Source organism: Bradyrhizobium sp. (assembly GCF_035309285.1).
Lineage (GTDB): Bacteria > Pseudomonadota > Alphaproteobacteria > Rhizobiales > Xanthobacteraceae > Bradyrhizobium.
This window is the reverse complement of record NZ_DATGFH010000040.1, coordinates 1-49,424: the sequence shown is the minus strand read 5'-3', so window position 1 is coordinate 49,424 and position 49,424 is coordinate 1. Positions and strand designations below refer to the sequence as shown.

Annotated in this window: 42 protein-coding genes and 1 pseudogene; 22 read left to right on the top strand and 21 right to left on the bottom strand. The window is 63.7% G+C overall.

Features of this window, described 5'->3' with window-relative positions; genetic code table 11:
- A partial coding sequence (locus VKR55_RS08320; RefSeq protein WP_324401645.1) for a Bug family tripartite tricarboxylate transporter substrate binding protein occupies window positions 1-595 on the bottom strand: 595 nt, incomplete at its 3' end.
- 45 nt (window positions 596-640) lie between these two features.
- Here VKR55_RS08320 and VKR55_RS08315 point away from each other — a divergent pair.
- Window positions 641-1,810 (top strand): acyl-CoA dehydrogenase family protein, encoded by a 1,170-nt coding sequence (locus VKR55_RS08315; protein ID WP_324401643.1) that lies wholly within the window; start codon window positions 641-643, stop codon window positions 1,808-1,810.
- 241 nt (window positions 1,811-2,051) lie between these two features.
- On the top strand, window positions 2,052-3,191 hold the full coding sequence (locus VKR55_RS08310; protein ID WP_324401641.1) for an acyl-CoA dehydrogenase family protein: 1,140 nt from the start codon (window positions 2,052-2,054) through the stop codon (window positions 3,189-3,191).
- A gap of 99 nt (window positions 3,192-3,290) precedes the next feature.
- Here VKR55_RS08310 and VKR55_RS08305 read toward each other — a convergent pair whose 3' ends face one another.
- The 10 genes from VKR55_RS08305 to VKR55_RS08255 all read right to left on the bottom strand — a co-directional run bounded on the left by VKR55_RS08305 (window position 3,291) and on the right by VKR55_RS08255 (window position 17,013).
- Window positions 3,291-4,625 carry an MFS transporter gene (locus VKR55_RS08305; protein WP_324401639.1) on the bottom strand — a complete coding sequence of 445 codons (1,335 nt, stop codon included), beginning with the start codon at window positions 4,623-4,625 and terminating at the stop codon, window positions 3,291-3,293.
- A 1,243-nt stretch (window positions 4,626-5,868) separates the two neighbouring features.
- On the bottom strand, window positions 5,869-6,909 hold the full coding sequence (locus VKR55_RS08300; RefSeq protein ID WP_324401637.1) for an amino acid ABC transporter substrate-binding protein: 1,041 nt from the start codon (window positions 6,907-6,909) through the stop codon (window positions 5,869-5,871).
- A 45-nt stretch (window positions 6,910-6,954) separates the two neighbouring features.
- Window positions 6,955-7,551, bottom strand: a complete 597-nt coding sequence (locus tag VKR55_RS08295) for a L,D-transpeptidase (RefSeq protein ID WP_324401635.1) — start codon at window positions 7,549-7,551, stop codon at window positions 6,955-6,957.
- A gap of 355 nt (window positions 7,552-7,906) precedes the next feature.
- Window positions 7,907-8,911: a cytochrome d ubiquinol oxidase subunit II gene (gene cydB / locus VKR55_RS08285; protein ID WP_324401631.1), complete on the bottom strand. Its 1,005-nt coding sequence runs from the start codon at window positions 8,909-8,911 to the stop codon at window positions 7,907-7,909.
- The gene (locus VKR55_RS08280) at window positions 8,908-10,314 is read right to left on the bottom strand and encodes a cytochrome ubiquinol oxidase subunit I (protein WP_324401629.1); all 1,407 of its coding nucleotides are present in this window, start codon (window positions 10,312-10,314) and stop codon (window positions 8,908-8,910) included. Before VKR55_RS08280 ends, cydB begins: the two co-directional genes overlap by 4 nt.
- Window positions 10,315-10,562: 248 nt before the next feature.
- Window positions 10,563-11,174, bottom strand: a complete 612-nt coding sequence (locus tag VKR55_RS08275; protein ID WP_324401627.1) for a sigma-70 family RNA polymerase sigma factor — start codon at window positions 11,172-11,174, stop codon at window positions 10,563-10,565.
- 292 nt (window positions 11,175-11,466) lie between these two features.
- Window positions 11,467-12,213: a response regulator gene (locus VKR55_RS08270; RefSeq protein WP_324401625.1), complete on the bottom strand. Its 747-nt coding sequence runs from the start codon at window positions 12,211-12,213 to the stop codon at window positions 11,467-11,469.
- Window positions 12,210-13,952, bottom strand: coding sequence for an ATP-binding response regulator (locus VKR55_RS08265; RefSeq protein WP_324401623.1), 1,743 nt, complete (start codon window positions 13,950-13,952; stop codon window positions 12,210-12,212). The genes VKR55_RS08270 and VKR55_RS08265 overlap by 4 nt, the downstream gene beginning before the upstream one ends.
- The gene (locus VKR55_RS08260; RefSeq protein ID WP_324401650.1) at window positions 13,922-15,928 is read right to left on the bottom strand and encodes a sensor histidine kinase; all 2,007 of its coding nucleotides are present in this window, start codon (window positions 15,926-15,928) and stop codon (window positions 13,922-13,924) included. Before VKR55_RS08260 ends, VKR55_RS08265 begins: the two co-directional genes overlap by 31 nt.
- 98 nt (window positions 15,929-16,026) lie before the next feature.
- Window positions 16,027-17,013: a TRAP transporter substrate-binding protein gene (locus tag VKR55_RS08255; protein WP_324401648.1), complete on the bottom strand. Its 987-nt coding sequence runs from the start codon at window positions 17,011-17,013 to the stop codon at window positions 16,027-16,029.
- A 154-nt stretch (window positions 17,014-17,167) separates the two neighbouring features.
- Between VKR55_RS08255 and VKR55_RS08250 the strand changes: the two genes are divergently transcribed.
- From VKR55_RS08250 to VKR55_RS08230, 5 genes are all read left to right on the top strand, one after another.
- Window positions 17,168-18,145, top strand: coding sequence for an aminoglycoside phosphotransferase family protein (locus tag VKR55_RS08250; protein WP_324401621.1), 978 nt, complete (start codon window positions 17,168-17,170; stop codon window positions 18,143-18,145).
- Between the two features lie 209 nt (window positions 18,146-18,354).
- Entirely contained in the window at window positions 18,355-18,537 is a 183-nt protein-coding gene (locus VKR55_RS08245) for a DUF4089 domain-containing protein (protein ID WP_324401619.1), read from the top strand.
- A 7-nt stretch (window positions 18,538-18,544) separates the two neighbouring features.
- A complete protein-coding gene (locus tag VKR55_RS08240; protein WP_324401617.1) occupies window positions 18,545-19,939 on the top strand; it encodes an AtzE family amidohydrolase in 1,395 nt (464 codons plus the stop codon).
- Entirely contained in the window at window positions 19,939-20,328 is a 390-nt protein-coding gene (hpxZ, locus tag VKR55_RS08235) for an oxalurate catabolism protein HpxZ (protein WP_324401615.1), read from the top strand. The genes VKR55_RS08240 and hpxZ overlap by 1 nt, the downstream gene beginning before the upstream one ends.
- A gap of 6 nt (window positions 20,329-20,334) precedes the next feature.
- Window positions 20,335-21,060, top strand: a complete 726-nt coding sequence (locus VKR55_RS08230) for a GntR family transcriptional regulator (protein ID WP_324401613.1) — start codon at window positions 20,335-20,337, stop codon at window positions 21,058-21,060.
- Window positions 21,061-21,194: 134 nt separating this feature from the next.
- Here the strand turns inward: VKR55_RS08230 and atzF are convergent, their stop codons facing one another.
- The 3 genes from atzF to VKR55_RS08215 form a co-directional block, all read right to left on the bottom strand.
- Complete coding sequence (gene atzF, locus VKR55_RS08225) at window positions 21,195-22,988, bottom strand: allophanate hydrolase (RefSeq protein WP_324401611.1); 1,794 nt, start codon at window positions 22,986-22,988, stop codon at window positions 21,195-21,197.
- Window positions 22,989-23,184: 196 nt separating this feature from the next.
- Complete coding sequence (locus VKR55_RS08220) at window positions 23,185-24,456, bottom strand: NAD(P)/FAD-dependent oxidoreductase (protein ID WP_324401609.1); 1,272 nt, start codon at window positions 24,454-24,456, stop codon at window positions 23,185-23,187.
- Between the two features lie 113 nt (window positions 24,457-24,569).
- Window positions 24,570-25,973 carry a DHA2 family efflux MFS transporter permease subunit gene (locus VKR55_RS08215; protein ID WP_324401607.1) on the bottom strand — a complete coding sequence of 468 codons (1,404 nt, stop codon included), beginning with the start codon at window positions 25,971-25,973 and terminating at the stop codon, window positions 24,570-24,572.
- Window positions 25,974-26,142: 169 nt separating this feature from the next.
- Between VKR55_RS08215 and VKR55_RS08210 the strand changes: the two genes are divergently transcribed.
- The 8 genes from VKR55_RS08210 (at window position 26,143) to VKR55_RS08175 (ending at window position 33,805) form a co-directional block, all read left to right on the top strand.
- Window positions 26,143-26,496, top strand: coding sequence for a hypothetical protein (locus VKR55_RS08210; protein ID WP_324401605.1), 354 nt, complete (start codon window positions 26,143-26,145; stop codon window positions 26,494-26,496).
- 13 nt (window positions 26,497-26,509) lie between these two features.
- A complete protein-coding gene (locus tag VKR55_RS08205) occupies window positions 26,510-27,409 on the top strand; it encodes a sigma-70 family RNA polymerase sigma factor (protein ID WP_324401603.1) in 900 nt (299 codons plus the stop codon).
- A 262-nt stretch (window positions 27,410-27,671) separates the two neighbouring features.
- Window positions 27,672-28,859: an ABC transporter substrate-binding protein gene (locus VKR55_RS08200; protein WP_324401601.1), complete on the top strand. Its 1,188-nt coding sequence runs from the start codon at window positions 27,672-27,674 to the stop codon at window positions 28,857-28,859.
- A gap of 213 nt (window positions 28,860-29,072) precedes the next feature.
- Window positions 29,073-29,990 (top strand): branched-chain amino acid ABC transporter permease, encoded by a 918-nt coding sequence (locus VKR55_RS08195; RefSeq protein WP_324401600.1) that lies wholly within the window; start codon window positions 29,073-29,075, stop codon window positions 29,988-29,990.
- Window positions 29,987-30,934 (top strand): branched-chain amino acid ABC transporter permease, encoded by a 948-nt coding sequence (locus tag VKR55_RS08190; RefSeq protein ID WP_324401597.1) that lies wholly within the window; start codon window positions 29,987-29,989, stop codon window positions 30,932-30,934. Before VKR55_RS08195 ends, VKR55_RS08190 begins: the two co-directional genes overlap by 4 nt.
- On the top strand, window positions 30,927-31,694 hold the full coding sequence (locus VKR55_RS08185; protein WP_324401595.1) for an ABC transporter ATP-binding protein: 768 nt from the start codon (window positions 30,927-30,929) through the stop codon (window positions 31,692-31,694). The genes VKR55_RS08190 and VKR55_RS08185 overlap by 8 nt, the downstream gene beginning before the upstream one ends.
- A complete protein-coding gene (locus VKR55_RS08180; protein ID WP_324401593.1) occupies window positions 31,687-32,403 on the top strand; it encodes an ABC transporter ATP-binding protein in 717 nt (238 codons plus the stop codon). The genes VKR55_RS08185 and VKR55_RS08180 overlap by 8 nt, the downstream gene beginning before the upstream one ends.
- A gap of 109 nt (window positions 32,404-32,512) precedes the next feature.
- On the top strand, window positions 32,513-33,805 hold the full coding sequence (locus VKR55_RS08175) for an NAD(P)/FAD-dependent oxidoreductase (protein WP_324401591.1): 1,293 nt from the start codon (window positions 32,513-32,515) through the stop codon (window positions 33,803-33,805).
- Between the two features lie 39 nt (window positions 33,806-33,844).
- Here the strand turns inward: VKR55_RS08175 and VKR55_RS08170 are convergent, their stop codons facing one another.
- From VKR55_RS08170 to VKR55_RS08160, 3 genes are all read right to left on the bottom strand, one after another.
- The gene (locus VKR55_RS08170; protein ID WP_324401589.1) at window positions 33,845-34,207 is read right to left on the bottom strand and encodes a hypothetical protein; all 363 of its coding nucleotides are present in this window, start codon (window positions 34,205-34,207) and stop codon (window positions 33,845-33,847) included.
- Between the two features lie 98 nt (window positions 34,208-34,305).
- Window positions 34,306-35,742 carry a glutamine synthetase family protein gene (locus VKR55_RS08165; protein WP_324401587.1) on the bottom strand — a complete coding sequence of 479 codons (1,437 nt, stop codon included), beginning with the start codon at window positions 35,740-35,742 and terminating at the stop codon, window positions 34,306-34,308.
- A gap of 349 nt (window positions 35,743-36,091) precedes the next feature.
- The gene (locus tag VKR55_RS08160) at window positions 36,092-37,450 is read right to left on the bottom strand and encodes an aromatic ring-hydroxylating dioxygenase subunit alpha (protein WP_324401585.1); all 1,359 of its coding nucleotides are present in this window, start codon (window positions 37,448-37,450) and stop codon (window positions 36,092-36,094) included.
- A 142-nt stretch (window positions 37,451-37,592) separates the two neighbouring features.
- Between VKR55_RS08160 and VKR55_RS08155 the strand changes: the two genes are divergently transcribed.
- Together VKR55_RS08155 and VKR55_RS08150 are read left to right on the top strand one after the other, a co-directional pair.
- Complete coding sequence (locus tag VKR55_RS08155; protein WP_324401583.1) at window positions 37,593-38,378, top strand: IclR family transcriptional regulator domain-containing protein; 786 nt, start codon at window positions 37,593-37,595, stop codon at window positions 38,376-38,378.
- 378 nt (window positions 38,379-38,756) lie between these two features.
- Window positions 38,757-39,887 (top strand): DNA-methyltransferase, encoded by a 1,131-nt coding sequence (locus VKR55_RS08150; RefSeq protein WP_324401581.1) that lies wholly within the window; start codon window positions 38,757-38,759, stop codon window positions 39,885-39,887.
- Here the strand turns inward: VKR55_RS08150 and VKR55_RS08145 are convergent.
- Both VKR55_RS08145 and VKR55_RS08140 read right to left on the bottom strand, forming a co-directional pair.
- The gene (locus tag VKR55_RS08145; RefSeq protein WP_324401578.1) at window positions 39,852-40,460 is read right to left on the bottom strand and encodes a hypothetical protein; all 609 of its coding nucleotides are present in this window, start codon (window positions 40,458-40,460) and stop codon (window positions 39,852-39,854) included. The genes VKR55_RS08150 and VKR55_RS08145 overlap by 36 nt on opposite strands.
- A gap of 68 nt (window positions 40,461-40,528) precedes the next feature.
- Entirely contained in the window at window positions 40,529-41,434 is a 906-nt protein-coding gene (locus VKR55_RS08140) for a helix-turn-helix transcriptional regulator (protein ID WP_324401577.1), read from the bottom strand.
- A 101-nt stretch (window positions 41,435-41,535) separates the two neighbouring features.
- Between VKR55_RS08140 and VKR55_RS08135 the strand changes: the two genes are divergently transcribed.
- From VKR55_RS08135 to boxB, 5 genes are all read left to right on the top strand, one after another.
- Window positions 41,536-43,074 (top strand): benzoate-CoA ligase family protein, encoded by a 1,539-nt coding sequence (locus VKR55_RS08135; RefSeq protein ID WP_324401575.1) that lies wholly within the window; start codon window positions 41,536-41,538, stop codon window positions 43,072-43,074.
- Window positions 43,075-43,294: 220 nt separating this feature from the next.
- On the top strand, window positions 43,295-44,110 hold the full coding sequence (locus VKR55_RS08130) for an alpha/beta fold hydrolase (protein WP_324401573.1): 816 nt from the start codon (window positions 43,295-43,297) through the stop codon (window positions 44,108-44,110).
- 24 nt (window positions 44,111-44,134) lie between these two features.
- A complete protein-coding gene (locus tag VKR55_RS08125) occupies window positions 44,135-44,638 on the top strand; it encodes a DUF309 domain-containing protein (protein ID WP_324401571.1) in 504 nt (167 codons plus the stop codon).
- Window positions 44,639-44,732: 94 nt separating this feature from the next.
- Window positions 44,733-46,421, top strand: a complete 1,689-nt coding sequence (gene boxC, locus VKR55_RS08120) for a 2,3-epoxybenzoyl-CoA dihydrolase (RefSeq protein WP_324401569.1) — start codon at window positions 44,733-44,735, stop codon at window positions 46,419-46,421.
- A 175-nt stretch (window positions 46,422-46,596) separates the two neighbouring features.
- Entirely contained in the window at window positions 46,597-48,033 is a 1,437-nt protein-coding gene (boxB, locus tag VKR55_RS08115; RefSeq protein ID WP_324401646.1) for a benzoyl-CoA 2,3-epoxidase subunit BoxB, read from the top strand.
- A 134-nt stretch (window positions 48,034-48,167) separates the two neighbouring features.
- Here the strand turns inward: boxB and VKR55_RS08110 are convergent, their stop codons facing one another.
- Window positions 48,168-48,968, bottom strand: a complete 801-nt coding sequence (locus VKR55_RS08110; protein WP_324401567.1) for an SDR family NAD(P)-dependent oxidoreductase — start codon at window positions 48,966-48,968, stop codon at window positions 48,168-48,170.
- Window positions 48,969-49,185: 217 nt separating this feature from the next.
- Window positions 49,186-49,424: pseudogene (locus VKR55_RS08105) on the bottom strand (long-chain fatty acid--CoA ligase); the annotation flags it as partial.

Genomic DNA, 49,424 nt, shown 5'->3' with positions numbered 1-49,424 from the left:
GGTCGCCGGCGAGCTCCGCGGCGAGCGCCGGCTGCGTGCCCTTGTACGGCACGTGCACCATCTCGATCCCGGCGGTCTGCTTGAGCAGCTCGCACGTGAGGTGCGTGGCGGATCCGATGCCGCTCGAGCCGAACGACACCTGGTTCGGATGCGCCTTCGCGTAGGCGATGAGCTCCTTCACGTCCTTCACCGGAAAATCCTTGTTGACGGTGAGGATGAGCGGGGCGACCGCGACGAGCGAGATCGGCTCGAAGCTTTTCACCGGATCGAAGTTGAGCTTGCCGGCGTAAAGAGTCGCATTCGCGGCGTGCGCGGCGATGACGGTGAGCATCGTGTAGCCGTCGGGCGGAGCCTTGGCGACGAACTCCGCGCCGACGATGCTGTTGGCGCCGGGCCGGTTCTCGATCACGACCGGCTGGCCGAGGCGCTCGCCGAGCTTCTCGGCCACGAGCCGCGTCACGGAATCGGTGATGCCGCCCGGAGTGTAGGGCACGATCCAGCGGATCGGCTTGCTCGGGTACGGCGACTGGGACCACGCGGGCGAGGCGACGGCGAACGCGGCGAGCGCCACACCGATGAGACGGCGGATCGACATGTGTTTTCTCCTCCTCGGGCGAGTGAGATTACACTGTCTGCGGCCATGGATCTGGACTACTCCCCCGACGAGCTGGCATTCCGCGACGAGGTGCGCGCGTGGCTGCGCGCGAACCTTCCCGGGGACCTGCGGCGCAAGGTCGAGACGCACGACGACATGAGCCGCGAGGACTTGCTGCGCTGGCACCGCATCCTCGCGAAGAAGGGCTGGATCGCGCCGTGGTGGCCGAAGGAGGCAGGCGGCACCGGCTGGTCGGTCGTGCAGCGCTACATCTTCGAGGAGGAGTGCGGCTACGCGGGCGCGCCGCCGATCATCCCGTTCGGCGTCACGATGTGCGCGGCGGTGCTGTTTCGCTTCGGCACGCCCGAGCAGCAGAAGCGCTTCCTGCCGCCCATGTACGCGGGCGATGTCTTCTGGTGCCAGGGCTATTCCGAGCCGGGATCGGGATCGGACCTCGCGTCGTTGAAGACACGCGCGGTGCGCGAGGGCGACCACTACGTGGTGAACGGGCAGAAGACCTGGACCACGCTCGCGCATTACGCCGACTGGATCTTCTGCCTGGTGCGCACCGATCCAACGGCGAAGAAGCACGACGGCATCAGCTTCATCCTGTTCGACATGACGTCCAGGGGCGTCTCGACCAAGCCGATCCTGCTGATCTCCGGCTATTCGCCGTTCTGCGAGACCTTCTTTGACAATGTCCGCGTGCCGAAATCGCATGTGGTGGGTCAGGTCAATCGCGGCTGGGATGTTGCGAAATATCTTTTGCAGCATGAACGCGCGATGATCTCGGGCATGGGTGAGCGCGGCGTGGGCCGTCCGCTCGGCCAGATCGCGGCCGATTCCATCGGCGCCGACGAGCAGGGCCGCCTCGAGGACCCCGTGCTGCGCAGCCAGATCGCCTCGTTCGAAGTGGACGAAGCGGCGCTCGCCGCTGCTGCCGAGCGCATGGTCGATCTCGCGAAAGCCGGACAGGCGCATCCGGCCTTCTCCTCGGCGATGAAATACTACGGCACCGAGCTCAACAAGCGCCGCTACGAGATCCTGATGTCGGCCGGCGGCATCGACGCGCTGGAATGGGAAAGCGATCGCTCCCGCGGCGGCGCCCGTCCGCGCGCCTGGCTGCGCACCAAGGCCAACTCGATCGAGGGTGGCACCAGCGAGGTGATGCTCGGCATCGTCGCCAAACGCATCCTCGACCTGCCGGGGGCGTGAGGCACACTTTAACAACCTGTCATTCCGGGGCGCGACGCAGTCGCGAGCCCGGAATCCATAACCACCCCGCGCTTGCGGCTTGCCGCATTCGCGGAAACTAACAGAGGCGCGCATGGCTTTGCTTATTTTGCGCGAATGGCCCAAGGGCCAAGCGCGCCGGGGGATATGGATTCCGGGCCTGGCCCTTCGGGCCATCCCGGAATGACGATCTCAATATCTCTACAACAAGCGGAAACACTTTATGGCCCTCGTCCTCACCGAAGAACAATCGATGCTGCGCGACAGCGCGCGCGGCCTGATCTCAGACAAGGCGCCGGTGTCGCATCTGCGCCATCTGCGCGACACCAAGGACGCCACCGGCTTCTCGCGCGAGTTCTGGAAGGAATTTGCCGAAATGGGATTTGCCGGCCTGCTGGTTGCCGAGGAGTTCGGCGGCAGCGGGCTCGGTTTTGTCGAGGCCGGCGTGGTGATGGAGGAGATCGGCCGCACCCTGATGCCGTCGCCGTTTTTGTCGAGCGCGGTGCTCGCGGCGTCCGCGCTCTCGCGCGGCGGCAGCGCGGCGCAGAAGTCCGAGCATCTGCCCAGGATTTCTTCGGGCGCGTTGATTGCAGCGCTCGCCGTCGATGAGGGCTCCAAGCACCGCCCGCTGCAGACCGCGCTCAAGGCCGTTCGCTCGGGCAATGGCTTCAGGCTCTCTGGCGCTAAGGCGCTGGTGGTCGACGGTCACGTCGCCGATCTCTTCATCGTCGCGGCGCGCACGGCGGGCTCGCCCGGCGAACGCGACGGCGTCACGCTGTTTTTGGTCGACCCCAAGGCCAAGGGCCTATCGACCGAGCGCACCATCATGGTCGATGCCCACAACGCCGCGCGCATCGATTTCGATCAGGTCGAGATCGATGCCGACCATGTGCTCGGCGAAGTCGACCAGGGCTTTGCGCTGCTCGAAGGCGTGCTCAATATCGGCCGCGGCGCGGTGGCTTCCGAGATGGTGGGCCTGAGCGAAGAGGTGTTTTCCCGCACGGTGACGTACCTGAAGGAACGCAAGCAGTTCGGCAGGGCGATCGGCGAATTCCAGGCGCTGCAGCACCGCGCGGCCCAGCTTTATATCGACATCGAGATCACCCGCGCCGCCGTGCTGAAAGCATTGCAGGCGCTCGACGGTCAATTCGACAAGGCCGCCGCCGCAGTGGCTGTTGCGAAGGCGCGCGCCGGCACCACCGCAACGCGCGCGGTGCAGGAGGGCGTGCAGATGCATGGCGGCATGGGCATGACCGACCAGTTCGACATCGGCTTCTTCATGAAGCGCGCCCGCGTCTGCGAGGAGCTGTTCGGCGACGCCAATTATCACGCCGATCAGCTCGCGCGGATGCGGAGCTATTGAGGTGAGGCGCAGGGTGGGTTGAGCCAGCGCGCGAATGCGCGCCCTTGGCTCAACCCGGTGCTCGCAGACTGCAGGCCCACAATGATGCCAAGCCTGTTGTCATTCATGTGCCCAGATGCTGTTTTTGCTGGTCTCGGGCATGAGGAACAGGCTCAGGATCAGGCACACAGCCGGAACCGCAATCGGATAGATCAGCGCGTAAGCGAGGCTGCCGGTCGACTGGTAGGCCGCCGTGGTGATGAACGGCACCAAGCCGCCGCCCCAGCCATTGCCGATCATGTACGGCATGGAGACCGCCGTATAACGGATGCGGCCGGGGAAGAATTCGGCAAGGAACGCGCCGATCGGACCGTACACCATGCCCACGTAACAGACGAGGATGATGACGATGAGGATGGCAATCGGCATGTTGACATTGCCAGGCTGCGTGACCGACCCGAGCCACACGTACAGCGGATAGTAAGTCACCGCTGCCAGGAAGAAGCCCCCCAGGATAATCAGCTTGCGGCCGACGATATCGGACAGCCAGCCGAAGAACACCAGCGACGGCGTGCCGATCACCAACCCGATTCCCACGATCAGCGCGCTGGTCAGCGTATCCACCTTGGAAACCGTCTGCAGATAGAACAATGCCCAGAACTGGCTCGAGTACCAGACCACGCCCTCGCCCAGGACCACGATGGTTGCGATGACCACATACTTCAGATTGGTCGGATTGAGGAAGGCGTCACGCCACGGGTTGCTGCTGGTGATCCCTTTGGCCTTGATCTCCGCGTAAACCGGCGATTCCTCGAAGTTGGCGCGCATATAGAGGGTGACGAACACGAGCAGGAAGGAGAACAGGAATGGAATGCGCCACGCCCAGGCATTGAACGCATCCTCGCCGGCGTAGCTGCGTGTCGCGATGATCACGATGAGCGACAGCACGATGCCAAGTGTCGGAGAGGTCTGCAGCCAGCCCGTATAGTAGCCGCGGCGTTCGTCCGACACGTGCTCGGCCACATAGGTGATGGCGCCGCCATATGAACCGCCCAGGCAAAGACCCTGAAGCATGCGCAGGCAGAACAGGATGATCGCCGCGCTCAATCCGATCTGATCGAAGGTCGGAATCAACCCGATCGCGCCGGTGCCAAGCGCCATGCCGACGAGCGTCATAATGAACGTGTATTTGCGTCCCACGCGGTCTCCCAGCCAGCCGAACACGAATGCGCCCAACGGGCGAACCAGGAAGCCCGCGGTAAACAGCGCGATCGTCGAGAGCAGAGCCGCAACGGGGTGACTCTTCTCGAAGAATTTGACCGACAGGATCGTGGCCAGACTTCCGAAAATATAGAAGTCATACCACTCGATAACGTTTCCCGCGGCCGCGGCCATGATCACGGTCCGGAAGTTTCTCGGAATTCTGGATGCTTCATCCATAGCCATTTGAGCCATGCCCATCTCCTTCTCGGCCGCATCGCGCCGCGATATTGCCAGGTCAAACGCTTCCATGGCTCGGTATTGCCCGGCTCTTGTTTTTCATATGAGAGCAGTTGTCCGGGGCATGCGTTGATCTCGATCAAGAGACGCCCAGATGTGCGGTAATAACATGATTTGATCCTGAGCACTATCGGGCGCGGGACAGCTTCTCTCCAAAAACATTGCGATCGCGCAAAGCCCGCGTGACGTGCGTCGCGGAAACGACGCCGCGCGCCCTCACTGTTGAAATTCAAATGGGATGACGGAGTGCGGCTGGCCGCGAACCCGGTCTCGCGCCGACGTGATGCAGCGCAGCAACGCTGCGACCCACATTCGGATGACCAAGCCCCTGGGCCCGGATCGGCAGCGCACTGCCGTCGCGCAGCCGTAGGGATGGGCTGAGCGCAGCGAAACCCATCGACAATTCGACCACAAGATGGGTTTCACGCCGTTCAATCCATCCTACGCGCTGAATGCCGCGACCACTTGCTGATTTTTAGAAACCGCGGTCTCTCCAGGCGAACGAGCCGGCCTTTGCTCGACGGCCATCCGCGCATTGCCGCCATGCACAAATTGCCCGTCGTGTTACTTTGTCGCAGGCATCAGCTATTGCTGAAAATCGGAAGCCGTGTCCATATTGACGGCACCCCGCCTCGGTACGAGGGACGTTACGGCCAATCGTCACGAAACGTGAGGCGGGTTGCGGTGGACGCAGTCGCGCGCAGGGACGAGGCGCGCGGGAAGCGTTCGACGAAACCGTGTGGTCCCGACACCCCGATGCTGGTGTCAACCCTTGGGGCATGATCCCGGGGGGACGGTGACTACAAAGCCCGGTACGCCGAGGAGAGCACGGGATAAGTCGTCAAACATCGCGTGGGGAATGCCGGATGTGTCCGGTTGTACCTGCTGAGTGCTCGTGTGCGTTCTCTAGCGCATTTCCTGCACACGAGACTGCGGGTGCAACGGCACCCGGCATTCCCTGCGCCCTCGGTCCTCTGAGGGACAACGAAGATGCATCACTCGGACGCAAATCGCGCCGCGGGAATGCGGACTCGTGTTCGGCTCGTTGAAAGTCGAAGATTCGTAGGGTGGGCAAAGCGACTCACGCGTGCGGTCGTGCAACATGCGAGGTGCAAGCGTGCCCACCATTTACATCTGTGTCATCGGCAACAAATGGTGGGCACGGCGCTGGCGCGCCTTTGCCCACCCTACAGCATTCTTACCGTATCGGCGGCGCGTACTGGATGCCGCCGGCGTTCCAGAGCTGGTTCAATCCGCGCGGGATGTGCAGCTTGGACTGGGCTCCGACATTGCGATCATAGACCTCGCCGTAATTGCCGACATGGCGGATGATGCGCACGGCCCAGTCCTTGGTGAGCCCAAGGTCCTCGCCATAGGTGCCTTCGTTGCCGACGAGCCGCATCACCTCAGGCTTCTTCGAGTTCAGCGCCTCGTCGATGTTCTTCGAGGTGACGCCGAGCTCTTCGGCATCGATCATCGCGTAGAGCGTCCACTTGACGATCATCATCCAGTCGTCATCGCGCTGGCGCACCACCGGCGCGAGCGGCTCCTTGGAGATCACGTCGGGCAGGATCACATGGTCGTCCGGCTTCGGCATATTCAGCCGCAACGCGTAGAGCTGGGAGACGTCGGCGGTGAAGGTGTCGCACTTGCCATCCTCATAGGCTTTGACCGCCTGGTCGAGCTGAGGAAATTTCATCTCCTCATATTTCATGTTGTTGACGCGAAAATAGTCGGCGAGATTGAGCGCAGTCGTCGTTGCTCCCTGCACGCAGACCTTGCTGTCATTCAGGTCCAGCGCCGACTCGATGTTGCGCGAGCGCGGCACCATGAAGCCCTGGCCGTCGTAGTAGGCGACCGCCGGAAAATAGAGATCGTAGTTCTGCTCCCGCGACATATCCCAGGTCGAGTTGCGCGACAGGATGTCGACGGTGCGGTTCTGCAGCTCCTTGAAACGCTCATTGGCGTCGAGCGGAACGAATTTCGCCTTGTTCGGATCGTCGAAGATCGCGGACGCCACCGCGCGGCAGAAATCGACGTCGAAGCCGGTCCAGTTGCCCTTGTCGTCGGGAATCGAGAACCCCGGCAGGCCCTTGTTGACGCCGCACAGCACCTCGCCGCGGCGGAGGGTGCGCTTCAGGGTGCGGGTGTCGTAGAGCTCATAGGTGAGCGCGATGGCGGCAACGAGAACGGCGACCGCGAGCCCGATGGTCAGGCCGCCTCGGAAGGTGCGAAACATGTGTCTCTCTCTATCAAGGATAAAACAAAGGCGGGAGCAGGCAGGCTACAGTTGGGGCTTCTGCTGCACGATCACCCTGGTTCCGACCGGCACGCGATCGTAGAGATCGGTGACGTCGGCATTGACCAGGCGGAAGCAGCCGGAGGAAATTTTCGTGCCGATGGTCTGGGGCTGGTTGGTGCCGTGGATTCGGTAGACGGTGGTGCCGAGATACATCGCCCGCGCCCCGAGCGGGTTGCCGGGACCGCCGGCCATGAAGCGCGGCAAATAGGGCTGGCGAGCGATCATTTCCGGCGGCGGCGTCCAGTCCGGCCATTCCGCCTTCTTGGTGATGGTGAGCTTGCCTTGCCACTGGAAGCCGTCACGGCCGACGCCGATGCCGTAGCGCAGCGCGCGCCCGCCCGGCTCGATCAGGTAGAGGTGGCGCTCCGCGGTCGAGATGATGATGGTGCCCGGTGGCTCGGTGGTTCGGTACAGCACCACTTGCTTCTGCCATTCCGGATCGAGCCGAAAGCTGTCGTCGGCGACGAGACCTGGCTGGTCGCCGGGGTCCTGTTGCTGCTGCGCATAGCCGGTCGAGATCGAGAGCAAGAGACCCGTCAGAGCCGTCAACATCCAGATCAGGTGGCGAAGCTTCGTCATTTCGAGAAATCTCCTAAGGCAAGGCACGGCCACGCGCCGTTTGTATCATTGATTGGCAAATCACTGGAACCGCCAAAATGGAGCGGTGGCTTGATGGCAAGTTCAAGGCGGACGCCGCGAGGAATGCGTGTGCTTTCCGTTGGTTAGCGCATGATCAGGAAAAGTGCGCAGCGGTTTTTCGAAAAGATCATGCACCAACAACGCGGTCGGTCGGCGTTCATCTTCGTTCATCTTGGCGCTAGCCAAAGGTGCAGGCCGAACGAGAGCAGGCCGACCGCGCCGACGCCGGCGAGCCATAGGCCAATAAACCACAACAGGCGCGTGGCGAGCGGCCGCTGGCTTGGCTCCGGCGGCATCAGTGATAGCCGCCGCGGACCTTGCCGCGGAAGACCCAATAGGCCCAGGCGGTGTAGCCGAGGATGAGTGGAATGAGGATCGCGACGCCGACCAGCATGAAGAGCTGGCTGTTCTCGGGCGAGGCCGCCTGCCAGATGGTGATGCTTTGCGGCACGATATAGGGATACATGCTGATGCCAAGGCCGGCATAGGACAGCGCGAATAGAGCAAGGGCAAGATAGAAGGGCTGCGAATCCTGCTTGTTCGCGAGCGCGCGGAGCAGCAGCACGGTCGCGACCGCCACCGCGATCGGCACCGGGGCGGTCAGGATGACGTTCGGCCAGGTGAACCAGCGCTGTGCATATTGGATGTGCAGGAACGGAGTCGCGATGCTGACCGTGCCGATCGCCGCCAGCATCGCAAACAACAGATACCAGCAGAGGTGATAGGCCTTGTCGCGAAGCGGGCCTTCGGTCTTGAGCACCAGCCAGGCCGCGCCGAGAAACGCGTAGCCGATCACAAGCGAGACACCGGTCAGAATCGAGAAGGGCGTCAGCCAGTCCCACCAGCCGCCGGCATAGTGCCGTCCCTCGACATGGACGCCCTGCAGGATGGCGCCGAGTGCAATTCCTTGCGCCAGCGCCGCGAGCCACGAGCCGCCGGCAAAGGCAAGATCCCAGCGGTTGCTTGTGCCTTGCGTACGCCATCGGAATTCGAAGGCGACGCCGCGGAAGATCAGTCCGATCAGCATCGCGATCATCGGCGTGTAGAGCGCGGGCATCAGCACGGCATAGGCGAGCGGAAACGCCGCCATCATGCCGCCGCCGCCGAGCACGAGCCAGGTCTCGTTGCCGTCCCAGACCGGCGCCACGCTGTTCATGATGACGTCGCGGTCCGCTTTCGTCGGAAACAGCGGAAACAGGATGCCGATGCCGAGATCGAAACCATCCATCACAACATAGACGAACACGGCAAAGGCGATAATGAACGCCCAGATGGTCGCAAGGTCGATGGCCGCGCTCATTGCTTGACGCTCTCGATGGCGGGCGTGATGCCGGCGGTGCGTGTCGGCATCTCGCGCGGCGGGCCGGCTTCGCCCGGATGCGGCGGCTGCGCCATCAGGCGCAAGAGATAGATCACCCCGGCGGTGAACACCGCGAAATAGACGATGACAAAGGCAACGAGCGAGGAGCCGACGGCGGGTGCGGCGAGCGGAGAGGCGGAATCGGCGGTGCGCAGCAGGCCGTACACGGTGAACGGCTGTCGTCCCGTCTCGGTGGTGATCCAGCCCGCGAGCACGGCGATGAAGCCGGCCGGTCCCATCAGAAGTGCGAACAGATGCAATGGCCGCCACTCGAACAGCGTGCCGCGCCAGCGTGACCACAGGCTCAGTAGCCCGAGGCCGAACATCAGGAAGCCGAGGCCGACCATGATGCGGAACGACCAGAAGGTGATCGGCACCGGCGGCCAGTCTTCCCGCGGCACGGTGTCGAGGCCCGCCATCGGCGCGTTGGGCGAATGTTTGAGGATCAGCGAGCCCATCCTGGGAATTTCGAGGGCGTATTTCACCTTGCCTGCCTGCTGGTCGGGCAGTCCAAACAGGATCAGGGGCGCGCCATCGGGATGGCTCTGGTAGTGGCCTTCCATGCCCATGATCTTCACCGGCTGATGTTCCAGCGTGTTGAGCCCGTGCTGGTCGCCGGCAAGAATCTGGATCGGCGCCACGAGAGTGGCCATCCACATGGCCATGGAAAACATGACGCGGGGACCGGCGAGATGCTGGTCGCGCAGGAGGTGAAAGGCGCCGACCGCGCCGACCACGAGCGCGGTCGTCAGATAGGCCGCGAGCACCATGTGCACGAGCCGATAGGGAAAGGACGGGTTGAAGATCACCTTCAGCCAATCGGCGGCGACGAACTGGCCGTCGGCGTTGACGGCGTAGCCGGCCGGCGTCTGCATCCAGGAATTCGCGGAGAGGATCCAGAACGCCGAGATCAGCGTGCCGATCGCAACCATCGCGGTTGCGAAGAAATGCAGCTTCGGGCCGACACGATCGAGCCCGAACAGCATCACGCCGAGAAAGCCGGCCTCCAGGAAAAAGGCCGTCAGCACCTCATAGGCCATCAACGGGCCGATGACCGGGCCGGTCTTGTCGGCAAACACCGACCAGTTGGTGCCGAACTGGTAGGACATCACGATCCCCGAGACCACGCCCATGCCGAAGGCGACGGCGAAGATCTTGAGCCAGTAATTGAAGAGGTTGAGGAAGACCTCGCGCCCGGTCAGGAGCCAGCGTGCTTCCAGCACTGCGAGATAGCTGGCAAGGCCGATCGAGAAGGCGGGAAAGACGATGTGGAACGACATCGTGAACGCGAACTGGGCCCGGGCCAGATCAATCGCATCGAAGCCCCAAGACGTCGTTGGCATTCCAGTCACCCGTTAGTCACCAATCCGGCACGGGTTTAGCATGGGCGAGGTGACAGCGGTAATGCGCCTTGCAGTCAAAATAGAGCGACCCGGAAAGGGGGGCATCCTTTCCGGGTCCTGGAGGGTCTTGGGAGGTCGAAGAGAAATTCGATGGGTCTTGATCTAACTGACGATTTTTTCAGCGTGATTTCGTCGAATGTTTCATTTGTTTCGCGGCCGACCGGCGGCATCGCCGGCCCAAGAATCCCTTACGCGGCGAGGCTGTCGACGCCGGCGTTCTTCAAGAGGTCCGCAAGCTGCTTGCGGGCATAGAACATGCGGGTCTTCACGGTCGACTGCGGGATGCCGATGATCTCGCCGACTTCTTCCACCGACTTCTCATGGTAGTACACGAGATTGATGATCTCCCGGTGCGCCGGCGACAGTTTGGCGACGCAGGCGCGCAGGATCTGGCTGGTGGTCGAGCGGTCAAGGGAAGCTTCGGGCGTATCGGCCTGGTCGGCGATCTCGCGCACGTCCTCCTGGTCGATATCCTCGAACTTGCGCTGGCGCAGCGAGGTCAGCGCCTTGAAGCGGGCGATCGAGAGCAGCCAGGTCGAAACCTGCGAGCGCCCCTCGAACTGGCTCGCGGTACGCCAAACATCCATGAACACCTGGCTGACGAGGTCCTCGGCCATCGTGGTGTCGCGAACGATGCGAAGGATGAAGCGGTAAACCCGTACGTTGTGGCGCGAATAGAGGGTGTGCATCGCGGTCCGGTTGCCGTCGGCGATGCTTTGCAGGAGCATCTCGTCCGAGGTCGCCTGAGCAGCGATGATGCTCTGGCGTGCTCTAGCGTTGATGGCGACGACGTTCTGCATGACCCTGCTCCCAGTGACGCCGCTCGTGCGGCGTTTCGTTACCCCAAAGTGTTAATGAGGCAACGTTTCGGGATGTCTGCTCGAAAAGCAGAAAATGGTTTCTTGGGCAGGAGAATTGTTTCGTCGGGGCCGTTCCGACGAAACAGTCGAGGCAAAATTGTGAATATTTTCAATATGCGGAAAATGTCCGGATTTCAGCGTGGGGAAAGGCCCCAGCCGTAACGGCAATCCCGAATGGCGGCTGGAGGCAACAAGGAGGCCCGACGGCCCCACGGGCTGGCGAAATCCGCCTCTACGCCTTGTCCCCGGGCGGCGAGAACAGGTAGCCGCCGCCGCGGATGGTGCGGATCACAGCCGGCTTGGTCGGATCCGGCTCGATCTTCCGGCGAATCCGCATGATCCTGAGGTCGACGGCCCGGTCGAAAGCCTCGCTATCGCGGGCGTTGGCAAGCTCGAGCAGCCGTTCGCGCGACAGCACCCGTTTCGGGTTGGCGGCGAACACCTTCAACAGGCCGAATTCGGATGCGGTCAGCGGGTGCTCGTTGCCGTCGTCGTCGCGCAGCGCTTGGGCCTCCAGATCGAGCCATTTGGTGCCGAACCGGACCAAATTGTCCTTGGCACCCTTGGCGCCGGCGGCTTCGGTTGTGGCCGGCGCCGCCTTGGCTGGCCCGCTTCGCCGGAGCACCGAGCGGATGCGGGCCATCAATTCGCGCAGCTCGCAGGGCTTTGCGATGTAATCGTCCGCGCCGAGCTCGAGCCCGACCACCCGGTCGATCGGGCTTGCCGTCGCGGTCAGCATGATCACAGGGACGTTGGTGCGGCTCTTGAGGTCGCGGATGATGGAAAGCCCGTCTTCTTCGGGCATGTTGAGGTCGAGCACGACAAGATCGGGGGCGCTACCGGCTTCGATGGCGCCACGGAGGCTTTTTCCTCCGTCGCACAGCGTCACGGTGAAGCCGTGCATCTTGAGGTAATCGCCGACCATCTCCCGGGCGGGCGCCTCGTCATCGACGATGAAGATGTGTTGGCTCTGGCTCATGACATTTCGGTCGCTGGCAGCACGATGGTGAAGGTGGAGCCCTTGTTGGGGCCGGCGCTTGTAGCGGTCACCTCACCGCCATGCATGTCGATGATACGCTTGACGATGGAGAGCCCGAGTCCGGTCGAGCTTTCGCCCGCGGTCGGCTTGGCCGAGAGCCGCTGGAAGCGGCCGAACAGGCGGCCGAGATCTTCCGGCGACAGCCCAGCGCCCTGGTCGGCGACCCGGATGATGGTGTTGTCGTCCTCATGACTGACGGTCACCGAAATCTTGCCGCCGATCGGGCTGTATTTGACGGCGTTGGAGACGAGGTTGTCGATCGCCTCGCGGATGCGGTCGGTGTCGCACATGGTCACGATGTTCGGCGGCGCCGACACCGTAATCGTCTGCTGCTTGTTGACGGCGAGCGGCTGATTCGCTTCCGCGACTTCGTTCACGAGGGCTGCGATGTCGACCGGCTCGCGGCGGATGGTGATGTCAAAGGCGTCCGCCATCGCATCCGAGATCAAATGATCGACCATCGTCGTCAGCCGCTTTGTGGCATCGCGGATGTGATCGATCTGGGACGTGACGCTCTCCTTCGAGGCCGCGGTCGAGATCAGCTCGGTCAGCATCTCGGTACGGCCGAGGATGACGCCGAGCGGATTTTTGAGGTCATGGGCGACCGTGCCCAGAATCTCGTTCTTGAAGCCGTTGGCGCGCTGCAGGCGGAGCCATTGCGCAGACAGCCGGCGGTTGGCCTGCATCAGCGCACGGGTGCGCTGGGCGACGCGGTCTTCGAGCTGGGTGTTGGCCTCGTGAAGCTGCTGGTAAAGAATGACGTTGTCGAAGGCAATCGAGAGCCGGCTGCCGAAGATCTCCACCAGCGAGCGGTCGGTTTCGGACAATTGCCGCTCGGCCTGCAACAGCACGACGACCTCGCGGCCGCTTCCGGTGCGGACATAGAGCACGGTGCGGTGATCGACGAATTCGTGCTTGCGGCGCTTGAAGGCGGCTTCCACCATCGTGCGCAAATCCGGATCGAGCGATTTCGAGCTGGCAGCGCCGATGAAGCGGCTGTAACAGCCGGAGCCTGCCAGCACCGAAAGCTCGTCGCCCTTGTTGTCGTCGCGTAGCACCAGGATGCCGGCGCAATCGACATTGAGCAGCGAGGCGAGCTGGGTCAGCACGCCCTCGGCGAGGCGCTGCATCGACTTGAAGTCGTAGAGCGTAGAGGCCGCGTCGATGATGATCTCGAGCCCGCGCCGCGTCTGCACCATGCGCTCGAGCTGCTGGTAGCTGCGCAGCGCCGCGGTCAGCGAGGTGAACAGCTTGTCGGCAGTGAGCTCGGTCTTCGCCTTGTAATCGTTGATGTCGTACTGGACGATGACGCGCCGCTCCGGCGCCTGGCCGGGCTGGCCGGTGCGCAGGATGATGCGAACGGTCTCGTTCCGGACTTCGTTGCGGATATATTCGACGAGGTCGAGGCCGGCGACGTCGGTCTCCATGATGACGTCGAGCAGCACGGCGGCAATATCCTTGTGCGCGCGCATCAGCTCGCGGCCCTCGGCTGCCGAATAGGCCGAGAGGATTTCGAGCCCCTGGCCGTTCAGGCTGTAGTCGGAGAGCGCAAAGCGGGTGCCTTCGTGCACAGCGCGGTCGTCGTCGATGACGGCGATCTTCCACTTGCGAACAGACGAGTCGTCCGGCGCGGTTCCGGTGTCATCGATCAGGTGGAGGACATCGTCCTGTTCGGCCATTGCGTATTTCCGTCCGCTAAATTCTCTGAGGTATCGGAGCCGCCCTCGGCGATCCCCTTGGCGACCCGGGGCATGATAATGCGAAAAGTGGTGCCTTGTCCCACCCTTGACTCCAGCATCATCCGGCCGCCGAGCTGCTGGGTTACCAGATTATAGACAATGTGGAGACCGAGTCCCGTACCGCCCTCGTTGCGCCGGGTGGTAAAGAACGGGTCGAACGCCTGTCGCTGCACGTCCGGCGTCATGCCGGCGCCGTCGTCGACGAAGTTGATCTCGATATCCTCGTGGCCGCGGGCGCGTGCCGAGATCGAGATCGTGCCCGATCGGCCGTCGACGAAGGCATGGTTAACCGCGTTGAGGAACAGGTTGGTCAGGATCTGGCCGTAGGAGCCCGGATAGCCGTCGATGATGAGGCCCTCGGGTACGTCGAGGGTGAGCGCAATCGGCGCTCGCTTGAGCACGGGCCGCAGGCTCGCGATGATCTGGTCGGTCGCCTCTCCAAGGGAGAACTGCCGGCGATCGGCATGCGAGCGGTCGACCGCGACCTGCTTGAAGGACTGGATCAGCTCGCCCGCGCGATGCAGGTTGGCGACCAATTGCTCGGCCGCGTCGCGCGAAGAGCGCACGAACTCCTCGAGCTGCGAGCGGCGCAAGCCGCCGCCCGACTTCAGCTCCGCTTCGAACATCTCGGTCCGGCGGGCGAAGCTGGAGGCAACGGTAAGGCTGATGCCGATCGGGTTGTTGACCTCGTGCGCGACGCCGGCAACAAGACCGCCGAGGGCGGCGAGCCGCTCGGCATCGATCAGGTTCTGCTGGGCGGCATTGAGCTCGAGCAGCGCGCTTTCGGCCTTCTCCTTGGACGAGCGCAATTCGTCCTCGGTGCGACGCTTGGCGATGGCGTTCTGGCGAAACACCTCGACCGCGCGCGCCATGGCGCCGACCTCGTCGCGCGCCGTCGTGCCCAGCACCTCGCGGTCGTAATCGCCGAGCATGATGGCGCGCATCGCCGTCATGATCTGCTGCAGCGGCAGGCGGATGGAGAGCGCGATCAGGACTCCCGCCGACAGGATGATGCCGAGAAAGATCACGGCGATGGAGAGCACCCGGCGCGAGATATCCGCCAGCGTCCGGTCGAAGGTCTCCTGCGCCTTCTGCTCGCGCTCGCGCATTTTCGACGAGAGATCGTCGATCGCGCCGATCGCCTCCGCTTGCGTGGCGTCGATCGTGTTGCGCAGGATATCGCCGCGATTGGCAAGCTCCTCGGATAGCTTGTCCATTCCCTGCCGCAACGCCACCGTCCGCTCCTTCAGGCGGGCCAATGCCATGCGCTGCAGGTCGTTTTCGGCGAGGTCGGACATGACCGGAATCGTCTTCTCGATCGTGTCGGCGTTACGCCGTGCCTCCTCCGCCGAGGCCGTCTCCAGCGAAAGGTGATAGGCGTTGATGGCGACAAGCATCGCCGTGAAGGCTTCGCGGGATTTGCCGAGCGAAGGCCAGATCAGGGCGTCGCGATGGCCGGTCGCACCCTCGATGATGGAGTAGAGCCCGGCCATGTCCTTGGCCGGCGCCAGCACCTGCTCTTCATAGGTCTTGGTGATGGTCGCCTGCACCGTTCGCAATTCGCCAAAGCCGTCGAGGAAACGGCCGGTGACGTGCTCGAGCTCGTCGACCGATCCCGAGAGCATCGGATCGGCGGAGGCGCGCGTCGTCAGCGTGCCCAGCACCGCCTCGCGCAGGTGCAGAATCTCGGCAAAGAGCTCGGGGCTCGGCTGGTTGATATAGCGATGGATCAGGTCCTGCAGGCGGCTGGTCTGGCTTTCGAGCAGTGCCAGGATCTCGTCGGACTTGCGCACCTGCCGCACGTCGTCGCGGGCCGATCCCAGCACGTTGGCGCCGTTCCAGATCAGCGCGGCCAGCACGATCACGACAGCCGAATTGAGCGCGGCGATCGACAGGATGCGCCAGCGGATCGGCACCGCGCGGAGGAGGCCGACGATGCGGACGCGGCCGCGCGCGACGAGGTTCGCCTGCCGTTCCGCCGCTGCGCTGGTGGGCGTGGACGACAAGACGCGCTTCACTCCACCTGGCGGATGCGTTCGATCAACCGGGCCGCGGCGGGATCGCGCTCCACCTTTTCATAAAGTCCGGTCATCGCCGCCTCGAACGGCTTGCGGTCGAAATCCCTGATGATGGTGACGCCGGCGGCTTCCGCCTGCTGGCGCGAGCGATCCTCGAGGTCGCGCCATTTCTCGCGCATGAAACGGCTCGATTCCCGCGCCGCCTCGCGGAACAGGTTCTGGTCGTCCGGGGAAAGGCTCTGCCAGGCCTTCAGCGACATCACCAGCACTTCCGGGCCCATGGTGTGCTCGGTCAGCGTATAGAAGCCCGCATATTTGTAGTGATCAGTCGTGATGAAGGAGGGCCAGTTGTTTTCGGCGCCGTCGATCAGCCTGGTGGCAAGCCCGGTGAGGACCTGGCCGTAGGGCAATTCGACCGGCTCTGCGCCGAGCGAGCGGATCATGTCAGACATCAGCCCGGATTGCTGCACGCGGATGCGCAGGCCCTTGAGGTCGGCAAGGGTGCGCACCGGGCGGACATTATTATAGATCGACCGCGCGCCCGAATCATAGAAGGCGAGCCCGACGAACCCGTAGGGCTCGAAGCCGCCCAGGATTTCGTTGCCGATAGAGCCGTCGAGCACCTTCTGCAGATGGTCGACGGAGCGGAACAGGAATGGCATCGCGAGCACGTTCATTGACGGCACGAACGCGCCGATCGGCGCTACATTGGTGCGGTTGAGATCGATCGCGCCGACGCGGGTCTGCTCGATGGTCTCCTTTTCCTCGCCGAGCTGGCGCGAATGAAAAACGCGGATTTTGAGCCGGCCGCCGCTGCGTGCCTCGATCAGCTGGCCCATGTAGCAGAGCGCCTGGACCGTCGGATAATCTTTGCTCTGGGTATCGGCGGCACGGAATTCACGCGCGAACACGCTCGTTGCGGTCACCGTCAGGAACAGTGCGACAACGAGGGCCAAGGTCCGCGGAAGGTCGGCGCGGTACACAGACAACTTTTTCCCCTTGGTGATGGAGTCTCAAGCCGACTGAAAAGGTTCAATGGCGTTTTTGCAGGTGGTGCCGAATGCCGCTATTGTGCGGACGCCGGATTGGTCGTCAATGGCGCCGCCTCCGCGGTTAAGATGGGTGCGATCCTGATTCATGAATAGCCCCGCGTCACCGGCGACTGTGCCGTCGCTGCCACATCTTGGCGATTTCGAAGCGTTTCGCACCTGGCGCGGTGACACGTCGCGCTGGCTGCCGGTCGCGCGCGACATCGCGCGCAGCCACAGCCTGCCTGACAACGTCTCCCATGTGTTTGCGACCGGCACGAATATTGTCGTCGCGCTGGATGAGCGGCTCATCCTGAAGATCTTTCCGCCGATGCTGCGTCCGCAATTTGTATCCGAGCGCGCTTCGCTGTCGCTGCTTTGCGGGCAGCTCAGTCTCCCGATTCCCGAGATCGTAGCGGACGGCGAGCGCGATGGATGGGCCTATCTTGCCATCACCCGCCTTGTGGGCGTGCTGGGCTCGGAGGCATGGCCGGCTTTAGCGGAAGCAGAGAAGGAGCGCGTGCTGGCGGAGATCGGCGCTACGATCGCTGATGTGCAGCGCGTGCCGCCAGGTCCGTTACGCGATATCGAGCCGCGCTGGGATGTGTTCATGCGGGCGCAGATTGCGGGTTGCCGGGCGCGGCATGAACGCCTTGGCCTCGCGCCAAAATTCCTCGACGGGCTGGACCAGCTCTTGTCCGACGCGGCGCGGCTTATCCCGATGGATGCGCCGCCGGTGATCCTGTCCGGCGAATATATCCCGGAGAATTTTCTGCTGCGCTGTGATGGCGGCAAATGGCGTCTCGCCGGCCTGATCGATTTCGGGGACGTCATGACCGGCTTTTGCGACTATGACCTGCTCGGCCCGAGCGCCTTCATGGCCGCGGGCCGGCCGGGCCGCGTCAAGAGCCTGCTCGAGGGCTATGGCTATTCGCGCGCGGAAATCGACTTCGCGCTCAAGCGCCGCTTGATGGCGTTGATGTTGTTGCACCGGGCGAGCGATCCCGTGCGACACATCTGCATCGAGGACTGGCAGTCGAAGGCCGATGATCTCATCCAGCTCCAGGAGCTGATCTGGCCGGATTGAGTATCCGATCTGCCCTTATAATGGGCAGGGTTGCCGCTTTGTATGCAATGTGCGACTTTCGCGCCGAAGCCAGCAACGATCCGGTTTCAGGAAGCCAGGCAGTGGCTTAGGCCGGTCTCGGGCTTTACCGGGGGCTTGGCACGAAGCTTGCGAACACAGCTCCAACAGCAAAATGCACCGATAAGCGGACGGAGGGCGACGGGAGCGAAATGGCGGCGGACAGTCTCGACGATTACATCGCCTCGGTCGCGAAAGCCCTGAACCTCACGATCGAGGATTCCTGGCGGAGCGCGGTGCGCGCCAATCTCGAAGTATCGCTGCGGATGGCGAAGCTCGTCGACGAGTTCCCGCTGCCGGACGAAACCGAGCCGGCCAGTGTCTTCAGGGCCTGACGCCGCCATGGCCACGTCCACGCCGACATCGGCTTCGGAAATCGCCAAGGCCGTGAGTTCCGGCAGGCTATCGGCATCGGAAGTCATCGAGGCCACACTGGCGAGGATCGTGCAGCACGATCCCGTCCTCAATGCCTTCACCGACGTCACCGCTGATCGCGCTCGCGCCAAGGCGCGCGAAGTCGATGCGGCGATCGAAGCCGGCAAGAATGCCGGCCCGCTCGCCGGCGTGCCCTTTGCCGTGAAGAACCTGTTCGACGTGAAGGGGATTTCGACGCGCGCCGGCTCGAAGATCAACCGCGATTTGCCGCCGGCGTCACGCGACGCGACACTGATCGAGCGGTTGGAAAGAGCAGGTGCGGTGCTGGTCGGCGCGCTCAACATGGGCGAATACGCCTATGATTTCACCGGCGAGAACGTGCATGACGGCCCTTCGCGCAATCCGCACGACCCGACGCGGATGACCGGCGGCTCGTCGGGCGGCTCCGGCAGCGCCGTCGGCGGCGCGCTGGTGCCGGTCGCACTGGGCTCGGACACGAACGGCTCGATTCGCGTGCCGGCGTCGTTCTGCGGCATTTTCGGATTGAAGCCGACTTACGGCCGGCTGTCGCGCGCGCGTTCGTTCCCCTTTGTCGCGAGCCTCGATCACGTCGGGCCCTTTGCGCGCAGCGTGCGCGACCTGGCGCTCGCCTATGACACGATGCAGGGGCCGGACGCGGACGACGCCGCCTGCACCGCGCGCGCGGTCGAGCCCACCGCGCCGCTGCTTGCGGAAAACATCGGTGGCCTGCGCATCGCGCTCGCGGGCGGCTGGTTTCAGACGAATCTCTTCCCGGAAGCGGTGGAGGCTGTCGCCCGCGTTGCCAAAGCGCTCGGCGCCGCTCGCGTGATCGACATCCCGGAGGCCGAGCGCGCCCGCGCCGCGGCTTATGTCATCACCACCACCGAGGGCGCTTCGCTGCATCTTGACCGCTTGCGCAAGCGGCCCAACGATTTCGATCCCGCCGTGCGTGACCGCTTGATCGCGGGCGCGATGGTGCCGGCCACCCTTGTCGATCGTGCGCAGAAATTTCGCCGCTGGTATCGGACAAAACTGCTCGAGATCTTCAAATCGGTGGATTTGCTGATCGCGGCGGCGACGCCCTGCGTCGCGCCAAAGCTTGGTCAGGTGAATTTTGTGCTGGACGGCGTCGAGATGCCGGTGCGCGCCAATATCGGCATTCACACGCAGCCGATCTCCTTTGTCGGCTTGCCGGTGGTCGCCGTTCCCGTACCGCTCGAGCCGATGCCGATCGGCGTGCAACTCATTGCGCCGCCCTGGCGCGAGGATATCGCGCTGCGCGCCGCCTATGCACTGGAGCGCATGGGTGCGGTCGCGACACTTTCGCCAAGGGGATTGTGATGGACATCGACCTGCCCGACGTGCTGGCCGAGGTGACAGCGCAATTTCAACGCTATGAGCGGGCACTGATCTCGAACGAGATTGCGGTGCTCGATGAACTCTTCCACAACGATTCCCGCACACTGCGCTATGGCATCGGCGAGAACCTCTACGGCTCCAGCGAGATCGCCTCGTTTCGCGCGGCGCGCTCACCGATAGGGCTGATGCGTAGAACCGCGCGCACCGTGATCACCACCTATGGCCGCGACACCGCGGTGGCGTCGACCCTGTTCTATCGCGATCATATGCCCGGCAAGGTCGGACGGCAGATGCAGACCTGGGTCCGCTTTGCGGAGGGTTGGCGAATCGTCGCGGCCCATGTCAGCATCATCGACGAGCCGAAAGGTTAGCGCCGCATGAGCCTCGACGATCTCCCTGCCGACAGAAGGCGTCCCACCGAGGCGGTGATCCGCCGCATCGACCGCGCCTCGCCGTCGGTGGTCAAGATCACGCGCGCCGAGGAGCTTCGCCTGCAGCTCGCCGACGAAATCGTGCGCGGTGGGCTGCCGCCGGGCTCACCGCTCGATGAGACCGACATCGCACGCCGCTTTTCCGTATCGCGTACGCCGGTGCGCGAGGCGCTGCGCCAGCTCGTCGCGTCCGGCCTTGTCGAGGCACGCCCGCATCGCGGCGCCGTGGTGGCGCAGCCTTCGCTCGAGCGGCTGAACGGCATGTTCGAGGCAATGGCCGAGCTGGAGGCGCTTTGCGCGGGCCTCGCAGCCGAGCGGATGACGCCGATCGAGCGGCATCAACTCGAAGCCGTGCACGAGGAGTTGCGCCTCCTGAGTCATGCCGGCAATCCCGACCGTTTCCACGCGGTCAATGAGCGCTTCCACAACACCATCTATGCCGGCTCGCAGAACGCCTATATCGCCGAGATGACGCTGGCGACCCGCGTGCGGGTGCAGCCGTTCCGCCGCGCCCAATTCCGCAACCTCGGCCGTCTCGCCAAGTCGCAGGCCGAGCACGACCGCGTCGTGGTCGCGATCATGCGCGGCGACAAGGCGGGGGCGGCGGCCGCGATGCGCGCGCATATCGAACTGGTGCGAGACGAGTACGAGGTTTACGCGGTGTCGGTGTAGGGCGCAGCCCGCTACTCTATCGACGTCGTCATTCCGGGATGGCCCGAAGGGCCAGACCCGAAATCCATAACCCCGGCCCGTGTTTATGGATTCCGGGCTCGCGACTGCGTCGCGCCCCGGAATGACGACTGTGGTTACACCGCCGCCTTCTCAGCCATATACGCCCGCCAGCCGCCGTACGACGAAATATCGCGCGCGCCTTCGATGCCGGCAGCTTCGACGATGAAGCCCTTGACGCTGCGACCATCGGACAGACGGATCGTGCCGATCGAGAGCGGCGGCGGGATCGCGGCGACAAACGCGCCGAACGCGGCTGGCGACAGTGTCCAGATTTCCAATTCGATCGAGGTGCCCTTGCCGGGCTCGACCCGCAGCAGGCCCGGCTTCGGCGGCACGGTCGGCAGCGCGTAGAGCCGATAGTCCGGCGCGGTGACGGCGGCTTCCTCCAGCCTGCCGCCGAGTGTCCCGAGCTCGCCGTTCAGCGCCATGCCCGACAGATGCGCGCCGACCACCGCGATCGCGATATCCCCGCCTGTGCTTGCCGGGAGGGGAGCGAGCGGCGGCTGCGACACGCTCCTGGCGCCGACTTTCAATTTGGTGTCGGCATGGAAAACGCGGCCGATGCTCGCCACCACCGCGTCGCGCCCCGCTGGCGCAATCAGCGTGATGCCGAAGGGGATATCGTCGGCGCGGATCGATGCCGGCAGCGCCAGCGCGCAAAGGTCGAGCAGGTTGACGAAATTGGTGTAGGTGCCGAGCCGGCTGTTGAGCTCGATCGGATTAGCCAGTACCTGCTTGGTCGAATAGACCGTCGGCGCGGTCGGCAGCATCATCGCGTCCATATTTGTGAAGGCGCGCTCGGCGATCTTGCGCAGGCTTTGCAGGCGATAGAGCGCCGCAAACGTGTCGGCCGCGGTCAGCCGGCTGCCGGTTGCGGTGATCTCGCGCGTCACCGGATGGATCGCGTCGGGTGCGGACGCCAGCAGGTCGCGGATCACGAGGTAACGCTCGGCAACCCAGGGCCCCTGGTAGAGCAAACGCGCCGTCTCGTAGAACGGCTCCATGTCGAATTCGACGAGATCGGCGCCGAGCGCGCTCCAGCGCTTCAACGCTTCGCCGTAGGCCGCTTCCGAAGCCTTGTCGCCGAAGAAGATCAACTGCCCCTGGCGCGGCACGCCGAGCCGGAGTTTTGAGCGAAACGGCGTGATCTCCTGCAGCGGCCGGTCGCGCGAGAACGGATCGGCGGGATCCGGCCCCGCCACGGCCGCGAGCGCGGTCACGGCGTCGTCGACGGTGAGCGCGAATACCGAGACGCAGTCGAGCGTGCGGCAGGCGGGCACCACGCCAGCGGTCGAGATCATGCCCAGGCTCGGCTTGAGGCCAACGATGTTGTTGAGCATCGCCGGCACACGGCCGCTGCCAGCCGTGTCAGTGCCGAGCGCGAGTGGCACCAGTCCTGCGGACACCGCAACCGCCGAGCCCGAGCTCGAGCCGCCGGGAATGAGGTCGCTCCGCATCGGGTTGCCGGGAATCCCGTAGGGCGAGCGCACGCCGACAAGGCCCGTCGCGAACTGGTCGAGATTGGTCTTGCCGATGATGATGGCGCCGGCCGCGCGCAGTTTTGCGACCGCCGTCGCATCGTACGAAGGCCGGTAGGCGAAGGCCGGGCAAGCGGCGGTGGTTTGAAATCCGAGCGCGTCGATGTTGTCCTTCACGGCGACCGGCACGCCGTAGAGCGGAAGCTTGGCCGGGTCCTTCGCCGTCAGCGTTTCGGCTTCGGCCAGCGCATCGCTCTCCTCGCGCAGGCTGATGAATACGGCCGGATCGTTGTGGTCGCGGATGCGCTGATAGCAGCGGATCACCGTCTCAGTCGGCGACAGCCTGCCCGAGCGATGCGCGGCGATGATCGCGGCAACGGTTTCCGTCACGGAAAAAACTCCCTGTCTTTGCCGCCATCGCAGTCGGCCAAATTCCGCTTCGTCGAAGCAAGCGACATGCCATTGTGTACAATCGCCGCGGTCACGGGCACATCAAAATAGCCATTTTATGTCAATGATTTGATTCGCGATTGCGGGGATTGACCGCCGCTCGCATTATCATGCTCTGCTCAATTGATAGGCAGTCTCAGCTCGCAACCTTGCTGCTGCCCTGCGTAATCAGCCGTGAGGCGCGCTGGTCGCGGGCGTGGATCCAGAGCCAGCTCAGCGCCACGCTGAGGCGGTTGCGCAGGCCAATCAGGAAATAGATGTGGGCGATGCCCCAGATCCACCACGCGATCGCGCCGCGCAGCTTGATCCAGCCGAAATCGATCACCGCAAGACGCTTGCCGATCTGCGCGAGGCTGCCGGCGTGCTTGTAGTGGAACGGCGGCAGTTTGCCGCCGCTGAGGCGGGCTTTGATGGTCTCCGCCACATAGCGCCCTTCCTGTTTGGCGGCGGGCGCGATGCCGGGCACGGGATTGCCGTCGGGACCGTTGATGATGATGGTGTCGCCGACGGCGAAGATGTCGGGATGGCCGGGCACGGTGAGATCAGGCCCGACCTGCAGACGATAGGCGCGGTCGGCCGGTGCGTTCAGCCACTCGGCGGCGCGCGAGGCGCGCACGCCGGCCGCCCAAATGATGGTCCGCGCCTCCAGCTTCTTGCCGCCATAGACCACGCCGTCGGCGGCGCATTCGGTGACCGGCTCGCCAAACATCACCTCGACGCCGAGGCTCCGTAGCGAGCTAAGCGCATAGGCCGAGAGATCGTCGGGAAAGCCCGCGAGCACGCGTTGTCCCGCTTCGATCAGCACCACGCGCGCCTTGCGCGTATCGATGTGGCGGAAGTCGCGCGGCAGCGTGTCGTTGGCGAGATCGGCGATGGTGCCGGCGAGCTCGACGCCGGTCGGCCCGGCGCCGATGATGACGAAAGTAAGCAACGCCGCGCGACGCTCCGGATCGGTCTCGCGTTCGGCGCGCTCGAAGGCGACCAGGATGCGCCGCCGGACCGTCGTGGCGTCCTCCAGCGTCTTCAGCCCCGGCGCGAACGGCTCCCATTCGTCATGGCCGAAATAAGCGTGGCGTGCGCCGGTCGCGAGCACGAGCGTGTCATAGGGGATGCTGCCGCCATCCTCGAGCAGCACGCGCTTTTCCGCCGCGTCGACGCCGCTGACGTTGGCAAACAACGTCGTCACCTCCTTCCGGTCGCGCAGGAGATAGCGGATCGGCCAGGCGATCTCGCTGGTGGCGAGCGAGGCGGTTGCGACCTGGTAGAGCAGTGGCTGGAACAGGTGATGGTTGCGGCGATCGATCAGCGTGATCTCGACCGGCGCACCGGCCAGGCGATAAGTCGTCTCCAGCCCGCCGAAACCGGCGCCGACGATCACCACGCGATGGGGTTTGGCCGCCGTGTTCATGGGCTTTGTTCCCCTGCGGATCAGATCGCTTCAGATAGCGATTATGTAGGCGCAAACGAAACGGGACGATAGACGGTTCCCGCCTATCGTCCCATAGCCAACGCCTATCGACTTCAAGCTTGCTGCGGCTTGAGCTGTGCAACGACACGGCGCGCCGGCAGGAAGCTGCCCGCAATTGCGGCAAGGAGCGACAGCGTCGCCGCCACCATGATCGCCGCGGCAAAGCCGGCGCTGAAATGCAAGGGCGTGTCGACCGCGCCGCGGGTAGAGAAGACGGCGACCATGAGCGCAATGCCGAACATGCCGCCGAGGAATCGGCCCATGTTGAAGACGCCCGACGCCTTGCCCATCTCGGTGACCGCAACCGAGCTCAGAATCGCGTTCTGCGCCGCCGGCATCGCCATCGAGACGCCGACACCGGCGACGATGAGTGGCACGACCATGGCAGCGTAGCCTGCGCCCGCCGTCACGTTGAACGCGATCCAGCCGAGTCCCGCCGCCTGCATCAACAAGCCGGTCGCGACCAGCCGCCGCTCGCCGAACTTCTGCACCACGCTGCCCGCAATCGGCGCGGTCAGGAACAGCGTGGAGGTCCACGGCAGCAGGCGCAGGCCGGCGCCAAACGGGCCGAAGCCGAGCGTTACCTGCAGGAATTGCGGCAGCAGGAACAACACGCCGTACATCGCGGCATAGAACAGGACGCTCGAGGCGACACCGGCCGCGAACGGACGCGAGGCGAACAGCCGCATCGGGATCATCGGCGTCGAGGCACGCCGCTCCCAGCCGACAAAGCCGAGCGCGAAGACCACGCCAAGCGCCAGCGCGCCGATGACCTCGATGCTCGACCAGCCCATCTGATTGCCCCGGATCAGGCCCCACACCAGCGCGAGCGCGCTGGCGGCGACCAGTGACAGGCCTGCGATGTCGAGCTTTGCCTGCGGACCAAAGCTTTCCGAGAGGCGCGCCGCGACGAGCACAATCAGGATGATGCCGATCGGCACATTGATCCAGAAGATGAAGCGCCAGCCCAGGGTTGCGGTGAGGAAACCGCCGACCGCGGGGCCGACGATCAGCGCGCAACCGGTGACGCCGGAGAAGATGCCGAGCGCGCGGGCGCGTTCTTCCTTTGCAAAGGCGCCGCTCAGGATCGCCATCGCGAGCGGCATGACCAGCGCGGCGCCTGCGCCCTGTACGGCGCGACTTGCGATCAGCCATCCCGCGCCTGGCGCCAGCGCGCAGGCGGCCGAGGAAGCGACAAACAGCGCTATCCCTGCGCCGAACATCTTTCGCCGTCCAAACCGGTCGCCGAGCGCGGCGCCCGAGAGCAGCAGCACCGCAAAGGTCAGGTTGAAGGCGTTGACCGTCCATTGCAGCGTCTCGACGGAAGCGCCGAACTCGGCGCGAATGGTGGCAAAGGCCGTGGTGATGACCATGGCATCCAGCGCCATCATGAAAGAGGCGAGCGAGGTGACGCCGAGCACCCAGTTCTTTGCCTTGGAATCATTGATTTCCAGCATGGTTCTTGTCTCCGCTTCGGATGAAAGCGCGGAGGTCCGCGCTCCTGTGCGCTGAGACGAAGTGAGGGGAGACGAGGATTCGGCCCAAATTTTTTTATTTCCGGCGAATCCTTGTGCCCGCGCCGAACGTCTTGGCGGGCGAGACCCTTGAAACCAACGGAGAAAACCGATGAGGCGCACCTTGATCCGCTACAAGACCAAACCCGAAGCGTCGGACCGCAATGCCGAGCTGGTGTCGGCGGTGTTCGCCGAACTAAAGGCTGCAGCGCCCGACGGCGTCCGCTATCTTACGCTGCGGCTCGATGACGACACCTTCATCCATCTTGTCGAGGCCGATACGGAAGACGGGAGCACCCCCATTCCCAAGCTCACCGCATTTCAGGCTTTCCAGAGCGGCATCCGCGATCGCTGCGCCGAGCCGCCGCTGGTCCGCGAAGCCACCATAGTCGGCAATTACCGCATGCTCGGACATGATGCGGGAGCGTGGATGCCGGCGCCCGAAAAGATCAAGAAGACGGCTTGAGCCTTGAGGTGACATGACGCCGGTCCCAACTCTGTCGGCCACCGACGATCTCGAGCCCCTGCTGGTGGCGATGCGGCCCAAGCTGCATCGCTACTGTGCGCGCATGGTGGGCTCGGTCATCGACGGCGAGGACGTGCTGCAGGATGCCTTGATCAAGGCGGTCGAGGCGCGCCCCTCGGCCGGCGCCATCCAGAATCCGGAAGGCTGGCTGTTCCGGATCGTGCACAACACGGCTCTGGATTTCCTGCGCCGCCGCGTGAGGCAGGACGCGCTCCGATCAGCCGAGGAGGTGGAGATGATCGCTGACGAGTTGGACGCCATCGCAAGCCGCCAGATCGCGAGCGCAAGCCTGCGCACCTTCATGCAATTGCCGGTCGCGCAGCGGGCCAGCGTGATCCTGATGGACGTGCTGGGCTGCTCGCTGCAGGAGGTCTGCGACATCATGGGCTATTCGCTGGCCGCCACGAAGGCGGCGCTGCATCGCGGCCGCACGCAGCTTCGCAAGCTGGCAGAGCAGGGCGACGATGCGCCACACCCTGCGCTGTCGGAAGCCGATCAGGCGCGGCTTTCCGCCTATGTCACCTCGTTCAACGCGCGCGACTTCGATCAAATCCGCGCCATGCTCGCCGACGATGTGCGGCTCGAACTCGTCAGCCGGACCCGGATGAGCGGCAAGGCCGAAGTGTCGCGCTATTTCGGCCGCTATTCCGAGATCAGCGACTGGCTTCTGGTGCCGGGCTCGGTCGAGGATCGCCCGGCGATCCTGGTGTTAGATCCGAACGAGCCGGATGGGCCGCCAAAATACTTTGTGCTGCTCGATTGGAGCGCGGGCAAGGTTGCCTCCATTCGCGATTTCCGCCACGCGCCCTACGTGGTCGATGGCCTCGAATACCGCCGGGCTTCCATGGCCTGATCGGTGATGGGGGGCCAATGGCCCAACCCCCGGCGGCTGCGATAAACGTCACCCGATAACCGGCACTATATTTCTTGCTTTATCGGGCAGCCACGAATTATGGTGCAGCTTGGCGGCAGGTGGGCTGGCCTTGAGCCGAAGGTTCTAGGGCTCAAGTCCGGCTTCCGGCTTGCTGGCCATCGGCGATCTCGCGCACAAAACAGCCTGCAACAGGCGATCGCTCCGGCTGGACGTGTCAAGGTAACGAGGAGGGGAAACCACAATGAAGAAGGCTTATTGGCTCGCGGGCGCCATCGCGCTCTCGCTGGCGGGCGTTGCCCATTCAAGCTCTGCAATGGCGGGCGACACCATCAAGATCGGCTTTATCTCGACCTTCAGCGGCCCCACCGCTGTGATCGGCAACGACATGCGCAACTCCTTCGAGCTCGCGCTCGATCATCTCGGCCGCAAAATGGCCGGCAAGCCGGTCGAGGTGATCTATGAGGACGACCAGTTCAAGCCGGATGTCGGCAAGCAGAAGACCGAGAAGCTGGTGCAGTCCGACCACGTCGACTTCCTCGTCGGCTACATCTGGTCGAACGTGCTTTTGGCTTCGCTCAAGACCGCGGTCGACTCCAAGACCTTCCTGATCACGGCCAACGCCGGCCCGTCGCAGCTCGCGGGTGAATTGTGCTCGCCCTATGTGTTCTCGACCTCCTGGCAGAACGACCAGACGCCGGAGGCCATGGGCCTCTACATGAACCAGAAGGGCGTGAAGTCGGTGTTTCTGATCGGCCCGAACTATGCCGCCGGCAAGGACATGCTCGCGGGCGTCAAGAGCACGTTCAAGGGCAAGGTCGTGGGCGAGGAATATACGGTGTGGCCGAGCCAGCTCGACTTCTCGGCCGAGCTCACCAAGGCGCGCAACTCGGGCGCGGAATCGATCTTCGTGTTCTATCCAGGCGCATCCGGCGTGCAGTTCCTGAACCAGTATGTGCAGGCCGGCCTCAAGGACAAGATGCCGCTCTATACCGCCTTCACCATCGACGAAACGACGCTGCCGCTGCAGAAGGACAATGCACTGGGCGTTCCCGGCGCGCAGGAATGGGTCAACGACCTGCCCAACGAACAGAACAAGAAGTTCGTTGCGGACTACCGCAAGAAATATACCGGGCAGCGCCCGAGCTTTTACGGCGCGCAGGCCTATGACGCGGCGCAGCTCATCAACAGCGCCGTGGTCGCGGTGAAAGGCGACACCTCGAAGAAGGCGGCCATGAAAGCCGCGATGGAGAAGGCCGACTTCAAGTCGCTGCGCGGCGCGTTCAAATACGGCAACAACCACATTCCGATCCAGAATTTCTACCTGCAGGACGTGGTCAAGGATGCCGACGGCCAGCTCTCGCTGAAGACGGTCGCCACCATCGTGAAAGACGACCAGGACCGCTTCCACGACAAATGTAAGATGAAGTGAGCCCGGATTGAGGCTGCGCCCCCTCTCCCGCTTGCGGGGGAGGGCTGGGGTGGGGGTGCTTCCGCGAGTCAGACCGTTCGAGTGGAGAGAGCTTCCGCCACCCGCATCGCATCTTTCGATGCGATGCGACCTCCCCCGCAAGCGGGAGAGGTGAAGCGAGGCCGTGGATGGCCGATTCAATCAAATATGCTGTAGAGTTGCCTTAGATCGCTCATGCTCCTCCTCGTCGAACAGGTTTTGAACGGATTGCAGTTCGGGCTGCTCTTGTTCCTGCTGGCGGCGGGATTGACGCTGGTGTTCGGCATCATGGACCTCGTCAACCTGGCCCATGGCTCGTTTTACATGATGGGTGCCTACTTCGCCGCGACCTTCGTCGCCTGGACCGGCAGCTTTGTCCTCGGCGCCGTGCTGGCGCTCGGCGCGACGCTGGTGCTCGGCATCGTGCTGGAATTTGTGGCGCTGCGCCATCTCTATGGCCGCGACCACCTCGACCATGTGCTCGCGACCTTCGGCCTGATCCTGTTCTTCAATGAGGCCGTGCGGCTGATCTGGGGGCCGGCAGGACTCGCGCTGCCGCTGCCGTCCTGGCTCACCGTGCCGGTGCAGATCTTTCCGGGCATCTATTATCCGGCCTATCGCCTTGCGATCATTACGGTCGCTCTCGCCGTCGCATTGTTGCTCTATCTCGGCGTGATGCGCACCCGCATCGGCATGCTGATCCGCGCCGGCGCATCGAACCGCGAGATGATCGGCGCGCTCGGCATCAACATCAAGCTGCTCTACACGCTGGTGTTCGGCCTCGGTGCGGCGCTCGCCGGCCTTGCCGGGTTGATGCAGGCGCCGATTCTCACGGTGCAGATCGGCATGGGCGAGAATATCCTGATTCTCGCGTTCGTCGTGATCGTGATCGGCGGCATCGGCTCGATCCGCGGTGCGTTCCTTGCCGCGATCTTTGTCGGCCTGATCGACACGCTCGGCCGCGCCTTCCTGCCCGATCTGTTGCGCCAGGTGCTGAGCGGCGCGGCGGCATCGACAGCGGCGCCGGCGCTCTCGTCGATGATGATCTACCTGCTGATGGCGATCGTGCTGGTATTGCGGCCGGAGGGGCTGTTTCCGGCCGGAAACCGATGAAGACCACGCTCAACGTCCCAAGCGCCGCCGCGGCGCTCGTGGTGGCCGGGCTGGTGCTGCTGCCGCTCTATTCGCAGCTCACCGGCAATATCTTCGTGCTGACGTTGTTCACCCGCATCGTGATCCTGGCGCTGGCGGCCGCGAGCCTCAATCTGATCATGGGCTACGGCGGCATGATGAGCTTCGGCCATGCCGCCTATCTCGGCATCGGCGGCTATGCCGTCGGCATTCTGGCGCAGGAGGGCTTTGGCTCCGGCTTCCTGCAGTTTCCGGTCGCGCTCGCGGCCTCCGCGCTGTTCGCGCTCGTCATCGGCGCGCTGTCGCTTCGCACCCGCGGCGTCTATTTCATCATGATCACGCTCGCCTTTGCGCAGATGGCTTATTACGTCGCCTCGGGGCTCGCGCGCTACGGCGGCGATGATGGGCTCACCATCTACAACCGCAGCGATTTCGCGGGCCTCATCAATCTCTCCGACCGCGTGCAGTTCTATTATCTCTGCCTCGCCTGCTTGCTTGGCGTGGTTTTGCTGATCTGGCGCATCGTCAATTCGCGCTTCGGCCTCGTCGTGCAGGGCCTGCGCTCCAACGAGCAGCGCATGCAGGCGATCGGCTTCCCGGCCAAGCGCTACAAGCTCGTCTGCTTCGTCATCGCTGGCACCTTGTGCGGACTGGCCGGCGCGCTGCTCGCCAACAACACCGACTTCGTCAGCCCCGCCGTGATGTACTGGACCCGCTCCGGCGATCTCATGGTGATGGTGATTCTCGGCGGGATGGGCTCGCTGTTCGGACCGGTGATCGGGGCGGTGGTCTATCTCGTGCTGGAAGAATTGCTGTCGCAGGTCACGGAATATTGGGCGCTGATCATGGGGCCGCTGCTCTTGCTCATCGTGCTGTTCGGCCGCGGCGGCATCATGGGTCTGCTCGGGAGGTTTTCCCGTGGCTGAGCCCTTGCTATGCGTCAAGGACCTGGTGCGCCGCTTCGGCGGTATCACCGCGACCGATCGTGTGTCGCTCGACGTTGCGCAGGGCGAGCTGCATGCCATCATCGGCCCGAATGGCGCCGGCAAGACCACGCTGATCAGTCAGTTGACCGGACATCTTGCGCCGGATTCGGGCAGCATCTCGCTCGCCGGGCGCGACATCACGCATTTGCCGGCCTGGCGCCGCAGCGCGCTCGGCCTTGCGCGCTCGTTCCAGGTCACGTCGCTGCTGCTCGATTTCACCGCGGCCGATAATGTCGCGCTCGCGGCTCAAGCGCATGACGGCCACTCCTTCCGATTCCTCGGCGATGCGCGGAAGGAGAGAGGGCTGCGCGATCAGGCGTTGGCCGCGCTGCAGCGCGTCGGCCTCGCCGAACGTGCTCACGTGCTGGTGTCGAGGCTCAGTCATGGCGAGCAGCGCGAGCTTGAGCTTGCGGTCGCGCTCGCGACCAGGCCGCAGCTTCTGTTGCTGGACGAGCCGATGGCCGGGCTCGGCGTCACCGAATCCGCGCGCATGGTGACATTGCTGCGGGAGCTGCGCAAAGAAGTGACCATCGTGCTGGTCGAGCACGACATGGAAGCGGTGTTCGCGCTCGCTGACCGCATCTCGGTTTTGGTCTATGGCCGCGTCATCGCTTCGGGCGCGCCATCGGAAATCCGCCAGAACGAAGAGGTCAAGCGCGCCTATCTCGGCGATCAGCATGTGGTGGTGCGCCATGCCTGACGCGACCCTGCTCGAAGTTGACGGCATCGAGACCTGCTACGGCCTGAGCCAGGTGCTGTTCGGCCTGTCGCTCTCGATCGCTGCGGGCGAGATGGTCTCGCTGATGGGGCGCAACGGCATGGGCAAGACCACGACCATCCGTTCCATCATGGGGCTGACCCGCGCCCGCGCCGGCACCATCCGGTTTGCGGGCGCGGAGATGCGCGAGCTGCCGTCGTACCGCATCGCCAAGCTTGGCATCGGTCTGGTGCCGGAGGGGCGGCAGATTTTTCCGAACCTTACCGTTCGCGAAAATCTCGTCGCGGCGTCGGCCAATCGTCTCGATGCCGCCGATCCCTGGACGCTCGACAAGATCCACGCACTGTTTCCGCGGCTTGCCGAGCGCGGCGGCAACATGGGCAACCAGCTCTCCGGCGGCGAGCAGCAGATGCTCGCGATCGGCCGCGCGCTGATGACCAATCCGAAGCTCCTGATCCTGGATGAGGCGACCGAGGGGCTGGCGCCGCTGATCCGTCAGGAGATATGGGATTGCCTGTCGATGCTGAAGGGACGCGGGCAATCGATCCTGGTGATCGACAAGAACGTCGAGCACCTCACCCGAATCTGCGACCGCCATTTTGTCATTGAGCGCGGCCGCACGGTCTGGAGCGGCACCTCCACCGAGCTGACGGCCGATCCCGATCTGCAGCACCGCTATTTGGGGATTTGAGCTCGTTGCTTTTTCATCATGTCCGGCCTTGTGCCGAGCATGACGAGCCTGGGGCAGGGTTGGCGAGGGGGTCAGCCCGGAATTCCGCGACTCGTGATGGAGCCGTATGATGGCTGAACCGTTTCCGCTGGAGCCTTCGCTGTGGGCCGCAACGGCGCCACCCGCGCCGGTCACGCCGCCGCTCGAGGGCAACATTGCGGCCGACGTCGTCGTGGTCGGTGCGGGTTATGCGGGAATGTCGACGGCGCTGCATCTCGCCGAACGCGGCACACGCGTGGTGGTGCTGGAGGCACATGAGCCCGGCTGGGGCGGTTCGGGCCGCAATGGCGGCCAGGTCATCCCCGGACTGAAATACGATCCGGACGAGCTGGAAGAGATGTTCGGCCCGGAGCGCGGCAGGAAGCTGGTCGACTTCGTCGGCGGCTCGGCGGATACCGTGTTCGACCTGATCGAGAAGCACACCATGAATGTGCCGCTGCAGCGCAAGGGCTGGATCCAGGGCGCGCATACGGAAGCGGGCCTCGACATCGTCAAGAAGCGCGCGGCGCAGTGGGCCAGCCGCGGCGTCGATGGCGCCCGAGAATTGAGCGCGCAGGATACAGGCCATCTGATCGGCACCGACAAATATCTCGGCGGCTGGGTCGATCCGCGCGGCGGCGCGGTCCAGCCTTTGGCCTATGCGCGCGAGCTGGCTCGCGTTGCGATGGCGGCGGGCGCCGCCATCCACGGCGAGAGCCCGGTCTCAAAACTTGAGCGCGCTGGCGGCAAATGGGTTGCGACGGCGTTATGCGGCGCAAGCGTCACCGCCGACCGCGCCGTGGTCTGCACCAACGGCTATACCGGCGAGCTGGTGCCGACACTGCGCACCACCGTGATCGCGCCGAATTCGTTTCAGGTCGCGACCATACCGCTGTCGGACAACATTGCCCGCTCGATTCTGCCGGAATGGCACGTCACCTCGGACACTCGCCAGCTCCTGTTCTATTTCCGCAGGGATCACACCAACCGCTTCATCATGGGCGGGCGCGGGCCGTTCCGCGAGCCGAACGGGCCGCAGGACTGGGATCATCTCGAGCGCATCGCGACAAAGCTGTTTCCGCAGCTCAAGGACATCCCGATCGAATTTCGCTGGTGCGGGCGGGTGACGCTGACCCGCGATTTCCTGCCGCATCTGCACGAGCCGGAGCCGGGCCTCTTGGTCGACATCGGCTGCATGGGCCGCGGCGTCGGCCTGCAATCGGCAATGGGCCGCGCGATGGCGGAGTATGTCGCGACCGGCAACACAGACGCCTTGCCGCTGCCGCTGGTGCCGATGAAAGCGCTACCGTTCCACGCGCTGCACCGCGCCTATATGGCCGGCATCATCGCCTGGTATCGCATGCAGGACGGCGGCCTGGCATGAGCGGGCGGTGAAGACCCTGACCCGCCCACGCCGCCGGCGTTACCGCCTCTCGAACGGAATATCCCCCTGATATTCCTTCGGCACATACTTGCGATAGCGCGAAGGCACCGTGCCGGTGTCGATCGAATGCCGGATCTCCTGCCGCCGGGTCATCCGCCTCGACTTCTTCTTCGAAGCCGCCGTCTTCTCGCTCTTGTCCGCCGGCGGCGCCGAGGCGCTGGGCGAAGCGGCAGGGGCCGGCGTCGCGGCGGGCGCCGGCGCCGGCGAAGCGGCGGGTTCAGGTGCCGGTGAGGCCGCCGGCGCCGGCGTATTGTTTCCGGCAGCAGGTGTCTGGGCCAGCAGGCTCGCCGGCAACGCGGTGATCAGGCCCAAGGCCAATGCAACAGGATAAAGTCTCTTCATTTGAAAACTCCGGCGTTCCTTAAGACGTGGAACAGTCATGCAGTGTCGGGAGCATACACTATTTTGCGTCTCTGGAAGGCGGCTTGCCGGCTCACCTCTCAAAACATCTCGAAATATTCGCGTTGCTCCCAGTCGGAGACCTCGGCCTGGAAGCGCTCGATCTCGGCGTTCTTGATGTGAACGTAATAGTCCACGAAATCAGCACCGAGCTCCTTGCGGAAGAAGGGATCGTCGCCCAGCGCGAACACCGCTTCCCGTAGCGATTTCGGCAGCAGGTCGGCCTTGGTCTCATAGGGCGTATCCGCCGACAGCGGCGGATCGAGCTTGCGGTCGATGCCGTCGAGGCCGGAGAGGATTTGCGAGGCCATGTAGAGATAGGGGTTGGCGGCGGGCTCGCCGATCCGGTTCTCGAGCCTTGTCGCGGGATCGTTGGTCGCGCCAAGCACGCGGATCATCACGCCGCGGTTGTCGCGGCCCCAGATTGCGCGATCCGGCGCCAGCGAATAGGAGCGGTAGCGCTTGTAGCCGTTGATGGTTGGCGTCGTGAACACGGTCGAGGCGCGCGCATGCGCCAGGAGGCCTGCGAGATAATTGCGCGCGAGCGGGCTCAGGATTTCGTCGCCGTCGGTTGCCATGAACGCGTTCCTGCCGTCCGTGCGCGAGGTCAGCGACTGATGCAGGTGCCAGCCGGAGGCAAAGACGTTCGCCAGCTTCGGCCGGCACATGAAGGTCGCGTGATAGCCGTGCCGGCGCGCGATCTGCTTCACGGCCGAGCGGAACAGCACCATGTTGTCGGCGGGCTCGATGCCTTGCTTCGGCGCAAAGGTGAACTCGCACTGGCTCGGACCGAATTCGACCTCGACCGAGCGCAAGGGGAGTCCCAGCGCAAGCACGTCGCGGCGGATGATGTCGATCGCCGGCTCGATCTGGTCGAAGCGTTGCTCGGCCAGATACTGATAGCCGTGCGAGAGCAGGCTCACCGAAGGGGGCGTGCCCGGCTGGCCCGCATCCTCCGGCGTCATGTGCGTGTCTTCGAGCTTGAAGAGGTGGAATTCGACCTCCAGCCCCGCAACGAAATCGTAGCCGCGCGCGCCGAGCCTGTTCAGCACCGAGCGATGGAGTTGCCGCGTCGAGAACGGCACCGGCTTGCCATTGCCGAAATAGATGTCGCACAACACCCAGCCTGATGTCGGCGACCATGGCAGCACCCGGAACGTCGTCGGATCCGGCACCATCAGAAAATCGGCGGCGCCTTCCATCTCCTTCATGCCGAAGCCGCCGCCCGCGGTGAACACCGGAAAGACCGTCTTGTGCGAGGTGTCCTTGGCGAGCATCGTGGTGGTGATGCTGCAGCCGTTTTCGAGCGAAGCAACCGCGTCTGCCGCGATCAGCGTCTTGCCGCGCAGCAAGCCGTGCTGGTCGGCGAAGACGAGGCGGATGGTCTCGAGCTTCTTCTCCTCGGCAATCGCGGCAAGCCGCTTCGCCGCTTCCCTCTGCTCGGCCGACCAGAGCCCATGACGCTCGACAAAACTCAAGGTGAACCCCCTTATGCGTCGTCACTGCGAGGAGCAAAGCGACGAAGCAATCCAGAAATGTCTCTGCGGAGGCACTACGGATTGCTTCGCTTCGCTCGCAATGACGATATTGTAGGGTGGGCAAAGCGCAGCGTGCCCACCAGCTGGCGCCGGAGAATGTCCAGGTGGGCACGGCGCATGCGCGCCTTTGCCCACCCTACGATTTTCTCCATATTCGTCATCATATTCGTCGTCATTCCGGGGCGCGACGAAGTCGCGAGCCCGGAATCCATAACCATGGCCGGTGGATATGGATTCCGGGCCTGGCCCTTCGGGCCATCCCGGAATGACGACGCTGAAAATAGAGCAATCACTCCGCCGCCGACAGATGCTTGACCTTTTCCGCGATCTCGCTCGGCACCGGCACGGCCCAGGGTGCGCCGCGCCGCCGCTTCACGTCGACTTCCATCCAGTACATCTCCCAGCCCTGGGTCGGCCCGATGCCGTCCATGGTGCCCGGCCCCTGGATGCTGCGGGCCGTGGCTTCGTCCAGGCACAGCAGGGGCTTGTCGCCGGCCGCAACCTTCTCGATCTGCTCGCGCAGCATGCGGCGATACTGCACGATCGCCTTGTCGCTCTGGCCGAGATGCTCCTTGGTGCGATCCTGGATCGCGCCCATCGATTCCACCGCCCACTGGTCGTGTACGTTGATGTCCATGCCCATGCCGGTATAGGTCGCGGTCGCCTGCTCGTGCGGATCGAAGCCGTAATCATTCGCCTTGTTGCGGCGCGACTTGTAGTCGGGCAGCTCGTAGGTCGCGAGCCGCTGGTCGCGCATCGTCTTCTTGTCGACCGGCGTCGTGAAAGAGGTGAAGATCGAATACCAGTAGCAGTTCTCGTCGTCGATCGGCACGTGATACTGCGTGATCGTCATCTCGGTATTCATGGGGATGACGAAGGCGTGCGGAAAGAGCTGGTTGGTGACCCGCACGTGGGTGAACTCCGCGTCGATCTCGCGCAGCGTGATCAGGCGCATGCCGTATTCGGTGTGCTCGATATTGATGATGGGGCGGTCGTATTCGCGCATCACCTTGGTCATCGGCATATCGCTGGAGGCAGACGCGCCGCGGAACTGGCGGCCATAGGCGTTCGAGGTGTCCTCGTCCTCGAAGAAGCGGTGCAGGTAGGAGGCATGCGAGGGATCGACGCCGACTTCCAGCGCCTGCAGCCAGTTGCAGGCCCAGTGGCCCTTGAACGCGAACACGTGGCTGTCGGGCGCGACGAAGCAATCGATCTCCGGAAAGGCGGGCGGAGTGCCTTCGCCGAGATAAGCCCAGAGGATGCCGCTCTTCTCGACCACGGGATAGGAGCGCTGCCTGATGCCCTGGCAAAGTTTTGAGCCCACCGGCTCGGCTGGAGTCTCCAGGCACTGGCCTGTGACGTCGAACAGCCAGCCGTGGAAGGCGCAACGCAGGCCGCCATTCTCGAGCCGGCCGAAGGCGAGGTCGGCGCCGCGATGCGCGCAATGACGATCGATAAGGCCGTAGCGGCCCTGCGCGTCGCGAAAGAGCACGAGATCTTCACCGAGCAGCTTTACGGGGCGCACCGCGCGCGGCCCCTGCAGCTCGTCAACCAGCGCCGCCGGCTGCCAATACATCCGCATCAATTTTCCGCAGGGGTCGTTCGGGCCGATGCGGGTGATCAGGTCGCTCTGCTCCTGGCTCATCATGGCGCGTCACCTCCTGAGGTTGGGCTTGCGATGCGAAGCGCTTGCCGCTAATTTGTTCGTCTATTGAACATATGTTCAATATGCTAACACAAGCTGTGATTGGCGCAAGCGACACTTTAGCAGTCGAGGTGCGGAAAACGTCATGCCCAAGCTGAAACGCGAGAACGGCGAGGTCCGCGCTACCGACTTTGTCGAAAGCCTCGACCGCGGCCTGCGGCTCTTGCAGGCGTTCGGCGAGAGCACGGCGCCGATATCGTTGAGCGAAATCGCGCGCGAGGCCGATCTGCCGCGCGCTACCGCGCGCCGCATCCTCTTCACGCTGCAGCACGGCGGCTTTGTTTCAAGCGACGGCAAGCTGTTCGCGCTGACGCCGCAGGTGCTGACGCTCGCAGGCTCTTATCTGCGCTCGAACCAGGTCGTGGCCGTGCTGCAGCCTGTGCTCGATCGCATTTCAGCGGAGGCGCTGGAGATCTCATCGCTCGCCGTGCTTGACGGCGATGATGTCGTGTTCATCGCGCGCGGCAGCCCCATGCGCATCTTCACCGGCGGCGTCGACATCGGCTATCGCTTACCCTCGTTCTGCACGGCGGTCGGCCGCGCGCTGCTCGGCCGCCTCGATGATGCGGAGCTGAAGACAAAGCTCGCTTCACTGCGCCGCGAGCCGCTGACCCCGCAGACTGTGACCGATCCCAGGCGCCTTCTCGCCGCCATCACAGCCGATCGTGCGCGAGGCTATTCGCTGGTCGACCGCGAGGCCGAGCCACATTTCCGTTCGATTGCAGTGCCGGTCCGGCGCTACGACGGCACCATCGTCGCCGCGATCAATATCGGCACGCATGTCGATCGCATCTCGACGGAGGAGATGGTGAAGCGCTTCCTGCCGTTGTTGCGCGCGGGCGCCGAGGAAGTGAAGACAAGGTTGCTTTAGCACAGCGCACTTTGAGCGAGCCTCAGCATGCCCTTGAAGCCACTTCGCGCGCCTGATTATTTAGTTGTTCGCAACTGGGCATAAGAAAATGGCAAGATCTTCAGGAACGGTGCGAGACGCTATCGTCGCTTATTTGAAAAGCAAGAATTCCGCCTCCGTCGTAGACATTACGAAGGGTGTAACGGAACAATTAGGAGCGGTGGCCGCCTCGTCAGTGCGGTCCTCGCTCAATTTGAATACCGGAAAAATCTTCGAACGCGCTGGGCGCGGCATTTACCGGCTGAGAGAGCCGCCTGATTGAGTTTCCCACAGCCCTGACTTTTGCATTGACGTCTAGACGTCTCTATCGTACCCTCTTTGTTCTCAAGGGGGCATGCGATGAACTACAGAGCCGCACCGGGCATCGTCCGAGACTCCATCGTCAGTTATCTTTCAGCAGCTGAGAGCGCATCCCTTGCAGAAATCACGCAGGCGGTCGCGTCGCGACTTGGTGATGTACCGGCCTCATCGGTCCGCTCCTACCTCAACTTAAATACGCCTGAACTCTTCGAGCGGACATCGCGGGGGCACTATAGGTTGCGCATCGTTGACGATCATGTCGCAAAGTCAAAGCCTCACCCGACATATGAGATAGACAGAGCGAAGCTTGTGCACGCCAACTGCTTCGACTGGTTACGCTCGCGTGAGGGCCGCTCGGTTCATGCCATAGTGACGGATCCGCCTTACGGCCTAGTCGAATATAGCGCTGTGGAGCAAAGCAAACTTCGAAAGGGGCGCGGAGGAGTCTGGCGCATACCGCCATCGTTTGACGGGCATCAGCGAGCACCTCTGCCACGATTCACTGTGCTGGACGAGGGCGATCTGCAGGTGATGTACGATTTCTTCTTCGAGTTCGGTCAGCTTGCCCTTCGTGCAACAGTTCCTGGCGCCAACATTATAATTGCAAGTAATCCGCTTTTCGATCACGTCGTTGCGTCAGCGATGAGCGCGGCTGGGCTGGAGATGCGTGGAAGCATTATTCGTCTTGTCATGACCATGCGGGGTGGTGACCGTCCGAAAAATGCACACAAGGAGTTTACCAATGTCAGCGTAATGCCGCGTTCGATGTTCGAGCCCTGGATCGTCCTGCGCCATCCACTAGACGGCCGGGCTCAGGACAATCTGCGCAAATGGAAGACTGGCGGTTTCCGTAGGCCCTCTAGCGAACGCCCGTTTGGCGACGTTATCAAATCGAGTCCGACGCCGAAGGTCGAGCGGCAAATCGCAGCTCATCCGTCGCTTAAACCGCAAGCGTTTCTGCGGGCCCTTGTCCGTGCAGCCTTGCCACTTGGTCAAGGCATTATCCTCGATCCCTTTGCTGGTTCGGGATCGACCCTAGCCGCGGCCAATGCTGTAGGCTACGAGAGCATCGGCATCGAAAAAGATGCAGAATATGTCTCTATGGCGCGGCGTACCATGCCGCAGCTCTCATCCTTACTTATCCAGAAGATAGACCCAATTGGAGCGTAGTTTTGTAATGCCGACGCGATCAAGCGTCGCCGTGCGGGTCCCAAGGTCACCGCGAGCGTTTTTTCGAAAGTCTCTTTTTGTAACGTGACCGATGTAAACCTCGGTAAAGCGCATTGGTCGACGATCAGTGGCCGGCTCCGTATCGTGGTCGGTATCATAAACAAACACGCACATGTACTGTTCACGCGCGCCGTGAGTGTCGACCGCGCCGCCTTTTTTACGCGTGCTCTTGATTTCGACGCCATCCGTTCCGGACTTCACCGAGTTGTTCGCATAACGCCCTTGGACGATCAGGTCGGGGTGTCCATTGAAATGCTTGTTTTCGACAAGGGAGCGGGCGTGCTTCGCCATCGAAGCCGTCAGCATATCGGAAATTATGCCGGACATCGCGGCCGGTCGAAGCATATCATCGAGCCTCTTCAGTCCGCGGTCCAGCAGCAGCTTGTTCACGTCAAAGAAGAAGTCGTAAACATCTTCCATAGCAATTTCGAAATCAGCCAAACGCAACTGAAAGGGCAACTCGATGGCCTTGTTGAATTTGGATTTATCAATGGTCGCTTTTTGCAATGTCACAGCAGCTTCGGCTCCACGCGTTTGTGTTTAAAGCACGCATCCAGAGCGCAAAAAAGTCAAGACTTCCCCTAAACCGCCACGCTTCTTAGCCCGAACGACCTTGCCTCGTTCTGCAGCACCGGCCGCACTGTGTCGATCAGCCGGGCCGCGGCGGCATCCACCGAAAGGCCGGCGGTATCGACGATAGCTGACGCTCGGGCATAGAGCGGCTCGCGGCTCACCAGGATGTTGCGGAGCTCCAGCATCGCCGAGCGGTCGTCGGCCATGGGCCGGAGATCGCCCTGCTTGCGTACGCGGCCCATATGCTCTTCCGGCTCGGCCTTGAGCCAGATCGTGTAGAACGACGACAGGATCAGATCGAAGGTCAGGGGCTCGGAGACGATGCCGCCGCCGGTCGCGAGCACCATCAGCTCCTTCCGCGCGAGGAGCTGATTGAGCGCGGTCTGCTCCATGCGCCGGAAACCCTCCTGGCCGTAGAGCGCGATGATCTCGGCGACCGACAATCCGTTCTGCGCCTCGATCTCCTTGTTCAGCTCGACGAAATTCCAGCCGAGCTTCTTTGCGAGGATTTTTCCGAGCGTGGACTTGCCGGCGCCGCGGAGGCCGATCAGCGCGATGCCCGAGAACGAGGCGCGATGCGCGCTCGCGCCATGCCCCGCGAGCAGGTCCTTGGCCTGCGCGATCTGCGATGGCGTGGCTTTTCGCAGGAGATCGCGAATCACGGGCCAATCCGGCGCCGGATCCGCCGTGGGGATCAGGTCTTCCAGATGCGCACCCATCGCGTTCGAGACGCGACGCAAGAGCACGATCGAGACGTTGCCCTTGCCGCTCTCGAGCTGCGCTATGTAGCGCTCCGAAATCCCGGACACCTTCGCCAGCACCTTGCGCGACATGCCGCGCAGCGCGCGCATGGTGCGGACACGCTGGCCAAGCTGCTCGAGGAAGCCGGATTCGGGATCGCTGGTCTCGGTCATCTTCCGGAAACATAATGCCGAAGAGGATTGACAGCAAGCAAAGCTGGTGTCTTTCTATGCATTATAATTCCAGATGGTCCAGAAAGTCGGGGAGAAACGTCATGACTTCCTACAACGCGGTGACGTGGCTGCTCGACCGCAATGTCGAGGAAGGGCGCGGCAACAAGCTCGCCTACACCGATACGGTTCGCGAGCTGAGCTATGGCGAGCTGCAACGCGAGACTTGCCGCGCCGCCAATCTGCTGCGCCGTCTCGGCGTCCGCCGCGAAGAGCGCGTCGCCATGATCATGCTCGACACGGTCGATTTTCCGATCGTCTTCCTGGGTGCGATCCGCGCCGGCGTGGTGCCGATCCCGCTGAACACGTTGCTCACCACGGAGCAGTACGCCTACGTGCTCGCCGATTGCCGCGCGCGCGTGCTGTTCGTCTCCGAGGCGCTGTATCCGGCCGTGAAGGATATCGTCGGGCGGATGCCGGACCTCGAATGCGTCATCGTCTCCGGCAAGAATGCGTATGGGCACAAGCTGCTCTCCGAAGAGCTCGCGCGCGAGAACGATTCCTTCGCGACGGTGGCGACGCACGCCGAAGAGCCGGCGTTCTGGCTCTATTCGTCCGGCTCGACCGGCATGCCCAAAGGCGTTCGCCATCTGCACGCCAATCTCGCCGCGACTGCCGACACCTACGCCAGGCAGGTGCTCGGCATCCGCGAGGACGATGTCTGCCTGTCCGCCGCGAAACTGTTCTTTGCCTACGGCCTCGGCAATGCGCTGACCTTTCCGATGTCGGTTGGCGCGACCACGGTTTTGAACGCGGATCGTCCAACGCCGGCGCGGATGTTCGAGCTCTTGAACAAGTACAACCCGACGATCTTCTATGGCGTACCGACCCTGTTCGCAGCGATGCTCAATGACGAGGCGACGAAGAACGCGCGCTGCGGCACGCGCCTGCGCATCTGCACCTCCGCCGGCGAGGCGCTGCCGGAATCGGTCGGCAATGCCTGGAAGGCGCGTTTCGGCGCCGACATTCTCGATGGTGTCGGCTCGACCGAGCTGTTGCACATCTTCCTGTCGAATGCGCCTGATGACATCAAATACGGCTCCTCGGGCCGTCCGGTGCCGGGCTATCAGGTGCGCCTCGTCAACGAGAATGGCGGCGACGTGCCCGACGGCGAAGTCGGCGAGATGCTGGTGCATGCGCCCTCCGCCGGCGAAGGTTACTGGAATCAGCGCGCCAAGAGCCGCTCGACCTTCGAGGGCTACTGGACCCGCACCGGCGACAAATATGTGCGCGACGCCGATGGCCGCTACACCTTCTGCGGCCGCAGCGACGACATGTTCAAGGTGTCGGGCATCTGGGTCTCCCCCTTCGAGGTCGAGAGCGCGCTGATCACGCACCCCTCCGTGCTCGAAGCCGCCGTCGTGCCGGAAGCCGATCCGGAGGGATTGCTGAAGCCGAAGGCGTTCGTGGTGCTGCGGCCCGATGCGAAACGGGACGGGTTGGACGAAGCCTTGAAAGACTATGTGAAGCAGAAGATCGGCGTGTGGAAATATCCGCGCTGGATCGAGACGGTGGAGTCGCTGCCCAAGACCGCAACGGGAAAGATCCAGCGATTCAAATTGCGGGATGGGGCGCCGAACTAGGCCTTGCGTGAGATGAGCCCGAATTGCATCCCCGATTGCGCTGCGCTCCCTCTCCCGCTTGCGGGGGAGGGCTGGGGTGGGGGTGCCCCCGCGAATTCGATCGCTCGAGGAGAAAGCCCCCACCCGCCGCGCTCTTCGAGCGCGTCGACCTCCCCCGCTAGCGGGAGAGGTGAAGTGCGCTCGTGGCGAGACCCCTCGTGATTGCATGCCGACCGTCGACATGACCCTCGCACCCTCCGGCTTTCTCCACATCAATGGCAGCGACCTCGAATACCGCATGATCGGGCCGTCACCAGAGCAAGCGCCGACGATCGTCATGCTGCACGAAGGCCTCGGCTCTGCTGCGCTGTGGGGCGATTTCCCCGACAAGCTGCAGGCTGCAACCGGTGTCGGCGTGTTCGTCTATTCGCGCGCCGGCTACGGCGCCTCGTCGCCGGTCAAGCTGCCGCGTCCGGTCGACTACATGCATCGCGAGGCGCTCGATGTGCTGCCGAAACTGCTGGAGGCGATCGGCTTCCGCCGCGGCCTGCTGCTTGGCCATTCCGACGGCGCGTCGATTGCGGCGATCTATGCCGGCGGTGTGCAGGATCACCGCGTGCGTGCGATCGCGCTGATCGCGCCGCACTTCATCGTCGAGGACATCTCGGTGCAATCAATCGCCGAGATCAAGATCGCCTACGAGACCACGAACCTGCGCGACAAGCTCGCGCGCTGGCACAAGGACGTCGACAACGCCTTCTATGGCTGGAACGGCGCCTGGCTCGATCCGAAATTCCGAAGCTGGGACATTGCCGAATCCCTCGCCTATATCCGCGTGCCCGTGGCCATCATCCAGGGCGCCGACGACCAATATGGGACGATCCGCCAAGTCGAGATCGCGAGGCAAGAGTGCTATTGTCCCGTGGATGTGACCCTCCTCGCGGGGGCTGGGCATTCGCCGCATCGTGAAGCGCCTGGGGCGACGCTGCATGCGATTTCGGAATTCGCCAACGCCGTGCTGCGTAACCACGAGGGCTCGCAGGGCCGGGCCGCCTGATGCATGTGCCGGGGCTTTCCGGCAATGACCCGCCTGCCTTTTCCGCAGTGGGCTTACGTGCCCGGCGAGACCTATGAGGCCGACGCCGATTACGAGACGCTGGCGCAGGTGAAGCTGCTCGTGCCGCCGGCCTTTCGCGGCTACGTGCCGGCGCGCCATCCCGCGCTGCGCTATGGCCTTGCGCTCAACGACCACGGCTATTTCTGGGAAGCGCGCGAGATCCTGGAAACGGTGTGGGCGGCCGCGCCGCAAGGCGGGCGCGAGCGCATCCTGCTGCGCGCGTGCATCCTGATCGCCAACGGCAATTTGCGGCTGCGCATGGAGAAGCCGGGGTCGGCGGGTCGGCTATTCGGCGAGGCACTGGCGGCGCTCCGCACCCTCGGTCAGCGCAAGGCGGCCGTCTCCGGCGACGGTTTTGCCGATGGCTTTCCGGTCGAGGCGCTGACCGCGACCTTGAAAGCGCGGTCCGAGCGGCCGCAGCTTACCAAGGCGGATTGGGTCGCATTCGCCGTCGGTAGCCGTACATGAAACAAAATGCATATTTGCGCGTTTTGAACTAGACGCGCTCAATAACATGCATTATAGTGCATATCAGCTTACGGATTATGCTCAAGGGTGGCTCATGGCGGGTGAAGATCGCGTCCTCGCGGGCGGAGCGAAATACATCGATTTTCAGACCGATCCGTCGCGTTACCGTCATTGGAAGCTCGCGGTCGATGGCGAGGTCGCAACGTTGACCATGGACGTCGACGAGGACGGCGGCCTGTTCGAGGGCTACCAGCTCAAGCTCAATTCCTACGACCTCGGTGTCGATATCGAGCTCGCCGACGCCGTGCAGCGGCTGCGCTTCGAGCACCCGCATGTGAAGGTCGTCGTGATCCGCTCCGGCAAGAACCGCGTGTTCTGCGCCGGCGCCAACATCCGCATGCTCGCCGGCGCCACCCATGCGCACAAGGTGAACTTCTGCAAATTCACCAACGAGACCCGCAACGGGCTCGAGGATTCATCCGAAAACTCCGGACAGCGCTACATCGCGGTCGTCAACGGCACGGCGGCCGGCGGCGGCTACGAGCTGGCGCTGGCGACCGATCACATCATTATGGCCGACGATGGCGCCGCCGCCGTGGCGCTGCCGGAAGTGCCGCTGCTGGCTGTGCTGCCGGGCACCGGCGGGCTGACGCGCGTCGTCGACAAGCGCAAGGTGCGCCGCGACCACGCCGATTTTTTCTGCACCATCGAGGAAGGCATCAAGGGCAAGCGCGCCGTCGCCTGGCGCCTGGTCGACGAGATCGCGCCGAACAGCAAGCTGGAAGCCAAGATCGGCGAGCGTGCCAAAGCGTTTGCCGCGGACTCGAAGCGCAACGGCAATGGCAAGGGGATCGTGCTTGCGCCGCTCACGCGCTCGATCGACGAGAACAGCATCCGCTACGGCTTTGTCAGCGTCGATATCGACCGCGCCGCACGCATGGCGACCATTTCGATCAAGGCGCCGGAGGCGGCCGCACCCGCCGATATCGATCGCATGCTCGTGCAGGGCGCCTCGTTCTGGCCGCTGCAGGTCGCGCGCGAGCTCGACGACGCGATCCTGCATCTGCGCATCAACGAGCTGGAGGTCGCGTTGCTCGTGTTCAAGTCACATGGCGATCCCGCACATGTGCTGAGCTACGACGCCTTCCTCGACGCCAACAAGGCGCATTGGCTGGTCAACGAGGTCAGGCAGTTCTGGAAGCGCGTGCTGAAGCGCATCGACGTCACCTCGCGCACGCTGGTGACGCTGGTCGAACCCGGCTCCTGCTTCGTCGGCACGCTCGCCGAGCTCGTGTTCGCCGCCGACCGCTCCTACATGCTGATCGGCTCACGCCAGGGCGACAACCGCCCGCCGCCGTCGCTGCAACTCTCCGCGATGAATTTTGGACCCTATCCGATGAGCCATGGCCTGACGCGGCTGCAGTCGCGCTTCCAGGCCGATGCAAGCGATCTCGATCGCGCGCGCGAGAAGGTCGGCGCGGCGCTCGATGCCGAGGAGGCCGAAGAGCTCGGCCTCGTCACCTTCGCGCTCGACGACATCGACTGGGACGACGAGATCCGCGTGTTCTTCGAGGAGCGCGCGAGCTTCTCGCCCGACAGCCTCACCGGCATGGAAGCGAACCTGCGCTTCGTCGGTCCCGAGACCATGGAATCGAAAATCTTCGCGCGCCTGACCGCATGGCAGAACTGGATCTTCCAGCGTCCGAACGCCGTCGGCGAGGACGGCGCTTTGCGGCGCTATGGCTCGGGCCAGAAGCCGAAGTTTGATATGACGCGGGTCTAGTGAATTTTTGCGTCGTCATGGCCGGGCTTGACCCGGCCATCCACGTCTTTCTTCAAATTGAAAAGAAAGACGTGGATGCCCGGCAGCGCAGACAAGTTTACGCAGTCTGCGCAAGCTTGACTGCTACGGCCGGGCATGACGGCAGAACAAGTCGAAGGAGCACGCCATGAACATCATGAACGTCGATTACTCCACCAAGATTCCCAACAACGTGAATCTGGCCGAGGATCGCCAGGTGCTCAAAGCGCTCGAAGGCTGGCACCCCGGCTATATCGACTGGTGGCACGATATGGGCCCGGACGGCTTCCAGCAGTCGTTGGTCTATCTGCGCACCGCTTACTCCGTCGATCCGCGCGGCTGGGCCAAGTTCGATTATGTGAAGATGCCCGACTATCGCTGGGGCATCCTGCTCGCCCCTCAAGAAGAAAATCGCAAGATCCCGTTCGGCGAGCATTATGGCGAGCCGGCCTGGCAGGAAGTGCCCGGCGAATATCGCGCCATGCTGCGCCGCCTGATCGTGATCCAGGGTGACACCGAGCCTGCGTCCGTCGAGCAGCAGCGCCATCTCGGCAAGACCGCGCCCTCGCTTTACGATTTGCGCAATCTGTTCCAGGTGAATGTCGAGGAGGGCCGCCATCTCTGGGCGATGGTCTACCTCCTGCAGAAATATTTCGGCCGCGACGGCCGCGAGGAGGCCGACGAGCTGTTGCGCCGCCGCTCGGGCGACGAGGATTCCCCGCGCATGCTGGGGGCCTTCAACGAGAAGACGCCGGACTGGCTCTCCTTCTTCATGTTCACCTATTTCACCGACCGCGACGGCAAGATGCAGCTTCACAGCCTCGCGCAGTCGGGCTTCGATCCCTTGTCGCGCACCTGCCGCTTCATGCTGACCGAAGAGGCGCACCACATGTTCGTCGGCGAGACCGGCATCACCCGCGTGGTGCAGCGGACGTGCGACGCCATGAAGGACGCCGGCATCACCGATCCGACCGATATCGCGAAGGTGCGCGCGCTCGGGGTGATCGACCTGCCGACCATCCAGAAGAAGCTGAACCTGCATTATTCGCTCTCCCTGGATCTGTTCGGCTCGGAGGTCTCGACCAACGCGGCGAACGCCTTCAACGCCGGCATCAAGGGTCGTTTCCACGAGACGCAGATCGACGACGACCATCAGTTGCAGAACGCCACCTATCCGGTGCTGAAGCTCATCGATGGAGAGGCCAGGCGGGTCGACGAGCCGGCGCTGACCGCGCTCAACATGCGGCTCCGCGACGATTACAGCCAGGACTGCGTCAAGGGCATGCTGCGCTGGAACAAGGTGATCTCGACCACGGGCTATGATTACAAGCTGACGTTGCCCAACGTCGCCTTCAACCGCGCCATTGGCGAGTTCAAGGACGTGCATGCGACGCCCGACGGCCTCCTGATCGACGACGCCACCTGGAACAAGCGCAAGGGCGAGTGGATTCCGTCGGCCGAGGACGGCGAGTTCATCGCCTCGCTGATGACGCCCGTGACCGAGCCCGGCCAGTTCGCGGCCTGGATCTCGCCGCCGAAGGTCGGCATCGACAACAAGCCCGGCGATTTCGAATACGTGAAGATCGAGACGTGAGGTCATCAGCCGCGTAGGGTGGGCAAAGGCGCGTCAGCGCGTGCCCACCATCTATCGGCAGCACGGCTCGTGACTGGTGGGCACGCTACGCTTTGCCCACTCTACAGACCGAGTTTGTGGCGGCCATCCGTGCCTCACCCCGCGATCTCGGCTCCCGCCTTCGCATAGACCACGCCGCCGTCGACGGCGAGCGTGGTGCCGACGACATAATCGCCGGCGCGGGAGGCAAGAAAGATCGCGGTGCCGGCCATGTCCTCGGTGGTGCCGATGCGGCCAGACGGCACGCGCTTGCCGAGTTCGTCCGCATGATCGCGCGCGGCGCGGTTCATGTCGGACGCAAACGCCCCCGGCGCGATCCCTGTCACGATCACATGGTCCTTGATCAGCTTCGCCGCCATCCGTCGCGTCAGATGAATCAGCGCGGCCTTGCTCGCCTGGTAGGAGTAAGTCTCCAGCGGATTGACGAAGAGCCCGTCGATGGAAGCGATGTTGATCACCTTCGCCGGCCGCTCCGCGCTCGCCGCGGCGCGCAGCGGTTTCGAAAGCGCCTGGGTCAGAAAGAACGGCGACTTGACGTTCAGATCCATCACCTTGTCCCAGCCGCTCTCGGGAAACTCGTCGAACTCGGCGCCCCAGGCCGCACCCGCATTGTTGACGAGGATGTCGAGCTTCGGCTCAAGCTTGATGATCTCGGCGGCGAGCTTCTGGCAGCCCTCGACGGTCGCAATATCGATCGGCAGCGCGATGCACTCGCCGCCATAGGCGGCGGTGAGCTCCTTGGCGGTCGCCTCGCACGGTCCGGCCTTGCGCGCGGTGATGTAGACCCTGGCGGCCCCTTGCGCGAGAAATCCCGCCGCGATCATCTTGCCGATGCCGCGCGAGCCGCCGGTCACGAGCGCGACGCGGCCGGACAGCGAAAACAGATCCTTGAACATGATGCCTCCCTGTTCGTCTCGTCATTGCCGGGCTTGACCCGGCAATCCATCAATCTTGAGAGATTCCTTATTCGAAGAGGATGGATGCGCGGGTCAAGCCCGCGCATGACAATCGAATATGTCGTCGAGGCGATCCGACCTCTCAGAGCGAGCGCAGCTCCTCTCGACCCCGCAAGCGGGGCGAGGTGAAGAATTCGGGCCGGTGAGCTGCTTCTCATCATTCCGCGGCCTCCGCGAGGGGCGCTTGCGGCGCAAGGTCGACGACCCTGAGCGTCGTGTGGATGCGTTGCGTGGTGCCGTCCTGGAAGCGGATCACGGTGTCGACGGGGATGTTGGCGTCGCCGCGGTAGATGGCGTCGATGATCCCGGCGTATTTCTCGTTGATGACGCCGCGGCGTACCTTTCGGGTGCGGGTGAGCTCGCCGTCGTCGGCGTCGAGCTCCTTGTAGAGCAAGA

What these genes read in the sequence shown, in the direction of transcription:
- VKR55_RS08315 (WP_324401643.1), top strand. Translation starts at nt 641, where the DNA reads ATGGATCTGGACTACTCCCCCGACGAGCTGGCATTCCGCGACGAGGTG.
- VKR55_RS08310 (WP_324401641.1), top strand. Translation starts at nt 2,052, where the DNA reads ATGGCCCTCGTCCTCACCGAAGAACAATCGATGCTGCGCGACAGCGCG.
- VKR55_RS08305 (WP_324401639.1), bottom strand. Translation starts at nt 4,625, where the DNA reads ATGGCTCAAATGGCTATGGATGAAGCATCCAGAATTCCGAGAAACTTC.
- VKR55_RS08300 (WP_324401637.1), bottom strand. Translation starts at nt 6,909, where the DNA reads ATGTTTCGCACCTTCCGAGGCGGCCTGACCATCGGGCTCGCGGTCGCC.
- VKR55_RS08295 (WP_324401635.1), bottom strand. Translation starts at nt 7,551, where the DNA reads ATGACGAAGCTTCGCCACCTGATCTGGATGTTGACGGCTCTGACGGGT.
- cydB (WP_324401631.1), bottom strand. Translation starts at nt 8,911, where the DNA reads ATGAGCGCGGCCATCGACCTTGCGACCATCTGGGCGTTCATTATCGCC.
- VKR55_RS08280 (WP_324401629.1), bottom strand. Translation starts at nt 10,314, where the DNA reads ATGCCAACGACGTCTTGGGGCTTCGATGCGATTGATCTGGCCCGGGCC.
- VKR55_RS08275 (WP_324401627.1), bottom strand. Translation starts at nt 11,174, where the DNA reads ATGCAGAACGTCGTCGCCATCAACGCTAGAGCACGCCAGAGCATCATC.
- VKR55_RS08270 (WP_324401625.1), bottom strand. Translation starts at nt 12,213, where the DNA reads ATGAGCCAGAGCCAACACATCTTCATCGTCGATGACGAGGCGCCCGCC.
- VKR55_RS08265 (WP_324401623.1), bottom strand. Translation starts at nt 13,952, where the DNA reads ATGGCCGAACAGGACGATGTCCTCCACCTGATCGATGACACCGGAACC.
- VKR55_RS08250 (WP_324401621.1), top strand. Translation starts at nt 17,168, where the DNA reads ATGAATAGCCCCGCGTCACCGGCGACTGTGCCGTCGCTGCCACATCTT.
- VKR55_RS08245 (WP_324401619.1), top strand. Translation starts at nt 18,355, where the DNA reads ATGGCGGCGGACAGTCTCGACGATTACATCGCCTCGGTCGCGAAAGCC.
- VKR55_RS08240 (WP_324401617.1), top strand. Translation starts at nt 18,545, where the DNA reads ATGGCCACGTCCACGCCGACATCGGCTTCGGAAATCGCCAAGGCCGTG.
- hpxZ (WP_324401615.1), top strand. Translation starts at nt 19,939, where the DNA reads ATGGACATCGACCTGCCCGACGTGCTGGCCGAGGTGACAGCGCAATTT.
- VKR55_RS08230 (WP_324401613.1), top strand. Translation starts at nt 20,335, where the DNA reads ATGAGCCTCGACGATCTCCCTGCCGACAGAAGGCGTCCCACCGAGGCG.
- VKR55_RS08220 (WP_324401609.1), bottom strand. Translation starts at nt 24,456, where the DNA reads ATGAACACGGCGGCCAAACCCCATCGCGTGGTGATCGTCGGCGCCGGT.
- VKR55_RS08215 (WP_324401607.1), bottom strand. Translation starts at nt 25,973, where the DNA reads ATGCTGGAAATCAATGATTCCAAGGCAAAGAACTGGGTGCTCGGCGTC.
- VKR55_RS08210 (WP_324401605.1), top strand. Translation starts at nt 26,143, where the DNA reads ATGAGGCGCACCTTGATCCGCTACAAGACCAAACCCGAAGCGTCGGAC.
- VKR55_RS08205 (WP_324401603.1), top strand. Translation starts at nt 26,510, where the DNA reads ATGACGCCGGTCCCAACTCTGTCGGCCACCGACGATCTCGAGCCCCTG.
- VKR55_RS08200 (WP_324401601.1), top strand. Translation starts at nt 27,672, where the DNA reads ATGAAGAAGGCTTATTGGCTCGCGGGCGCCATCGCGCTCTCGCTGGCG.
- VKR55_RS08195 (WP_324401600.1), top strand. Translation starts at nt 29,073, where the DNA reads ATGCTCCTCCTCGTCGAACAGGTTTTGAACGGATTGCAGTTCGGGCTG.
- VKR55_RS08190 (WP_324401597.1), top strand. Translation starts at nt 29,987, where the DNA reads ATGAAGACCACGCTCAACGTCCCAAGCGCCGCCGCGGCGCTCGTGGTG.
- VKR55_RS08180 (WP_324401593.1), top strand. Translation starts at nt 31,687, where the DNA reads ATGCCTGACGCGACCCTGCTCGAAGTTGACGGCATCGAGACCTGCTAC.
- VKR55_RS08175 (WP_324401591.1), top strand. Translation starts at nt 32,513, where the DNA reads ATGGCTGAACCGTTTCCGCTGGAGCCTTCGCTGTGGGCCGCAACGGCG.
- VKR55_RS08170 (WP_324401589.1), bottom strand. Translation starts at nt 34,207, where the DNA reads ATGAAGAGACTTTATCCTGTTGCATTGGCCTTGGGCCTGATCACCGCG.
- VKR55_RS08160 (WP_324401585.1), bottom strand. Translation starts at nt 37,450, where the DNA reads ATGATGAGCCAGGAGCAGAGCGACCTGATCACCCGCATCGGCCCGAAC.
- VKR55_RS08155 (WP_324401583.1), top strand. Translation starts at nt 37,593, where the DNA reads ATGCCCAAGCTGAAACGCGAGAACGGCGAGGTCCGCGCTACCGACTTT.
- VKR55_RS08150 (WP_324401581.1), top strand. Translation starts at nt 38,757, where the DNA reads ATGAACTACAGAGCCGCACCGGGCATCGTCCGAGACTCCATCGTCAGT.
- VKR55_RS08140 (WP_324401577.1), bottom strand. Translation starts at nt 41,434, where the DNA reads ATGACCGAGACCAGCGATCCCGAATCCGGCTTCCTCGAGCAGCTTGGC.
- VKR55_RS08135 (WP_324401575.1), top strand. Translation starts at nt 41,536, where the DNA reads ATGACTTCCTACAACGCGGTGACGTGGCTGCTCGACCGCAATGTCGAG.
- VKR55_RS08130 (WP_324401573.1), top strand. Translation starts at nt 43,295, where the DNA reads ATGACCCTCGCACCCTCCGGCTTTCTCCACATCAATGGCAGCGACCTC.
- VKR55_RS08125 (WP_324401571.1), top strand. Translation starts at nt 44,135, where the DNA reads ATGACCCGCCTGCCTTTTCCGCAGTGGGCTTACGTGCCCGGCGAGACC.
- boxC (WP_324401569.1), top strand. Translation starts at nt 44,733, where the DNA reads ATGGCGGGTGAAGATCGCGTCCTCGCGGGCGGAGCGAAATACATCGAT.
- boxB (WP_324401646.1), top strand. Translation starts at nt 46,597, where the DNA reads ATGAACGTCGATTACTCCACCAAGATTCCCAACAACGTGAATCTGGCC.
- VKR55_RS08110 (WP_324401567.1), bottom strand. Translation starts at nt 48,968, where the DNA reads ATGTTCAAGGATCTGTTTTCGCTGTCCGGCCGCGTCGCGCTCGTGACC.